This is a genomic window from Rhodococcus sp. IEGM 1318, from assembly GCF_033142465.1.
In the GTDB taxonomy this organism is placed as follows: domain Bacteria; phylum Actinomycetota; class Actinomycetes; order Mycobacteriales; family Mycobacteriaceae; genus Rhodococcus_F; species Rhodococcus_F qingshengii_B.
On the sequence record NZ_JAWLSC010000002.1, the window covers coordinates 716,533 to 774,203 of the forward strand.

Below are 57,671 nucleotides of genomic sequence, written 5' to 3' on the forward strand. Positions count from 1 at the left end.
GCCGACTGGGCCGGCGGCTACCGCATGATCACCCTTGACCTACTCGGTCACGGTGATTCCGAGGACGCGAGCGATCCCGAAGCCGCGTACACCCAGAACGGCTACGCCGACGCCATCGTCGATGTTCTGACCGAACTCGGCGTCGAACGGGCCGTGGTTGTCGGTTGGTCGCTCGGCGGACACATCGCCCTCGAGTTGATCGCGAAGTTCCCCGGGCTCGCTGGAATCGTCATCACCGGTACGCCGCCTGCCAATCCCGAGACGCTAGGCGACGCATTCAATGCCGGCGACGGATTGTCCATCGGCGGTACCGAGGTCATCACCGAACAGGAAGCCGAACTCTACGCTCGGATGACCGCCGTTCCCTTCGAACAGGCGGCCCTCGAGGCCGCGATTCGTACGGACGGTCGCGCTCGCAAGATCATGTTCGACGCATTCGGCGCGGGCCGCGAATCAGATCAGAAAGCTCTCGTCGCAACAGCGGCCGTGCCGCTCGCGGTGATCGACGGTGCCAGGGACCCGTTCGTGAACACGTCGTATGTCGCGTCGTTGACCTTCGCGAATCTTTGGGAGGGCACCTATCACCTCATCCCGGGAGTCGGGCATGCGGCGTTCTGGGAAGCCCCTGAGGTCTACAACCCGCTGTTGCAAAGGTTCCTCGGCGGTTTCGCGAGGTAACCAGCTGGACGCGACGTCCAATGCGATAGTAGCCCCTCGACAATCCGGCCATGTCCGGATTGTTTATCGCCGTCCTACAGTTCGGAAAACGACTGGAGGCACTGCGATGACCATTCTCGAGCACGGCACGGAAACGTGCATCGGTGGACCGACCCTTCCTCAGGTACGACGCCTCGTCACCGAAGTGCCTGGCCCCAACTCGCGCGCTTTGGCCGAACGCCGGGGCGCCGCACTGCCGGCCGGACTGACCAGCGGATCCAGCATTTACGTTGCTGCAGCGGGCGGAGGAGTTGTCGTCGACGTCGATGACAACTCGTTCATCGACTTCGGGAGCGGCATCGCCGTAACCACCGTCGGAAACAGCGCGCCGCGCGTGGTCGAACGGACTACGCGCCAGCTCGGTCAGTTCACCCATACGTGTTTCCTCGCAAACCCCTACGAGGGATACGTCGAGGTCTGCGAAGCGCTCAACCGCCTGACCCCGGGCGACCACGAGAAGCGAACAGCGCTGTTCAACACCGGCAGCGAGGCGCTCGAGAACGCCGTGAAATACGCACGTGCCGCCACCGGTCGCCCGGCAGTTGTCGTCTTCGACCACGCATTCCACGGTCGCACGCTGATGACCATGACGATGACAGCCAAGAACCAGCCGTACAAGGCCACATTCGGCCCGTTCGCTCCCGAGGTCTATCGGGTTCCGATGGCCTACCCCTACCGTTGGCCGAGCGGCCCCGAAAACGCGGCCGACGAAGCATTCGCACAGTTCCGTCTTGCGATCGACACTCAGATCGGTGCCGAATCGGTAGCCGCCGTGGTCGTGGAACCGATTCAGGGTGAAGGAGGTTTCATCGTTCCGGCACCGGGATTCCTGAAGCGCGTCGCCGAATTCTGCCGTGAGCGCGGCATTCTCGTCGTCGCGGACGAGGTCCAGACCGGTATCGCACGAACCGGCGCCTGGTTCGCCTGCGAGAGTGAGAACTTCGTCCCCGACATCATCACAACTGCAAAAGGTCTCGCCGGCGGAATGCCACTCGCCGCCGTGACCGGCCGTGCCGACGTCATGGACGCCGCGCATCCCGGTGGTATCGGCGGTACGTACAGCGGCAATCCCGTTGCCTGCGCGGCCGCCTTGGCAGTTTTCGAGACGGTCGAGGTGGAAGGCCTCCTCGACCGTGCCAAGGACATCGGCGAGATCCTGACCGCAGGACTGTCCGAAATCGCTTCGGCCACAACCATAATCGGCGATATCCGTGGACGCGGCGCCATGATTGCGATCGAACTCGTCCACCACGAGGGCAAGGCTCCGAATCGCGCGGCCGTCGCCCAGATCGTCAGCTACGCCCACACACACGGTCTCCTTCTCCTCACCGCCGGCACCTACGGAAACGTCGTCCGGTTCCTCCCGCCGCTGAGCATCTCCGACGAATTGCTGGCCGAAGGCCTCGATATCCTTCGCGACGCAGTGGCCGCAGTCCGATGAGCGTCGCAGTGCGCAGCTTGATCGGCGGAGCTTGGGTCACGGGATGCGAAGGCACACTGACAGATACCAACCCGGCGCGTCCCGACGAAGTTGTCGCCACCGGAGGCCGCGCCGGTGCCTCCGAAATGGCGACCGGCGTTCGCGTCGCCCGAATTGCCGCAAACGACTGGGCGCGCCTGCCGATGTCCGTGCGCGGCGCATACCTCACTCGCGCAGCAGAAATCATCGAATCCAACGCCGAGGCCTGGGGTGAAGAACTCACCCGTGAAGAAGGGAAAACACTGGCCGAGGGTATCGGAGAAGTACGCCGGGCGGCGCAGATTCTGCGTTACTACGGCAACGCCGCCGACCGCGAGTCCGGAACGGTGTATTCCTCCCCTCGCAGCGGCGAGCAGATTCTCGTCACTCGCAAGCCTCTCGGAGTGGTAGGCGTCGTCACGCCCTTCAACTTCCCGATCGCGATCCCGGCATGGAAGATTGCGCCCGCCCTGGTATACGGAAACACCGTCGTCTGGAAACCGGCTGCCGCGGTGCCTCTTCTGGCTTTCCGTCTCGCACAGGCATTGACCGAAGCAGGCCTACCCGACGGTGTCCTGAACATGATCCTCGCCGACAGCGCGGCCGGTGAAGCGCTGGTCGATCATCCGGACCTCGACGCCGTAACCTTCACCGGTTCCACCGGCGTCGGCCGAAAGATCGCGGGAGCTGCTGCGGCGCGCGGAGTTCCGGTCCAGGCGGAGATGGGTGGAAAGAACGCAGCCATCGTGCTTGCCGACGCAGATCTCGAGCTTGCAGTCGAGCAGGTCATGCTCGGCGCATTCCGATCAACCGGCCAGAAATGCACGGCCACTTCACGTCTGGTGCTCCACGAATCCATCGCCGAGGAGTTCCTGGCGAGGCTGACAGTCGAGGTCAAGGAACTGAGAGTCGGAGATCCACTCGATCCCGACGTCACTACAGGTCCCGTGGTCAGCGCATCCGCACAGAAGTCGATTATCAACGGGATCGATCGAGCCGTCGGCGGCGGCGCCAGAGTTGTGGCCACCGCCGAAGCGCCGGAGACAGGCCACTACGTCCAGCCGACGGTGCTGGAACTACCGGCGAGCACCGAACTGTGGTTCGAGGAGCTTTTCGGCCCGGTACTGGCGGTGCAGCGGGCAGCAACAACTGCAGACGCATTCCGCTTGGCAAACGAGGGCGAATTCGGTTTGTCCGCAGCGTTGTTCACCCAGGATCTGGCCAACGCCCTTGCCGGTATCGACGACCTGGACGTGGGGATCCTGCACGTCAATTCGGAATCGGCGGGCGCTGATCCTCACGTACCTTTCGGCGGCGTGAAAAAGAGTGGATACGGGCCCAAGGAACAAGGCGACGCGGCGCGAGAGTTCTTCACTCACACCACCACCGTCTATCTCAGGGGCGGCCGAGCGTGATCTGAATTCGATTCCGCCTGCAGCAGTTCACGAGCTTTGAGCGCGACCCACAGCTCGGACCGAGTGTGGGCGGAATCGAGATCTCGGCCGATCAACTCGGCAGCCTTGTCCATGCGGTTGCGCAGCGTGTGCCGGTGAACACCCAACTGCGCTGCAGCGGACTCCCATTGACCATTGTGGTGCAGGAACGCTTCGATCGAGTCCACCAGACGAGAACCGTTCTCGGCGTCGTAGTCTTCCAGCACACCGAGACAGCCGTCAGCGATCGACTGCAGAACATCGTTCGACTGCACGCTCAACAGGATACTGAAAGTCCCGAGTTCCGAGAACGAAACGAGCGTGTGACCGTCGACCTGCCCCACTTTGGCAGCAGAGACGGCCTCGCGCAGACTGGCTGCTACACCGCTCATCGGCCGGACGCTTCCGATTCCGCCGTTGATGCTCCGGCGTGAATTCTCCCGCACTCTCGCATAGGCACTGCGCGTGACCTTCTCCGCAACTTCACTTTTCACGACGAACCACACGCCGGTACCGTCATTCAGCGGAGCCAAGAGGTACGGCACCGCCTCTTCTTCGAGGGCCGCTGAAGTGATGTCGGTTGCCGCCAGCAATGGTCCGACATCGGTCAAGGCAGTTGCAACCACCGGCGATTCGGATTCGAATCCGAAGTACCGCAACAGACTTTCGTCGACGTCGCCGCCGGCCTGGCGCACCATCGTCGCGACCGCCAACCTCAGCCGCTGTTCGGCATTGACAACCCGTGACGGCTTGGCAAGCTCGATGGTCAACAGCGATACCGTGTGCCCGACCAACAGTCGTTCGGACTGATCCAAGGCGGCGTCGGACGCCACGGCGAGCGTGCCGCTCACGGCAAGCCGGTGAATAGCCAGGTGGCCGTCGTCGTCCACCACGACCCGGCTGCGCTCCTTGCCTGATCGCTCCCTGATGCGTTCGGGCAGAGACGAACTCGCACCTTCCGTCAGAGCCAGCACCGCTCCGTCCCGATCGAGAACACACACTGCTGCATGAACGGCTCGACCCAGGGCAGTGATCAGGGCCGGCACCCCGTCGAGCAGGGAACGCGCCAATTTCTCCTGCGCGTCGACCACCGCCTGCACCGTTCGTATCTGGTCGGCGGTCAGTTCGTCGATCACGGCCCGCGAGATGGCGATGAACGGCGTCTCCTTGGCGACGGAAAGCACGGCGAAACCCAGTTCGTCGCCGGCCCTGATGATCGCGTCCGGAACCTTCGCGTGCACGGTGCCGGTGTCGAATGCCAGTGCCACTGCACCGGTCTGCGCAATGCGCTCGACGTACTCGTATTGCTTTGTCGCCGAACGCGAAAGGTGCAGTCCCGTCGTCATGACAAGTTCTCCACCGGCGAGCCACCGACTCGGATCCTGCAATTCGATTGCGTGCGCCCAGCTGATCGGCAGATCCACGTCGCCGTGACCTGCAACGATCGTCAGGCCGAGCGAGGTGGTGGCCGCCAGCCGCCGAACAGTCATCGGCATTGCCGGAACCTCCGAAGGCAGTGGACAGAACTGACAGTTTCCAGTTGAGTTTTGTACATCAGGTCCATGTTCTGGATCACACGATGAGTTTAGCGTCTCTCCGAAAGAACTGATCGCGTCATGTAATAGGAGCTGAGCCCAGATGCCCGACAGCAGCACCGAAACAGCCGAAGCCGCCAGTGTTCATTCGACGCTCAAGACAGGCCTGAAGAAGCGCCACCTGACCATGCTTTCCATGGGCGGTGTCATCGGAGCCGGTTTCTTCGTCGGGCTGAGCGGAATCATCAACCAGGCCGGGCCCGGCGCCGTCATCACGTGCGCGATCTGCGGCATCATCGTGTTCCTGGTGATGCGCATGCTCGGTGAAATGGCGGTGGCCAAACCGTGCACGGGATCGTTCACCGAGTACGCGCGAATGGCGTTGGGCGACTGGGCGGGCTTCACCACTGGCTGGCTGTACTGGTACTTCTGGGTGATCGTCGTCGGCATCGAATCCGTCGTCGGAGCTACTCTGCTCTCTCGGTGGATCCATGGCGTCCCACTCTGGCTCATGTCAGCGGTACTCCTGTTGGTGATGACCGGAGTCAACCTTCTCTCCGTCAGCAACTTCGGCGAGGCCGAATACTGGTTTGCGGGTATCAAGGTCGCCGTCATCATCGGCTTCATCGTGCTCGGCAGTCTGTTCGTCTTCGGCATCTGGCCCGGCAGTGAAGTCGATTTCAGCAACCTGACCGGCCACGGAGGATTTTTGCCGAACGGCTTCACTCCCGTACTGGTGGGCGTCGTCGCCGTGATCTTCTCCATGACCGGAGCCGAGCTCGTCACGATCGCCGCAGCGGAATCCGCCGAACCGGCCGGAGCGATCAGACGAGCCACGAACACCGTCGTCTTCCGTATTCTCGCCTTCTTCGTTGTCGCCACCTTCCTCCTCGTGACGATGCTGCCGTGGGATTCGTTTGTCGTCGGCGATTCTCCGTTCATCTCCGCACTCGACCTGCTTGGAATTCCTGCCGCCGCCGACATTCTGAACCTCGTGGTTCTGGTCGCGGTGCTGTCCTGCCTCAACTCCGGCCTGTACACGGCGTCGCGGATGCTCTTCGCGCTCTCGGTCTATAACGACGCGCCGGCCTGGATGACGCGGACCAACAGCCGCGGGGTGCCGGTGAAGGGCGTACTCGCCTGCACCGTGGCCGGCTACTTCTGTATCGCGGCCGGGTACATCTGGCCGGATACGATCTTCTTGTTCCTCGTGAATTCTTCCGGCGCAATCTGTTTGTTCGTCTACATCCTGATCTGTGTATCCGAACTACGCCTCCGTCGCCGATGGGAACGTGAAAGCCCCGAGATTCTGAAATTCCGTGTCTGGCTGTATCCCGGCCTACCGATAGTGGTCACCGGCCTGATTCTGGTGATCCTTGTGGGAATGGGTCTCAACGAACCCACGCGCGCGGAATTCGTCCAAAGCCTGGTCGCGCTGAGCATCATTCTCATCGCGTACGGTGTGAAAAAGTCTCGTACGCGAAAAGTCGGATCGTTCGTGACTGTCTCGGACAACGTGCACAGCAGTTCGGACAACGCTTGAAACAGGCATCGATCGAGCAGAAATTTCTCTTTATCCGGATTCAGGGCAAGATAGACAGCACGCCGATCACTGCCATCGCCTCCGAAGGGCACAGTTCTCGGCGAACGCTCCAGGAATGGTTCAACGAACCACACGACAACGAGTGGACAAAGCACCAGAAATCCGGCCGAGCGATCATTCCGATTCGAGAGCGCCCGAGATGATTCTTCTTGTCTCGCTTTTACCGTCGTTGATAACACCAAATTCAAGACGGAGAATGATCTTCGCGGTCACGCCGAATCAAAGGCGTGGAGCGGCGGCGCTTCCGCAATCCTGGCCGCGACGAATGTCGCGGATTCGATGATGTACCAAGAAGAAGCGGCAGGCGGCAATACCATCCGCTCGGCTCAGATCTGATTCACAGCCACGTCAACGGGTGAACGCTCCGACCGGATTCGGTGTCGGTTGCCGCCAGATACGCATCGACGCGCTCAGCCGTCAGAGCCTTGCTGATGTGATAGCCCTGGACCAGGTCGCAGCCGACCCACTGAACTCGGCGGAACTGCTCGATGGTCTCTACTCCCTCGGCCAACGACTTCATGCCAAGCGCTGCAGCCAACTCGACGATGGATTTCACCACGGACATCTTCGGATCGTCCGAGTCGGTGACAAGCATGCGATCGATCTTGAGAACGTCGATCGGCAGTCTCTGGAGCGTGGCGAAAGACGAATAGCCGGTGCCGAAATCGTCGAGTGCGACGGTGACACCGAGTTCACGCAGCTTGTAGAGATCCCGGATTGCCCGATCGTCCACAACACCTGTCTCGGTGATTTCGAGTTGGAGCAGATGCGGAGGCAAACCCGAATCCGTCAGGGCCTTCTTCACCATCGCGCCGAACTCTCGCGACACCAACTGCACTGGTGAAACATTGACCGAGACGCCTATTCCGCTCGGCCACCCCGCAGCAGCCGCGGTCGCCATCGCCATTGCCTGCGCGCCGAGGGGGATGATCATTCCGGTTTCCTCTGCCACCGAGATGAACTGACTGGGCCCGATGAGGCCGCGACTGGGATGGTTCCACCGGAGAAGAGCCTCGAAGCCCACCACTTCGCCGGTCTGAGTGTCGACCTGGGGTTGGTAGTGGAGATCGAACTGCCCTTCCTCGATCCCTCTGTCCAGCTCGTGCAGCGCTGTTGCCCGCGCCGATGCCCGCGCTCGCAGTAACGGCGAGAACTTGCCTACTCGATTCCGTCCCGTCGACTTTGCTTCGTACAGAGCCAGATCCGCCAGCATCACCAGTCCGTCTGCGTCGATGGAATCCTCGGGTGCGCTTGAGTAACCGATCGTGGCCCGCACCTCGATTCGACTGCCTTCGACGAAGAAAGGCTCATGGAGCGCTGCCAGATAGCGATCGAAAATGACACTGGGATCATCGCCGGCCGAGGTACAGACGATGAGTCCGAATTCGTCGCCGCCCATCCGCGAGCACATGTCCGAACCGATGACGTCGCGCAGGCGTTTCGTGACTTCGAGAAGTAAGTGGTCCCCGATCGGATGGCCGAGGGTGTCGTTCACCGACTTGAAGTTGTCGAGGTCGAGAATCCCGACGAGAACCTGCTTCTCCGGCACACGAGATTTGATGGCCTCCTCGAGCGCCACACCAAAGGCGCGACGGTTCGGCAACCCGGTCAGCGAGTCGGTGGCAGCAAGTCGAAGGATCTCCTGCTCGTGGACATACCTCTCCGTGATGTCCGATCCGACACCGCGCCAACCCAGAATCACCCCGGATTCGAGAACGCGAGGATTACCGGAGAGTGACCACCAGCGTCGCTTACCGTCGACATGCACTGGAACGACGGCGTCCCGGAAGGGAGCACTCGATTCGAGTTTGTCGATCAGCTGGGCTGCGGCCGCACGCCCCTCCGGACTCGACGCGATCTGGAGTCTGGTGAGGAGTTCTCCGAAGGCGAGTTGCTGCAACTCGTCCACCGTCATACCTGCAACCTCGGCGAGACGTGCCGAGGTGTGGGAGAACCGGCCGTTGGTGTCGCACTCCCACAGCCAGTCTCGGGAACCGCCCTCGAAACCGTCGAGCAACAGTGCCACAGTCTGACGCTCGGATTCCGCCTGAAACTCTGCGAGACAACGTCGCTGGAACGAGGCCGACAGATAGACCGCCCCCACAGTGAGCGCAAACATGTAGATGCACAACTGAATCGCAAGTACGCGAAAGTGGGATTCGGTGTGGACGACGAGAACAGTGAATACGCCGAGGCCGTGAATGTAGATCCAGGTCAGGCTCACCGATCTCAGACTGGAGAACGTCACGGTCCCGGCGCCCATGATTCCTGCCATCGTCGCGATCAGAACCAAGTCGCGGAAGACGTCCATGTCGTGGAAAAGCAGGGCAAAAAGTGTGACGTCGAGGCCCGCGACCACGATCACCTCGAGGAGTAGACCCGCGTAGTCGTAGCGCGGTGTGTGTTTCGACGGTCGCCAGCGAAGGGGAATCCAAACTCGAATCGAGTTTGCGAGGACAAGAAGGACGAGCGCGCCACCCAGCCACCTGAGCGTCTGACGTCCGGGCGGAACGGTATACGCCAGAATCACCACCAAACTCGCCATGTACGCAAGATTGGCGAACGGTGCGACGGCCGCGGCTTCGTCGATCTGACGGCGAAACAGGCTGTTACAGTCGGCTTCCGAAGCAGGATCTTGCCTAGCTGATCGGCTCAGACGGTTCATCAGCGAGGCATCCTGACATCTACGCAGGCGCCATCAGCGGGCGTCAAAACCGCTCGCCTGCCCATCCGAACCTCCCCTGGCTCCCCACCGAACCCTTATCCGGTGAAACGTCAGTGTTTCAGACTCGCTGCTTGTTTCCTTCACAACGGTAGCCATCTGACGAAACGATTGGGCGCAGATCACTATATCCAGAGTTCGATCGACCGATATTCCAGCATGACAAACAATTGCTGAATATTAGCTTGATGCACGCTTGTCGCCGACCGCGACGCGGGGGATACGAGAGGTGGGGAACAACGCAGCGATCGCGAGCAGCGCTGCCACGGCAAAGGCGACACGCAACGCGTCCAACCTGGCATCTTCGTTCACATTCACGATCGCGTCCGCCGTGGATTCGGCGACACCGGCATCACTGAGAGCTGATCGAAGTTGCGTCGTCGACAAGAAGGGCACGCCCGAGTCCAGGTCGGTGCTCGCTTGCTGCTGCACCGAGGTCGGAACTGCCGGGTTGTCTTCGATCCCGGCAATCGCTGATGTCGTGAGAGTTGCAATGAGAACTGATCCGATCAGCGCGGTCCCCAATGATGCGCCCAGGTTCGTGGCAGTGTTCTGCAGCCCGCCGACCTCGGTACTGCGATCGTCCGGGACCGCCGACACGGTGACCGCTCCGAGCTGCGAAGACAGGCAGCCCAAGCCGAAACCCATGAACAGCATGGGGATCATCACGACCGCCGCGTTGGCTCCGGGGTCCATGCCCGCCACGAGCATCAAGATGCCGAAGATCATGACCAACAATCCGACCCGGACCACGCGCCGCGGATTCGCGGTAGGCCGCAGCTTCGGAATACCGATCGCAGCCAACACGAGCGCCGCCGACAACGGCAGGATGCGAACTCCCGTCTCGAGGGCGCTGAGTTCCAGAACTACGGACAAGAACAACGGGACCGCAAAGAACACGCCCGCCTGGACCAGAAACTGCGCGAAGAACATGGAAAGCCCGCCACTGAGCTCGCGGTTTCGCAGCATCGCCGGATCAAGCAACGGTTCTTTCCCCATAGCGGCCAAGCGCCCCTCCCAGCGCAGGAATCCGTATACGACAAGAAGCCCGGCGATCAGCAGCCACACCACCGGTGAAAGCCCCACCAGCTGTGGCCCGTCGGGTTTCGCCTGAACCCAACCCCACTCGCTCGAACGCAGAACAGCGAAGACGATCATGCCCAGGCCCACCACAGACAGGACCGACCCGAAGTAGTCGAGGCGCGACTTCGACGGTGGGACGTCGACCACCTTGCTGAGCACCAGCAAGATCAGGACAACGATCACGACTTCGCCGACGAACACGTAACGCCACGACGCAAATGTCGTCGCCGCGCCGCCGATCAGCGGCCCCACTGCCACGGCTATCGCGCCGGCTGCAGCGACGAGGCCGTAGGCCGCCGGACGCTTCTCCGCAGTGAAGTTGGTGGCGACCAGCGCGACGATCGCGGGCATGATGAGCGCCGCACCGACGCCTTCGAGGAACGACCATCCAATCAGCAGGACCGCGAGATTCGGAGCGAGCGCAGTCGTCAGAGAACCAGCGCCGTAGATGACCAAGCCGAGTGCGAAGGCTCTACGACGGCCCATCATCGACCCCACCTTGCTGCCCGTGATCATCAGAGTCGCCATGACCAGGGTGTACAGCGTGATCGCGGTTTGAATGCCGGTAATGCTCGTGCCGACGTCCTCGGCGACGGTTGCCATCGAAACGTTCATGACCGAGCTGTCCAGGGTCATCAGGAACTGGCTGCTCGCCAACACCGTGAGAACCAGTCCCGAACCCGCCTGCATCGTCGAACCAGCAACCTGTCCCTCACCCATCGTGCGGGTATACCCGGTGTTCAGGTCCTCGAAGCAGACCGGTCAGTGCTGTTCGAGAGTCAGCTGATCCGCCCAGGCCGATACGTCCCCGCGTTCCAGAGCCACCGCCAGCAGTTCCGGAAACTTGTCCGGCGTGCACGCAAACGCGGGAATGCCGAGGGCACTGAGCGCCGCCGCATTGTCGTGATCGAACGACGGTGCCCCGTCGTCCGAAAGCGCCAGTAGAACCACGACCTGAACGCCGGAGGTCTTCATGGCCGCCATGCGGCGCAACATCTCGTTGCGGATACCGCCCTCGTAAAGGTCGGAGATGAGGACGAACATCGACTCGGCGGGACGCGAAATCAAGGACTGGCTGTACGCGATCGCGCGGTTGATATCTGTGCCGCCACCGAGTTGAGCCCCGAACAGGACGTCAACGGGATCGGACAGTTTGTCTGTCAAGTCAACGACGGCGGTGTCGAAAACGACGAGCGAAGTCTTCAGCGCCTGCATCGATGCCAACACCGCGCCGAACACCGATGCGTAGACGACGCTGGACGCCATCGAACCCGATTGGTCGATCGCGAGGACCACGTCGCGCTGCACGGATTTCGACTTTCGGCCATACCCGACGAGCCGCTCCGGGACGACGGTTCGATACTCCGGAAGGTAGTGCGACAGATTTGCTCGGATGGTTCGGTTCCAGTCGATGTCGCGCAGCTTCGGATTCGACGTTCTGGCCGTCCGATTGAGTGCGCCGGTAACTGCAGCCTTCGTTTTCTGTGCGATTCGCTCCTCGACTTCGCGAACCACCTTGCCGACGACCATCCGAGCAGTTGCCTTGCTGGCCTCCGGCATGACCTGATTGAGGCTCAGGAGGGTCCCGACCAGGTGCACATCGGGTTCGACCGCGTCGAGCAGTTCCGGTTCAAGCAGCAACTGCGCCAAACCCAGTCGGTCGATCGCGTCCTTCTGCATCACCTGCACCACCGTGCTGGGAAAGTACGTCCGGATATCGCCGAGCCATCTGGCGACGGACGGCGCCGACGCCCCCAATCCGGCTGAGCGGCGTCGCCCCTTGGTCGGGCCGGACGAATCGTAGAGTGCGGCAAGAGCTGCATCCATTCGACTGTCGCCCGGTTGGCCCAGCCCACCCGTCGATTCTTCGGCGGATTCCCCGAGCATCAATCTCCAGCGTCGAAGGCGCTGATCGTCGTCGCTCATGCGCCCACCCCCAAGATGTCCGCAACGACCGCCATTGCCGCTCTGCCGCGTCGAGCATCGGTCTCCACTGTCGTTTCGACGCGTCGTCCGCCTCTGACCGCCTGACCGATCGCCCGACGTTCCCCTGCTTCGAAGGCTCCGAACGTGCGTCGAAGCAACGGAAGCGTGTCGATGAAATCCTGCTCACGAAGTTGGCGAACCCACGTGTCGATCAGAGTGAGCAGCGCTCGATCGTGAACGAGCACAAGCCCTCCTCCGCCGAGAAACCCGTCGACCCACCCAGCCTTGGCGGTTGGTGCGCTTCCCACCGAAAGGGCCCGAGACAAACGCTGAGCCGCAGCGGTTTCCGTAATGGAACCGCTGTCGCGCAGTAGCCGCACCATCCGGCCGACGAGAAGCCCGTTGACATCGTCACGGTCGATCACCCCGGCCATCGCCTGCAACCACCGTGCGCTCGCATCACTGTCGTCACGGACCATGACTGCCGAGTGCACCTTGTCGAGGTGATCGCGAAACTCCTCGGCGCTGGGATCGTCCAACCCGGTGACGGCGACTGCGAGGCCGGTGCAAATTCGGATCAGCAAGCTGTCGGCGACGTCGATCAACGCCGACACGTCGGTTCCGCGCACGTCGCCGTATCGCAGTGTTCGGGTCAGCGTGGGCAGCGCGGCCATCAGATGTGACACGTCATGATCCAGCGCTGCAACCGTTTTCACGCTTTCCAACACGGCGGACAGCGCGGCGGGAAGGTTTGCCAGCAGCGAGTCCTCCAGCAGTTCGATGAGTGAAGCAAGAGTGATTTCCGGTTCGTGAATCTTCGAGACGACCCGCGACGCTGCCGCTTCGGCCACCGTCGTACCCCACAGCGACGCCTCGATCACCGACACCGAGAATTCGGGTTTCCATTGCAGTGCCCAGGTTTCTCGGAAGGTTCCGGTGGAACGGACCTCACTGTCGGCCGGAGTCCCCCAATCGATCTCGAGAATTCCCAGACGGTGCAGGAACTGGGAACGCTCGACGTCGATGTCGCGTCGCAGGTCCAGATCGAGATCCTTTGCCCCTGCTTGTTGTTTGAGCCGCAAAGTCTTCGAACGTGCGCGCAGGTCTGCTTCGAGTGGGACTGTCGGCGTCTCCTCGGGCACGGCGCCCAGTGCTTCGCCCACAACGAGCCTCCGCGTGATCAGATCCAGGAGAACATCGTTGCCGTCGCACATCACCGACCTCGTGGCCTCGGTAACTTCCGACAATCCCGCTAAGGGGCGAGAACGCAGTGCTGCCAACGTGTCTGCCAACCGGACAGCCTCGATGACGTGGGCACTCGAGATCGGAAGGTCCTCGTCTCTGAGCACCCGGGCAACTTTGGTGAGCCACCGGGTGATCGCCTTGTCGTTCGCGGTGAACAGATGGTGATACCAACCCGGCGACGTGATTCCGGCGCCGTAACCCGATGCCGACGCAAGGCGTGAATGTGTCCAGGGAACCCACGTCAGCGACGTCTTGACCTTGGACATTCCTTTGAGAATGCGGGCATCGGGGGCTGCAGGACCCAAGGCACCGACCAACGCCGGCGCGTGCCACGCACCGCAGACGACGGCGACCCTCTCAGCGCCTTCTTTCAACGTCTTCCGCAGCACTTGGCGCATGTACGCTTCGCGATGCGCTGTCTCCTCGTCGATCGGTACGGTTTCACGCAGCGCCTCCATCGCCTCGGTGATCGCATCGAAAGAGTCTGCGCCCGAGCTCGATTCGATCACCGAATCCCACCAGCGTTCGGTATCGTCGAAACCCGCGGCCGACGCCAGTTCAGCCAGAGGATCACCCTCGCGTGTAGTACGAATCCCCTGATCCGCCAACACGTTGAACGCGGGCAGGTCGCAGAACCGTGCCTGCACACCGTTGTTCGCAGCCCACTGCAGCGCTTGCCACTCGGGTGAAAACACCGCAAATGGCCAGAAAGCCGCCTTCGACGGTTCACCAGTGGCGTACGCAAGCAACGCAATCGGCGGTTCCATCGACTCGGATGCCGCCAGCATCACCAACGGGTCTGCATCCGAAGGCCCTTCGATCAGGACGACGTCGGGCGAAAACTCTTCCAGACCTTGCCGAACCGAACGGGCAGATCCCGGGCCGTGGTGACGGATACCGAAGACCCTGACACGCAGGTCCGGAATGGCGATGGTCACCCGGTGACCTCGCGGCATGCCCGGTAGAAGTCGGACCACTCTCCGCGCTCACGCACTACAGCCTCGAGGTACTCGTTCCACACGACCTTGTCTGCGACCGGATCCTTGATCACCGAACCCAGGATTCCGGCAGCGACGTCGGACGCCCGCAATACACCGTCCCCGAAATGCGCGGACAGCGCCAGACCATTGGTGACCACCGAGATAGCCTCCGCCGTCGAGAGGGTTCCCGAGGGGGACTTCAGTTTGGTGCGGCCGTCGGTGGTAGTTCCCGATCGTAGTTCCCGGAACACTGTGACGACCCGGCGAATTTCCTCGGCTGCTGCGGGGGTCGTCGGCAATTCCAGTGCTGCGCCCAGCTGTTCGACTCGGCGCGCCACGATAGCCACCTCGTCCTCCTCACTGGCCGGCAACGGCAGGACAACGGTATTGAACCGTCGACGCAATGCCGACGACAGATCGTTGACACCGCGATCACGATCGTTGGCGGTTGCGATCAGATTGAAGCCCTTGGCTGCCTGCACCTCGATGCCCAGTTCCGGTACCGGCAACGTCTTCTCGGAGAGAATGGTGATGAGCGCGTCCTGCACATCGGCGGGAATACGCGTCAACTCTTCGACACGAGCGATCTTCCCGGTTTCCATCGCGGTCATCACTGGAGAATGCACCAACGCACCTGCCGTCGGTCCTTCCGCAAGTAGGCGGGCGTAATTCCAGCCGTAGCGGATAGCTTCCTCGGGAGTACCGGACGTACCTTGAACCAGGAGCGTCGACGCGCCCGAGATTGCCGCCGAAAGATGCTCGGAGACCCAGGTCTTGGCTGTTCCGGGCACCCCCAACAACAAAAGCGCCCGATCGGTGGCAAGAGTTGCGACAGCCACTTCCATCAACCGCCGCGGACCGACGTACTTCGGCGAAATGACTGTTCCGTCATCGAGAGTGCCACCCAACAGATACGTCACCACAGCCCACGGCGACAAGTTCCACGACGGTGGGCGCGGGCGGGTGTCCTGCGCGGCAAGCGCCGCGAGTTCGAGCGCGTACTCCTGCTCTGCGTGGGGCCGCATCAGCTTTGCCGGTTCCGCGAGCTTTGCCGGTTCCCCGGCGGGCACGGTTACGCTGTCAGTCACTTGAGCTCCTCGAGCAGAGTCTTGCGGTGGGTGATGGCACTGGCCGTTCTGGCGAAGGTTTGTCGCCAGTCCGGGTCACGAGCACGCTCCGCCGCCCGGTCCAGCAAAGTTACTGCGCTGTAGGGAAATCGAGTCTCGGCGAGGCGCAGCGAGGCCACGTACTTGTAACGTGAGAATTCGCCGGCCTTGGCGCCCCCATCGGCCCGTCTGGCCGCAACTCGTTCCCACTGAGCCACGACTGCCCGGGTGATGTCCTCGGGCCATGGACCTCGCAGAGCGTCGTAGATCGCTGCCCGGCCCGGGTGCAGAACATTGGCATCCCCGTTTCCGGACCTCAACAGATCCGCCAGCGCCTTGACGGGCACCAATGGGAGAAGTCGACGATCGGTGGCCACGCCTCGCATGCGAAAGAGTTCCAGAGCCCATTCCGCATTGTTCTGCGCCACTGCAGCGTTGGACCAAGCGTCATGAAGGATCGGCTCCCAACCTTCGTCGACGCTCATCCCCAAAACCTTGTCGGGTCCACCGATCATGTTGTTCCACAGGGACAAAGGTGCAGAACTGATCGCTTGACGGACGTACTCGGCGCGATAGTCGGTGTGTGGATTCGGCCGGTCTTCGATGCCGTCTCGTCTCGCCGCTGCATCGACTTCCGCAGGCGGCACGATGACAAGCGTGGACCGAAGGAGTTTCCGTTCCACCCGCACCCATTTCTGAACCCGAGCAGCCATTCTCTCCCCGAACTCCGATTCGGGGAGTCGTCCAAGTACCTCCACCGCTGAGCGTCGCACGTCCTTGCGACGGTCGTCGAGTGCTTCCTCCAACAATGGTTGATCATCCGCGCTCAGTCCGTTTGCCAGCGCCACGACGAACGCAGCCTTCTGTTCGCCACGCTCGGTCGCCCACGACTTTCGGAGTTCGGCCAGCGCCAGCGCGGGGTCAGTTCGACGAGTGTCTATCAGCCACTGCGTGCGCTGGGACGAACTTCCGTGGCGCCACACATCTGGGTTTGCATCCCTGGTTCGGACGAGCTTGCTCCACACGGGGTTTTGCGTGGCAAGCCAACGACCCCGCTCGCCGACCAGCTGCAGAATACTCTCACGGTGAGTCTCGCTCGCCCGAGCAAAGGAAAGCAGTTCGGCAACAAGATGATCAGGCGCACGGTAGTTGTGCGCCAACGCGACGATGAACCATTCGTCGAGCAAGGTCGCCTTGGCAGCGAGCATCGACAGCAGATGTGCGGATGACGATTCCGGCAGCGTGAATCGCGCATCGTCTGGAGCAGGCGTCGGCACCGTCGCCGTGGTGGAACCCGCACCGCCACGGCGGTACGCCCGCTCCAGCGCGACTGCTGCGAGAAGCAACTCGGCAGGATCTCCGTATAGTTCGCACGCGTAGGCGCGCACGTCGGCCGGAAGGTCCTCGAATGTTGTTGCTGTTCTGGCCGTCCCGAGAAGCGCAGCCGAAATCAATGTGCTCACAGGACGATCACCTGTCCTCCCGTGAAAACAGAGATCGGGGTAAGAGCCTGCGCATTCCACGTTCCACAGACCGTGACCGGGTAGCCACCGGAAATGCCCAGCAATTTCCACAGTAGGTCCGAATCGCCCTCTGCCCGAATCGCTGTGCCCGATTCGTCGACGAGAAACCAGGCGCCGTCGACGAACGAGGGGACCACCGAACTGATCACTGCCGGCCACGACCGCAGCCATGGATCTGCCGCGAGCGCATCGGTAAACTGCTGCAACGCAGCGTCGATGCTTCCGGACGGCATGGTCGCGAAGGGCTCCGGTTCGCCATGCGTTGCTCCCAACCGGGCGCGCAAAGCCGACGCACCGGGATAGAAATGAACATCGGCGTCGACCAGATACCCGACTAGCGGCGTTTCGGTGGAAAAGTTGGGTGACCCATGTGAGAAGTCGAGCAGCGTGGCCCAACGTCTCGAATTCCTGCCGAGCATCCACACAGTTCGGGTGAACAGGCGCTTCTCCTCGGTGATCCCGAAACCGAGAACCATCCAGTTCTCGCGCACCGGAGTCGATTCCATCACGCTGTCGGCGGAGACGGGATAGCCGACGTGCGCTTTCACTGAATGGGCAAGATCTTCCGGCAGCCCGGGCAGCTTCTGATGCGCAGCGACCAGCAGGCGCAACCGAGCCAACTCGTCGAGGACTTTCTCGGGCCAGTTTTCGTTAGATTCCGCGGTTCCCGCCAATGCTCGAAGCGTGCCTGCAATACCGGGCGCCTGAGCATCCACCATTCGAGCGGCGACTGCGTCGAGGCCCGCCCAGGACGTGTCCATCGCCGCCAGACCACTCCGGATCTGATCGGTGATCCACAGGTCCAATTCGACGAGACCACTCGCAACGCGGTCGGCGCGCTTCTGCGCTGTTGCCGGGTCGCGAGTCTTCTTGGGTGCCTCGTCGCCGGCGGTCTCGGCGCTGGTATCGGCCTTTTCCTCACGGCGCAACAACCACTCGGCAGCGAAGTCGGCCGGCTCGTCCGCCGAAGGCACTCGCCCTTCCGACCATTCCACCAGCAGCCCCAGGGCATGTTTGCACGGAAACTTCCGACTGGGGCACGAGCACTTGTATGCAGGGCCGCGCAGGTCAACCACAGCTTGATACGGCTTCGAGCCGCTTCCCTGGCACAGCCCCCAGAGCGCGAGGCCCTTGTTACCGGCGTGGCTCCACGATCCAACCAACTTGCGCGCAGCCGCCAGCGATGCGGCGTCGGGAGCTACCGATGCCACCTGCCCAGCTGTCCACGGCGAAGTCACTCGACCACAGTATGACAACCCGCTGACATCGCAGAGTCAGGCCGATCCCATGCACAACACGGCTCACTTACATCAACCTCTTGGCCCCGATGTGCTCTCGCTTGCCAAGCATGGCAATCCGCCGCAGTTGGCTGGAACGGAAAGAATATGCCAGTCGCACAACACATCAAATAGGCAGTCCCTCTGCAATTCTCGGAATGCGACCCGAGAAACACTCCTAGAAAGTTGAGCTTCAACAGGCTCTTGACTCGAACGCATGTTCGAGTATTGTTGGGGGTGGGGATCGGGGGATTCAATGAGCATCGACACATCATCGGACGTGGTGTCTGGTTCTGCGGTGGGGTTGCGCGGACGTCTGTGGCAGTTGACTGCCGCCGAGCTACGTGAGGCTGCTATCGAGGTAAGTGCGGAGATTCTGCGCCTGGAAGCCGTTCGGGTGGCGGTGGTGGACGAACTCTCGATGCGCCCGGATGATCAGGTGATTGCCAGCCGCGGAGTGGGTTGCTGGTTGACGGCGAACACGATGCTGCAGGTTCGAGACGGGAAGAAGATCGCCGCCCTCGGTGCGGCGCTGCGCGCGTTCCCGGCCGTAGCGGCAGGCTTCGATGACGGGGATTGCTCCTTCGAGCACGCCGCGCTGATCGTCTCGTTCTGTGAATCCCCACCTAAAGGCATGCCTGACGAAGCGCTACCGAAGTGCATCGACCTGCTGCTCGCGGCTGCGTCGGGTGTGGAAGCGACGACGACGAAGGTGCGGCACGTCATCGCAACCTTGGAGCGGTTGTTCGAATCGGATGAGATTCCGCCCGCCGAAGATGTCGATCGCAACGAGCTCCGGATCGCCTCGACATTGAACGGTCGGGTGGTGGTCCGCGGAGATTTCGACGCCCTCACCGGCGAAATGCTGCTCTCCGCCCTGTCGAATCTGACGATGCCCACCCCAGCACCGGACGGAACCCCCGACGCCCGGTCCGCGGCGAAGCGAACCTCGGACGGGTTCACCGAACTGATCCGCCGCTACCTCGACTGCGCCAAAACCGGTACCGACGGAGGCCAACGCCCACACGTGAACGTGCACATCAACGCCCGCGACCTCGCCGAGCACCGCGACTGCGCCGCAACACCCTCCGATGATGGTGGAGAGTCTCAGTCGGATCTCGATGTGGGGCACATGCCCTGGCTCGGGCCACTGTCCGTCTCGCAGACCAGGCTCCTCGGGTGCGACTGCTTCCTGTCGACCGTCCTACTCGACGATCACGGCGCACCGCTCGATGCGAAACCCGGAAAACGGTTGGTCACCGCCGAACAACGAGTCGCGTTGATTGCCCGCGACAAGGGCTGTGCGTTCCCGGGGTGTTCATGTGTTCCGGCGTGGACTGATGCGCACCATATCCGGCACTGGGCTAACGGTGGCCCTACGGTGATGAACAACCTTGTCCTGCTGTGCCGCTCGCACCACCGGCTGATGCACCGCAAGACCGGGTTCGTCGGAAAATGGGAAATCCGAATCGGAGCCGACAACAAACCCTGGTTCATCCCACCACCCTCGATCGACCCCGGGCAGCACCCACGGCCGGCGAACACCACCTTCAAAACCTGAGAACAGCTTCTCGGGGACAACAGAACAGGGCCAGGCTCCGCATCGGACATCAAAACCCGATACGGAGCCCACAGGCCATGCCGCATCCAATACTCACAATGTTCGAGCGGGACGCAAGACCGATCTACCCAACAACTCACAAACCTGCAGCGCCAGAGCGAGATCCAACTTGTCTCGACCCGCAGCAACAGGATCGCCGAGCGCCTTGTTGATACGATATTTCACCGTATTGCGGTGCAAGTTCATGTAATTGGCCGTGTGCAGATGACTTTCCCCGTGGGCGAAATACACGCTCAGCGTCGTCCGTAAGGATGCGGCAGAAGGTGTATCGTCCGCCAACGGACCAAGTACCTCCCAGACCCATGACTTCGTAGCATCGATGTTTTCCGAGAGGAGTGATACCACGGCTATGCCTCGGTCCCCGAAACTCACCACGGGACGCTGCGGCGTATCCGGCACGGCAGCAACGGAATAGGCTGCAGTAGCCTGTTCGTGGGACCGCTTGAATCCTTCGACCCCTGAACCTGGCAGTCCGATTGCCACCCGCGCTCCGCCGTCCAACGGCACTGCCGCCGCGAGAACTTCCGGATCCGCCGCAGGCACCCGTCGACCGAAGGGCAACCACGCCCACACGGTGCGTCGATCGATGGCGGTGATGATCGGCGGCTTGTCTGCTCCCGCCGCCGCGCCGAGATCGCGTACGAGTCGGTCCAGGGTGTTGATGCCCATGACGTCTGCATCCCACGTCGACCAGACCACCAGGGCGACGTGGTTCTGACCAAGGCGGTATCCGGTCTCCGCTTCGAAAGCAGCGGTATCTGCGTTGGTGCCGGACAGGAGGGCGTGGATCGCGGCCGAATGGAGATTTCCCTGCGCTGCCATCCATCGACTGCGTTCCCGCTCGTATGCGTCGAAAACGTAGAGCGTGATCCAGTCGATGTAGCTGTAGACCACATCCGAAGTGTGTTTCAGGACAGCCAAAGTGAGTCGTGCCGGAATATCCAGTGTGCTGATCTCGTCGTGACAGATTCGCATCAGATCGCCTTGGCCCATATGGTAGGCGCGAACGAGAGAGTTGGACGGAACGTCGCGTTGCGCCAACCGCAGAGCGTATTCCACTGCGGCAGTAGTCGGTTGGAGATGATCGATCGGAATGTCGTTGGCCAATACGTGGATGATCGTCGTGATGTTTCCCTGCACGCTGGCCTCGAGCATTTCGAGCAGATTGGCATCTGCGTCCAACTGGTCGATTTCGTGCGCCATCATGAAAGCCATCTCACGCGCGATATCGGCACTGCGCGCGTCGAGTCGCCGCGCCAATTCGGCAACTACGGCAAGCACTTCCGGCTCCGCGGCTGCAGGCACCCGGGCGAGGCGCCGCATTGCACCGGCGCCTCGCTCCTTGTGCGATGGGCTACTCACAGAACCTCTGCACCCTTCCGCCGCAGGTACTTCAGTGCCGACTCTGCCGCGTTGTACCCGCACATTCCATGCGCTCCGGCACCCGGCGGGGTCGAGGCCGAGCACAGGTAGGTGCCCTCGATCCCAGTGCTGTACGGATCGACTGCAATACGCGGACGCAGGACAACCTGCAGCTCGGTGTTGGCACCTCCGATGATGTCGCCGCCTACCTGATTCGGATTGTCCTGTGCCAGGTCAGAGGTGCTACGACTCGACGTCGCGACGATCTGTTCCCGGAACCCTGGTGCAAACCTCTCGATCTGACGAGTTATCGCCTCCGTAGCATCGCCGGCGTAGCCGTGAGGCACATGGGCATAGGCGTACAACGGATGAATGTTCCCGGCAGAGCGGGTGGGATCAGCCAGGTATTGCTGACCGAGAAGCACAAACGGTCGGTCCGGCATACGGCCTGAATTCGTGTCACGCTCAGCTGCCACGATCTCCTCGAAACTACCTGCCAGGTGGACTGTTCCGGCCCGAGCGCAATCCGGATTGGTCCACGGCACATGGCCTTCGATGACGAAATCAACCTTGAAGGCCCCGGGAGCCTGCTTGAACTTTCGATAGGCCTTCGCCACTCGGCCGGGGAGACGATCACCCAGGATTTCGAGCGCACCACCCGGATTGACATCCAGCAGAACAACATCGGCGTCAGGAATCTCGGAGGCAGTGCGTATCCGAACGCCGGTGTCGACCTTGCCACCGTGATCGAGAAGCATCGCCGCCATGGCGTCGGTGATCGAACGCGAACCTCCCTCGGCTACCGGCCACCCGTAGCGGTGACCGGCCGCCGTGATCATCAACCCCACCGCCGATGTGGCCGGACGGTTGAGCGGATAGAACGCGTGCGCGGCGACCCCGCCGAACAGCGCTCTGCCCTTCTCCGTCTTCCACAGTTTCGCGGTCACGGTTGCCGGAAGCAGTGCTCGCGGGCCGAAAGCCGCAAGCCGCAACGGATGGCGCGGAACGTTGACGATCGGGCGCATCAGGTCGGACGCCAGAGCGTCGAATCCCGTCGACAAGTCACCGAACATCCGTTGCCATCGCTGCCCGTCCGCGCCCAACCCCGCCGCGGTCTGCTCCAGCGAGCGGTACAGAACGCCCGCGTCGCCGTCGTCGAGCGGATGCGCACAGTCCACCTCTGCCCATCGCCAGATCAGCCCATATCGCTCGAGGTCGAGTTTTGACAGGTACGGCGAGCCGATGCCCATCGGGTGAAACGCCGAGCAGTGGTCGTGGATCAATCCGGGTACGTCGATCGGACCGGAGCGGGTGCCTCCGCCGATCTGGTCGGCGGCCTCGAGCACTTGCACGTCCACACCGCTACGTGCGAGGTGTACCGCGGCAGCGAGCCCATTGGGCCCGCTGCCGACGACTACGGCCTTTGTCACTTACTCACCTCTTGCTCGCTACCGCTGACCCTCGTACGCATCTTCGGTTCGGAGACGACCTGCGGATCTGTCGCCGCGCGGTCGGCCCGTACGTCCAGTGTCCACTGAACGTCGAACGGAATGGGTCCGTTCGGCAACCACGGCTGTTCGGCGACTGCGTCGGCGACCTTGAAAGTACCCCGTTCGATGACACCGAGAGCCGCATCGATCACCTGGTACTCCTGTGTTCCCTTGTGGATGGGCTGCGATTCGATCCAGGTCACCAGGAACTCACCAGGTGCGAAATTGCAGCGACGCTGAATAGCGGCGATCAGTTTCGCGTCGTGCAAGTGGCCGTCACCGAAGTTGAAGGCGACGATGGAGTTGCACATGAACTCGGCTTCGCGCAGCGAGTACGTGTTGATGTCGTCACCGAGGTGCCGGATCATCAGAGAGAACAACGCACGCCCCTGGCTGTGCATGGAACGCCAGCCCAACAACTGATGCAGAACGACGTCGGACACGTCCTCGGGGTACATCGTCATCAACTGATTGCGCGTGTCCGGCGACGGACGCTTGATGCACTGGTCGATCTTGGCTTCGGCGCCCGGCGCGAAAGCCCACGTCGCCGATGCCCAGTTGCCGGCGTACTGACGCATCGACGGCAGGAACGACACCAGATCGGGTCGAAGGTTTCCGAGAATCGGGAAGAAGGCAAGGGCTGCAACGATTCCCGCAGTAATCCACGGTGAGGACATGGCGCCGAGTCCGTAGCCGTCCCACGCCGGGAATCCCAGGAACAGGAAGACCGAGGCGTAAGCGAACAGAAGATTCCATTCGAGCGGAACTGCCAGCGGGAAAGTCGACGCGATGAACAGGTGGAATCCGACCATGAGGATCACGGCAAGGACCGTGAGGGTCTTGTTCGTCGAGAACAGCAGTATCAACGGGGTGACGATTTCGACCATCGTTCCGGCCACGTGAGCGACGCCGCCGCCCAGGTGCGAAGGCCGCAGATCCTCCGGGAAGTTCCGGTAGTGCGCACGCTTGATCTTCTTCGACGGGATCCACGGCGTGTTGCTGAGCATCGGGGGGACCACCAGCGAGAAGTGGCGACCGAACTTCGAGACACCGGCACCGATCCACACCATGACGATCAGCAGTTTGAGCGCCAGGATCATGTCGACAAAAGGCAGGAACGTGAAGAAGAAGATCGCGGGCAGGTACTGCTCGCTACGTGCAGCGATGAAGGGCACCTTGTCACGCAACCCGAGAATCACCATGAGCACCAGGAAGGAGTACAAGACCGTCGGGCGTACCAGTCCGGCATTGTCGGCGATTGCCGAATCGAGTCCGGTGGTGTGAACTCCCGGAAGAACCGCTGCAACAAGTAGATTGGCGACTGCGGCGACATAGATGAAAACGTCGAACACCGAGCGGGAGTCGCCCGAGGTGAGCGGCACTTTGCCCGGCCACGGTGGCAGGCGAATCGTGCCGGGGCGAATCCAGTAGAGAACGCCACCGGTCATCGGCTTGAAGTGGCCGGCGAGCGGTCCCCAGGATCCTGCCAAGCCCAGCATCTCGAGCATCATCGTCCAGATGATGAGTTTCTGGTAGACGATCGGCTGGTTCCACCACGAATCGACGTCGAACCACGAGAGGCCGGAAGTCAGAGTGGCAACGGCTGTTCCAGCTGCCAGGTAGAGGAACAACAATTTCATGATGTAGACGGTGTGGACCATTTTCGGCGTACCGAAGCCGTAATCCACCCAGTGCGTGGACATGTCACGCAGACGCTCGAGAAACGGCTTGTCCATGAACGTTGCCGGATCGACGGGAGGGAAGTTTCCTTCTTTGAATCCCATGATGTGCTCCTGAAATACGGAATGTGGGCATGACGGATCGACTCGACGGACGTCGTCGAGTTGTGCTGGTATTACGGGGAAGTGACTAGTGAGCGGGAGTTGCGCTCAAAGCTCGTCTCATTCCAGGTTTGTCGATCTTGCCCACCGGGTTTCGGGGAAGCGCATCGACGACGTAGATCGCCACTGGCACCTTTACTCGGGTGAGCAAGGCCGTGACATGTTCGAGCAGTTCGTCTTCGGTGACGGGTGCATCGGGGTAGGCAACGACATAGGCAACTGGCACCTCTCCGTAGACCTGGTGCGGAGCGCCGATGACGGCGGCCTCGAGCACGGAAGGATGTGTGGCGAGAGAGTTTTCGATCTCCTTGGGGTAGATGTTCTCTCCCCCACGGATGATCATGTCCTTGATGCGGTCGACGAGGGTCAGGTAGCCGTCCTCGTCCAGGACTCCGACGTCACCGGTGTACAACCAACCGTCCCTGACTGTCTTCGCGGTCTCCTCCGGCTTGCCGTGGTAGCCACGCATCACGTTGTCGCCCTTGATGACCACCTCTCCGGCAGTGCCGACAGGAGCAAAGGTTCCGTCCTCGGCAAGAATGGCAATCTGCTGGCCGGGCAACGCCGGTCCGACCGTACCGAGTTTGCGCATGCCGTCCACAGGATTGCAGGCCGACGCGCAGGTCCCCTCGGTAAGTCCGTAACCCTCCACGATCACGAACCCGAAGCGCTGCTCCGCGCGGTCGAGGAGTTCCTTGCTGATCGGCGCCGCACCGCACACGGCAAACCTCAAGGATGACGTGTCGATGGAGGAGTCTTCCGGCTGTGAGGTCAGCATCGCGTAGATTGCCGGCACTGCCGAGAAATACGTGGGGCGAAGCCGCGCAACGTCGTCGAAGAATCTCGAAACCGAGAACTTCCCGGTGACACTCACCTGTCCGCCGACGAGCAAGGGCGTCAAGACGCTGACGCAGATCGCGTTGACGTGGAACAGCGGCAGAATCAGCAGGCAGTGATCTGCGCCGGTGACACCGATGTTCTTGCCCATCGACAAAGCCATGAATTGCAGGTTGGCATGCGAGAGCATCACTCCCTTGGGGCGTCCGGTGGAACCGCTGGTGTAGATGAGTAGAGCCAGATCGTCTGCTACAACATCGATTCCGGGCCGAGGGTCCGTCGGTGGCGCTGTCGCAAGATCATCGACGACCAACACCGCACGGCCACCCGAGGGCGCGTCGGCAGTGGCGGTGATGACCAACTCGGCCCCGGAGTCCGCGATCTGGTAATCCGCTTCGTTCGCGGTGAACATCGGATTGATGGGGGTAGCGGCAGCACCGATGCGCCAGGCCGCCATGGTCGCGATCAGCAACTCGACGCGATTGGGCAGCATGACCGCCACCACGTCACCGAGTCCGATCCCGAGTCCGGCCAATTGCGCGGCAACAGCTTCCGTGCGATCTGCGAACTCCTCATATGTGAGTTCGACGTGGTCGTCCCGCAGGCACGGCTTCTTTCCGTACTTTTCTGCAAGATCCCAAGCCAGATATCCGATGTCCGCCACGAGAGTCAGCACCTTTCATTCGTGTGTGACTCAAAACACTATCGGCGTCCCGTGGTCGAAGAAACGGTCCCAGGAGATCAACTTATCCAGGTTCTTTGTTCCCGGAGCACAACGCCGCATGTGCTGCGCACGTCAGATCAAAGGCTGATGCAACACCTCGTCAGCCCGCTGCGTCACCACTTCGGAGATCCGACGCAAGACTGGCGACGACAGTTTCCACTGCTGCCAATACAGCGGAACGTCGTCCACGAAGTCCGGGTCGAATTCGATCAGCGCCCCGGAATGCTCGTCGTCGCCACGCTGCAGGTCCGGTATCAGCCCCCAGCCGTATCCCCGCCGAACCGCGTCCGCAAAATCTGCCGACGAAGGAACAAGATGGCGGGGCGGATCGACGGGATGGCCGACTTTTTGATCGAGATACCGATCCTGCAAGAGATCCTTCCGATTGAACACCACTAACGGCGCGTCCGAAAGAGACTCGGCCGTAACACCATCCGCAAACCAACGACGACAGAACTCCGCGCTCGCCATCGGTCGATACCGCATTATGCCGAGCCGACTGGAAGAACAACCTTGAATCGGCGACGCGACCGACGTGACAGCTGCCATAACCGAACCGTCGCGCAACAGCTCAGTGGTGTGGTCTTGGTCGTCGAGATGGAAGTCGAAACTGACCTCGTGCGTGAACTCCGCGAGAGCACCCAGAACCCAGGTGGACAGCGAATCTGCGTTGACCGCGATCGAGACTCGGGCGAATGTTCCCGAACCGTTTTCAAGGCCGAGTTCTCGCACGGTATCGCGCGAAAGGGCATCTATCTGACGGGCAAGACGCAGGACTTCCCGTCCTGAATCGGTAACCCTGATGGGTTTGGTGCGCTGCACCAGGATCCGGCCTACCGCGGTCTCGAGAGCTTTGATCCGTTGGCTGACCGCCGACGGCGTGATGTGCAACTTCCGCGCCGCCGCGTCGAAGGTTCCCTCGTCGACCGCAGCGTGCAATGCCCTCAGTTGCTCGAAGTCCAACATAATCTGAAGCTACTCTGATGCATCCTAAGAATCATTAGCTGGACTGATTAACATCTGCGGGGCAGGCTCGACAACATGCTCAGCACCACCGACCCTGCGTCGGCCCTCGTCGGTTTCGGAGTCGGACTCTCTCTGATCGTCGCAATCGGCGCACAGAATGCATTCGTCCTTCGCCAAGGCCTGACGCGCTCGCACGTACTCCCGATCGTCGCAGTCTGCACCGTCTCAGACGCAGTTCTGATCCTTGCAGGCATCAGCGGAATCGGGGCCCTCCTCGAACACGCACCGTCTCTGATCACTGCCGTTCGCATCGCCGGTGCCCTTTTCCTACTCAGCTATGCACTCTTCGCTGCCAAACGAGCACTTCGACCGCAGACGTTGGCACCGGATCAGCATGGCAACGGGTCGAGGCTTACCGCCGTCACGATGGCATTGGCACTCACCTGGCTGAATCCACACGTCTATCTCGACACCGTTGTCCTGATGGGTTCAATTGCCAACGGTCGCGGCGAGATCGGACGGTGGTGGTTTGCGGCTGGCGCCATCACCGCAAGTGCAGTCTGGTTCAGCGCCCTCGGTTACGGCGCACGTCTGCTGACACCGCTTTTTGCAAAACCCAGTGCCTGGCGGGTTCTCGACGCTCTGATCGCCGTGATGATGACAGTTCTCGGAATCAGTCTGCTCACCGAATTGTGACCCGTCGATACAAACACTTTCCGGTGTCGGGATGGGTTACCGTCCAAGGTGAGGAAGGCTCAATTCACCTGCCGAGAGTTGTGACCATCAGGTAGGGCTGATCACGATGACCGAGGACGATGTCGACTCCGAACCGCGTGCCTCCAACCGCGGACTGGGCTTGCTGTGTCTACTTGCTGCAGTCGCCGGCGTCGTTGTCGGATTTGTCGGCGGCGCGTTCCGATGGTGCCTGATCCGGGCCGACGAACTTCGTCAGACGATCGTGAACTGGGCGCATCACGTTCCGTATGTCGGGTGGCTCGTGCCGGTTGTCCTGGTGGCCTTGTGCACCGTACTTGCCGTTCTGATCGTCAGACGAGTACCCCTCGCACAGGGAAGCGGGATCCAGCACGTAGAGGCAGTGTCCCGCGGTGAGGCTAGACCGCCGGGAATCAATCTCGTGCCTGCCAGATTCATCGGCGGGCTCTTGGCGATCGGCTCCGGTCTGGTTCTCGGCCGTGAAGGCCCCACCGTACATATGGGTGCGGCGATCGGGGCAGAAGCGGGACGGCGGGCCCGCCTTGCCGAACCGGACGTCGCTATGCTGCAAACATCCACGGCCGGAGCAGGACTCGCCGTCGCGTTCAACGCGCCGATCGCCGGCGCACTGTTCGTCTGCGAGGAGGTGACGCACTCGTTCCGGCTGCGCACCGTTCTGCCAACGCTTTTCGGCGTTTCGGTCGCGGTCGGCTCTGCGCGACTTGTCATCGGCGATCAACCAGATTTCGAGGTCGGCACCGTGCCGACACCTCAACTCGCACTCTTGCCGCTGTTTGTCGTCTTCGGAATTCTCACCGGGCTACTGGGTATCGCGTACAACCGCTTGATTCTAGGAATACTCGATATCGTTGCACGACTCGACAGGATCCCACCGACCGTCATCGGCGCAATGATCGGCGCCGTCATAGGCCTGACGCTGTTCCTCGACCCACTGGCCGGTGGGGGTGGTGACGTCCTTGCACAGATGATCGTCGGTGGCAGGACCTTCGTTCTGCCGATTCTGCTGCTGTACTTGGTGGTTCGGTTCTTCACGGGCCCACTGTCGTACGCCGCTGGAACTCCCGGCGGACTTTTCGCTCCCCTACTCGCACTCGGCGCACTCTGGGGGTCGATCTTCACCGGACTGTCGAGCTTCGTGCCCGGAGTCGGCGCCGGACTCACGATCACCATGGCCACCGTAGGCATGGCCGCGTTCTTCGGTGCCGTAGTACGCGCACCATTCACCGGCATCGTGATCGTGATCGAGATGACAGCGGTGACGTCGACGCTGGTCCCGATGCTCGCGGCCACGGCCGCAGCGGTATTCGTCGCTACCTTGGCAGGGTCGGCCCCCATCTACGACAGTCTCCGAGAACGGATGTTGGAAGCGCGGCGCCCGCCTCTGGGATGATCATGATCAACATCGGGCCCGCCATAATGTGTACGTTGAGGAGCATCCATGACCCCACGAACCGACGTCGGGGAAGTCCTCGCCCTGGAGCGGGAATTGCAAACTGTCGAATGCAGGCGCAACAGCGCACGTGTGCTCGCGTTGCTTGCGGAAGACTTCATCGAGATTGGCGCGTCGGGTAGCGTCTGGGACCTCCCGTCGACAGTTGAATCGCTGCGGAAAGAACCCATCGACGGCGACGCCATCGAAGTCCACAATATGACCGGTCGAATCATCGACGACGGATACGTCCTCACGCAGTGGGATTCGGTTCGCGGGATGCGTCGCGCGCGGCGCACATCCCTGTGGCGACGCGCCCCGGTCGGATGGCAACTGGTACACCATCAAGGCACGCCGCTCCACTGATTACGCGCCGCAAATCTGCGAATACTCTCTAGATCAAGGGCGTTCCGACATAGTTCTCGGCAATCAAGGTTCGTCCGGCCACCGAACGCGTGACCATGTCCAGTTCGGCCAACTGACGACGATGGCCGAAACCGCTGTCGTCTGGCAAGCGATGGAGCATCGACGACATCCACCACGAAAAGTGCTGCGTCCGCCACACTCGCGGCAGCACCGTTTCGGTGTACCCGTCCAGCATCTTTCGGTCGGACGAGGTGAAGAAAATGTCCATTGCCTTTGCCAGAGCGTAAACGTCGGCAATCGCGAGATTCATTCCCTTCGCGCCGGTCGGCGGCACGGTGTGCGCCGCATCCCCTGCAAGAAACAGGTTGCCGTGCTGCATCGGCTCACAGACGAAACTGCGGAACTGAAGGACCGACTTCTGAAAGATCTTGCCGTCCTTGATCTCTGCGCCCTCACCGTCGACTCGCATGTGCAGCTCGTCCCAGATTCGATCGTCGGACCAGTTGTCCACGGAGTCGTCCGGATCGACCTGAAGATAATGACGCTGCACCTCGGGCGTCCGTGTGCTGATCAGCGCAAACCCACGCTCGTGGTTGGCGTAGATCAATTCTTCCGATGACGGCGGCGCCTCGGCCAGGATGCCGAACCATGCGAAGGGATACTGCCGAAAATGATCCGTGCGGATCGCCGGTTCGGGAATCAGCTTTCGCGTTTCGGTTCGTGACCCGTCGCAACCGGCCACCAGGAAGCACTCGAGCTTCTGGTCGCTTCCGTCCGAGTCGACGAAAGTAATACTCGGGCGACCTGATTCGTGATCGTGTACTCGCGCGTCGGTCACTCCGAATCGAATGTCCCCGCCATCAGCGAGGCGTCGCGCAATCAGGTCCTTGAGCACCTCGTGCTGCGGGTACACCGTGACTGCGCGCCCGCCGGTCAGTTCGTCGAATGCGATGCGGTGCCCTCGCCCACCGAATCGCAACTCGATTCCGTGATGTTCGAGACCTTCTCGCTTCAGTCGGTCACCGAGTCCGGTCTCAACCATGAGATCAACGGTGTTCTGTTCGAGCACACCCGCACGAATGGTGCCTTCCACCTCTTCACGGGTGCGGCATTCAAGGACGATCGAATCGATTCCTCTCAGATACAAGAGATGCGAGAGCATCAACCCGGCGGGACCACCACCGACGATTCCGACCTGGGTGCGCAACGAAGACATACAGAGAACTCCTGAGGTGAGTGGCGATTGAGACCACCCTCAACCACGGCCGCTCCCCGGAACAGCTGCAATTTCACTCAGTGAAAGACCGAAAATGAGCTATCGAAACCCGCCGCCACCAAGCCCGCGTGATATTCCGCGAGCAGCCGCGGCCAAGGCCGGCAGTAAAGGAGCCGGATCCTGCTCCACCGGAACAACTGTCGACACCGCTGCGACGACATTGCCGCCGGCTTCGCGGACCGGAGCGGCGACGGCAAGAGTTCCAACGTTCAGATACTCACGACACACCACGAATCCGGTGCGTCTGATCTCGTCGAGAGTTGCTCTCAAGATGCGCTCGGACGTAATGGTTTTGGGTGTGAACGCCTCGAGGCCGGCTCGGAGGACGTCGTCGAGAAGCTCGGTTCCGCCGTGCGCCAGGAGAATCAATCCACCGCTGGACGCGTGCAACGGCAACCTACCGCCGGCGCGGCCGACCACGGTGACGGCGCCACGCGAGGACAAGCGCTCGAGGTACAGAGCCTCGGTGCCCTCACGGACAACCAACTGCACGTTCTCCCGGGTGACCTCGTAAAGGTCCTCGAGGAACGGCAACGCCACCTGTCTCAGACCGTGCGCCCCGGGAGCGAGAGCGCCGATCTCCCACAACCGGACCCCGACCTGGTATTTGCCGTCGCTCCGACGCTCGAGGGCGCCGGCAGCGACCAATTGCCCACACAGTCGATGGACGGTGGGCAGAGGCAGATCGGTGCGGCGACTGATCTCCGATTGAGTCAACCGAGGAGACGTCGCATCGAAGGCACCGAGCACGATAAATGCCCGGCCGATCAACGAACGGTCGCCTGATGCCATTCACACAGTGTGACTCACTAAGCCGTGTGACTGGCATCAGGCGAAACGTGTTCAGACGGTGCAGAGCTACGCGGAGTGCGCCAATTCCGGTTCGCGTTCGGTCACCGGCGGCGCGGCCTCGATCTTCATCGGCTCCTGCGCGTAATGGAAGTGCGGACGACGGTGGCCGATGAACGAACCGAACCACGACATCACAGCGACGTACCGATTGCGGAAGCCCACCAGGTACATCACGTGCACGGCCAGCCACATGAACCAGGCGATCGTGCCCTTGAACTCGACCTTGCGGACGCGACACACAGCGCTGAATCGGCTGATGATCGACATGCTGCCCTTGTCGAAGTATTTGAAAGGCGTTCCGGCCTTGACCTTTCCGTTCACAGTCTTCGCGGCGTGACGGCCACCCTGCATTGCAACGGGCGACTGACCCGGCAGACCGTTCAGCGAAGTCATGTCGCCGATGGCAAAGACGTTGGCAAACCCGCCGACGGTCAAGTCCGGATTGATGAGCAGACGACCTGCGCGGTCACTCTCACAACCGGTTGCCTCTCCGAGCACTGCAGCGAAGTCGTTCGCGCGTACACCGGCCGACCAGATGACGGTCTCGGCGTCGATGCGCTTCTCTTCCTTGGTCTTTGCCGAAGAGACGGTGACACCGTGCTCGTCGATGGCGGTGACCATGGTGTTGAGGACCACCTCGACACCCGACTTCTCGAGCGAGGCCTGCGTGTACTCACTGAGCTTGCCGCCGAAGGCCGGAAGCGCTACACCGGCGCCTTCGACCATGGTGACGGTGACCTCGTCGGCACTGATGTTGTTGATGGCCTTCGCAAAGTAGCGACGCGCCAGTTCCTTGATCTGTCCGGCGAGCTCGACGCCGGTCGCGCCTGCACCCACGACAACAAAGCTGAGCAGGTTGCGGCGAACCAGCGCGTCGTTGGTGGTGTGGGCTTCTTCGAAGCAGCGCAGGATCTGCTTGCGCAGCACCTCGGCATCCTCGACGGTCTTGAGCTTGTAGGTGACCTTCTCGAACTCGTCATGACCGAAGTACGCCTGCGTGGCACCGGTGGCTGCGATGAGCGAGCGGTACCCGAGCGTATGGCGGGTACCCGAGGCTTCGTAGACGACGGTGTTCTCTTCTGCGTTGACCTCGACGACGCGGCCGAGGCGCACGTCGGCGTTGGGGTACTTCTGCAGGATCGTGCGGATGGGCGGAGCAACCTCACCCGCCGACAGAACACCCGTCGCCACCTGGTAGAGCAGCGGCTGGAAGAGGTGCTCGGTGGTGGCGGAGATGAGGACGAACGGCGTCTTGGACTTCGCGAGGGTCTTGGCCGCGGCGAGGGCTCCGAATCCCGAACCGACGATCACTACCTGAGTCTGCTCGTGTCCAGTCGCGTCGATGTCTGCGCGACCCGCAGCTGTTCTATCCACAACAAATCTCCTCAACCAAATTGAAAGTATGACTATTACGGTATGGACTGATCATGGGTCCGGTCCAGCTAGCTGGAGTATTCGCAAGACTGTTATCTCGATCGCTCATAAGTAAGCTGTCCTCATGGACTTCCGCCAACTCAAGTACTTCCTCGTCGTGAGCGAGGAACTGAGCTTCAGTCGAGCTGCGGAGCGCTGCTTCATCTCGCAGTCGGCGATCAGCCACCAGGTCGCGCGACTGGAGAAGGAACTGGGCGCGACGCTCTTCGAACGCTCGACCCGAGCTGTTCGGCTGGCCCCGGCAGGATCGCGACTGGTGCCCATCGCGCAGCAAGTCCTCAGCCTCGAGACGATGGCGTACTCAGTCGCGCGCGACCCGAGAGCCCGGATCCGGATCACCGGAAACATGAGCTTTGCCGCTCAGACGCTGGACGCCATCGCACACGTACGCGAACTTCACCCCGACCTGGACGTCGAGTTCGTCATCAAGAGTTTTGCCCACCGCATGGACGCCGTGGCCTCCGGCGATGCGGACATCGCACTGATTCGCGGCGGCGTCGACCGCCCCGGGCTCGAGCCCCTGGACCTCGGCGTCGAGGACCTCTTGGTCGTCATGTCGAGCCGGCACCCCCTGGCCGGCCAGCAAAGCGTCGATCTCAACGATCTGGCCGCATATCCCCTGCTCTTGCCGCCACGCCAAAGCCAGGTGCTCATCCACAAGGTGGTCGAGGACGCGTTTCGCGAAATAGATCGACGCGTACAACTGGGCCCCGCAATTCCGAGCGACCACACCGCCACGCTGGACGTGATCACCAACCCTCGAGCCTGGACCCTGCTGTATTCGATCACCGCCGGCGAATCTCCACGTGCTGGAATCAGCTTCATGCGAGAATCGCATGGCCGCTTGCGAATTCCGGTGTCCGGGGTGACCCGCAGCGGCATCACCTACTCCACCGAGTTCGCCGATCTGATCCAAGCACTCAAGGACGCAATGAACCCGTCTTTCACTGAATGAAAGTGCGATGGCGATCGACCTCCTCGCAGAGCAACGTAGTGGGCAACCATGTGATGCGGCGCGCAGTCGCATCCCTTTCTCGAGGAGCGGCCATGTCGAGTTTGTTGAGTGAACCTGTGTGGGAATCGAAGATCTTCGACGGTGAATGGATCCGCGGTAACGCCGAAGATCGGATTGTCGTCGAACCGGCCACGGGCAAGCAGTTGACGACGGTGGGCATGGCAACACCAGACGACGTGGCAGCCGCTGCGACAAAAGCTACTGCAGCTCAGAAGGATTGGGCAGCACGACCCTACACCGAACGCGCCGCCGTTCTGCGCCGCGCCGGTCAATTGTTCGAGCAGTACGCCGACGAAATCGGGGAATGGGTGATCCGGGAAGCCGGCAGCATCCCGGCCAAGGCCGGACTGGAAACCCATACCGCTGCCGAGGAGTGCTACAACGCCGCAGCCCTGGCCGCACACCCCGTGGGTGAAGTACTGCGCTCGGAGCAACCTCGACTGAGCTTCTCTCGTCGCGTACCCGTCGGAACCGTCGGCGTCATCGCACCTTTCAACTTTCCGATCATCCTGTCGATTCGTGCAGTCGCTCCCGCACTGGCACTGGGTAATTCGGTGATCCTCAAGCCTGACCCGCGCACGGCGATCTGTGGCGGTGTGGTTCTCGCTCGCATCTTCGAAGAGGCCGGCTTGCCTGCCGGCGTGTTCAGCATGCTGCCGGGCGGCGCTGACGCCGGTGAGGCAATCGTGGTTCATCCGAGCGTTCGCGTCATCGCATTCACCGGGTCGACCCGGGCGGGACGGGCTGTCGGCGAACTGGCGGGCCGCCACCTCAAACGAGCGCATCTCGAACTCGGCGGCAACAACGCGCTGATCGTCATGGACGACGTCGACCTCGAAAAAGCCGCATCTGTCGGCGCTTTCGGCTCATTCATGCACCAGGGGCAGATCTGCATGACCACCGGCCGTCAACTGGTCCACGAAAGTATCGCTGCCGACTACACCGCACTCCTTGCCGAACGCGCCGACAAGCTTCCGGTAGGCGACCCGTTCACCGGTCAGGTCGCACTCGGTCCCATCATCGACGCCAAACAACGCGACCACATCCACTCCCTGGTCACCGGAAGCATCGCGGCCGGAGCAAAACTGGCTGCCGGTGGCACCTACGAGGATCTCTTCTACCGGCCCACCGTGCTGGCTGACACCCCACTGACCGCCCCGGCCTTCGCCGACGAGGTCTTCGGGCCGGTCGCACCGGTGACCTCCTTTGCCACCGTCGAACAAGCCGTCGCCATCGCCAACGATTCCGAATACGGATTGTCGCTGGGCATTCTGACCTCCGACGCCATGCGCGGACTCGAACTCGCCCAACAGATCCCCACCGGCCTCGTACACATCAACGATCAGACGGTCGGCGACGAAGCCGTCATCCCGTTCGGCGGCATGGCATCTTCGGGTAACGGTGGTCGCGTCGGCGGTATCGGCGCAAACCTCGACGCCTTCACCGAAACGCAGTGGGTGACGGCCCAGAGCACACTCCCGATCTACCCCTTCTAGTCCGTCAAACACCGAGCTAGACCGATAAATACCAGGCGCGACCCAGGGACTCACTGACCAGCATTGACGGGATCGATCTCGCGGACTTACGATCCAGAGAAAATTACTTCGCCACATTAAGCATTTTCTCTTGTAATTCCCGAGAAGGACCCACTTGACGAATTCAGTGACCACCGACAGTGCTGCGCAGCCAACGGTTTGCGACACCCCGGATGTATCCGTCGTAACATCACCGCGCCGCGAGGCCGTCATCATCGGGGCCCTCAGCCTGGCCGCGATGATCGTCTCCATGATGCAGACGCTGCCCGTTCCGATCTTGGGACGCATTCAGTCCGATCTGGGCGCATCCGCGGCTGGAATCAGCTGGGTGACGACGGCGACGTTGCTCTCGGCCGCCGTCTTCACTCCCCTGTTGGGCCGCTACGGCGATCAGCACGGCAAGAAGCGCACGCTGGTCGGCGTTCTGATCGTGATGGTCATCGGTTCGATCGTCGCCGCGTTGGCACACAATCTGCCACTTCTCATTCTCGGACGCGTCCTCCAGGGAACTGCCACCGCCATCTTCCCGCTGGCTCTGTCGGTCCTGCGCGAAGAGGTTCGCCCACACAAGCTTCCCGGCGCGATGGCATTGGTCAGCGGAACTCTCGCATTCGGCAGCGGACTCGCCCTCGTAGCCACCGGACTTCTCACATCGGCGCCGGATGCCGACTACCGCAACGCCTTCTGGATGGCCACCGGGTTCGCGTTGCTTGCCCTCGTCGCCGTCATCACGCTGGTGCCGGCAACTAAACACAAGAGCGGTGGACGCGTCGACGTCATCGGTGCGCTGAGCCTGGGCGCTGCACTCCTTCTGCTCCTGTTGTCGATTTCGCAAGGCCACCAATGGGGTTGGTTCTCGCCCTTGACCATCGGTGTTTTCCTGGGGTCGATCGTGATGTTCGCAGTCTGGGTCTGGATCGAGAAGATCGTAGACGAACCACTGGTCGACATGCGGATGTTCGTCCACCGGCCCGTGATGATGGCGAACCTGGCGGGGGTCATGCTGGGCTTCGGAATGTTCGCCAACTTCCTGGGCATCTCCTATCTCGTCCAACTTCCCCACGCCCTCACGGGGTACGGATTCGACGCCAGCATTCTGCGTGCGTCGGTAGAATTCCTACTGCCGGGAGCGATTGCCTCGCTGATCGCAGCGCCGATCGGCGGGCGCCTCATCAGAGTGCGCGGGCCACGCTTCGTCCTGGGACTCACCGCGATCTGTGGTGCGGTGCCGTTCGCCTGGCTCGCATACGACCACACGCACACCGCATCGGTCATCGGGGCCGGCATCGTGATCGGCACCGCCGTCAGCCTGGGTTACGCGGCCATGCCCGCGATCATCATGTCGAGCGTTCCGCATCGCCAGAGTGGAATAGCCAACGGCATCAACTCGATCTCGCGTTCCACCGGCAGCGCCATGGGCAGTGCAGTGGTAACCACGATTCTCGCCTCGATGACCATCGCGAATCTGCCCGAGGGCGTCGCCGCTCTGCCCAGCGAATCCGCCTTCACCGTCACGTTCGTCACCGCCGCTGTGGCCTTCGCCCTCGTCGGTTTGGTCGGATGGCTGGGTCTGCGCCCGGCACGTTCCCCAGCCCCCTCGGAACAACCTCCCGCTGCGTGAGATCGGAAGTACCGCAGGGGGTTAAGCGCACCGTAGCCTGCGCAGATGCCAGGTGAGACGCTCTACGTGATCGACCGGATAGTCACGAATCCCGGATGCGGGCAGAAGTTTGTCGACGAATTTCGCGCCGGCTACCTGCCGAATGCCAGTCGCCGCAACCTGACTCTCGACAATATTCTTGTCAGTCCGCCGCTGTGGGCCGAGGACGAGTCCAGCATCGTCACGATCACGTGGACCGTCGAAGGGACCGCCGGTTGGTGGGCGATGACTCGTTCGAGCCGCGGTGACGGCACTCTGAGGCAATGGTGGGACGCAATGGCTCCACTCATTGCGGAACGAAGCCGCACCATGGCTGCCACCGCCGATGACGTCGAGGGACTGGCCGATGTATAACGTCACGAGGGTGGTGTTTGCAGCCGACAGCACGGACTCGGCCAACTGGGTCGATGCGATGAACACCATTGCAGCAGTGGCCGAATCGTCGGGATCAGTTCGCCATCTCGTCACCGCCACACTGCCCGGCGTCATCAACGGCGGAGATCTGATCATGCATCTCCAGTTCGAGGACGAAGCGGCGTGGCAGGCCGCTCGCGGTGCCGTTGACGCCGGACTTCACCACGGCGCCATCGAGCACTTTCACGGCGCCGAGTACGTTTCGGGCACCGAGGGCCGCTCGGGCGCCACCGGCAAGAACGGGGTGTACCGAGCGCTGCTGATTCGCGTTGCACCCCATACCTCCGAGGACGCAATCGAACGCTTCGAAAGTGACTTGCTGAAGATGCCAGGGCATATCTCCTCGATCGCTGCCTGGCGGCTCAGTCGAGTGAGTGCGGCGACCTGCGCGACATCTGCATGTGACGAAGCACCGTGGACCCATGTGTGGGAGCAGGAGTTCACCGATCTCGTGTCACTGCAGACCCAATACCTCGACCATCCGATCCATTGGGGCGTCGTTGATCGATGGTTCGACCCCGAATGCACCGAAGTCATTGTGCGGGACAGAATCTGTCATACCTTCGGCGAATTGAGCGAAGAGCTCCTATCGAGTGACGGCTGACGCCTCGCGGATCATCGCCCAAACTTTCTGTCGTGCCGGTTCCGTGAGCGACAACGACGGAATAGTGAGGAACCCGTGAAATAACCCGTCGAAGCGATGATGCTGCACGGGGACGCCGGCGGTGGCAAGCAGTTTCGCGTATTCGTCGCCGGACGAGCACGGCGGATCCAGCTCGGCTGTCACGATGACGGCCGCTGGAAGATCGGTGAACGATTCTGCCCGAGTAGGTATCACCCGCACGTCATCTCGGCACTCGGGTGCATATTGGTCCCAGTACCACTTCATGGCCGTGGTCGTGTTGTAGTGGTCGGTGCCGTAGAGACGGTAGGACTCGGTGTCGAAATCGTCGTCGATCACGGGATAGATGAGAACTTGCGCCGCAACCTCCGGACCTCCACGATCGCGGGCGGCGATAGCAACTGTCGCAGCAAGATTGCCACCCGCGCTGTCGCCGGCAAGCACGATCCTGCTCGGGTCTGCGCCGTACTCTGCCGCGTGCTTCGCTGCCCACTCTACTGCGGCATAGACGTCGTCATGTGCTGCCGGGGCGGGATGTTCAGGGGCCAGACGATAATCGACGGAGACCACAACGGCGCCGACACCTTCCGCCATGGACCGGCAGAATTCGTCATGGCTGTCCAGGTCGCAGAACACGAAGCCTCCGCCGTGAGCGAAGACGACCAGCGGAATGGCGTCGGAGGAAGTGTGCGGGCGGTAGACGCGGATCGACAGATCTCCCCCGGGACCGTCGATTGCGAGATCTTCGACCGCACGCATATCGGGAAGCCGCTCCAGCGGGGCTCGTCGATTCCGAAGCAGAGCACGTAACTCCGACGGGTCGAAGCTGGTGACGTCCGGGAATGCTGCGTTGAGCGTGGCCAGCATTGTGACGACTTCCGCGTGAATTGTCATGGGCACTCCTGATCTCGGACGTCGGGCATTCGCCAAGGTAGATCGCCCACGGCCGAGTGAGAACACACCTTCCCGATCAGTGGTCTGTTTTGTAGCGAGAGTCGTGAGCAACGAGAAGGGAGACCACACCTCGTTGTGTGGTCTCCCTTTTCGATTCGGTTCAGCCGATCAGGTGTCAGCTCCTACTGCGAGCATCCACCTTGTCATCGTCATCACGATCGCCGGTCGCGAGCTCGATGCCCGAAGCCTCTATCTCGGCTTCACTGCCTGCTTTCTCGAGCTCGACCGGAGTGTCACCGGGCGCAACCTCCTCGGCGTCAGGCGCTTCCGGTAGCGGTTTCTTGAGGCTCAGGATGATCGAGCCTGCCAACACCACGATGATCACCGCGAGGCTGACCAGTGAGGGAATCTCGGGGATCGACGTGCTGATCACCTTGTGGCTGGCCTGCATGATCAGCTTCACGCCGATGAAGGCGAGGATGATCGACAGACCCTTGGACAGGTAGTGGAACTTCTCGAGCAGACCCGAGAGCAGGAAGTACAGGGCACGCAGTCCCAAGATCGCAAACGCGTTGCTGGAGTACACGATGAACGGATCGTCACTCACTGCCAGCACTGCCGGGACGCTGTCGACTGCGAACACGAGGTCGGCGGCTTCGATGGCGACGACAACGGCGAACAGCGGTGTTGCGACGCGCTTTCCGGCTTCCTTGACGAAGAACTTGGTTCCGGCATATTCCTCACGGACCGGCATGATCTTGCGCAGCAGGCGAACTGCCAGCGAGGTTCCCGGATCGAAGCTCTCGTCGTCATCCTTGAGCAGCTTGTACGCGCTGTAGAGCAGGATGGCGGCGAAGACGAACAGCACGGCCGTGAACTTGCTGACCACGGCAACGCCGGCGGCGAGGAAAATTCCGCGGAAGATCAGGGCGCCGATGACACCGAAGAACAACACGCGGTGCTGATACTCACGGGGCACCTTGAAGTAACCGAAGATCAGGGCGAACACGAAGAGGTTGTCGACGGAGAGGCTCTTCTCCAACAGCCAGGCCGTGGTGAATTCGACGCCCGAGTTCACCCCCAAGGTCAGGGTGACAACCACCGCGAACACGAGAGACAAACCGACCCAGAGTGCACTCCACCAGGCCGCTTCCTTGAAGCCGATGACGTGCGCGCCGCGGTGGGCGAGCAGGTCGATGAGCAACATGACGACGATGACTGCGGCGAACGCGGCCCACGCCCACATGGGAACGTTCATCGCTGACCACCTACCCGAATGGCACTGATGACTGCGGTCACGGGGAGCTCCTTCACTGAGTTCGGACGGCCGTCTCGCCGTCTCCTCCAGTGTTCCTTGCCGACTTCTATCCATCCCTGTCGAAATATCGACGACTTTTACACTTGAAGTTGCCGAGACCATGCAACTTGAGGGTGTTGCGTCCGAAACCGCTGTTGGAAGGCATCTTGTTCTAGCCTGGCAGGCATGAGCACCTCGTTGTACTACTCCGCCGTCCGCACCACACCGCTGACCGATGACGAGAAGGCCGAAGTCGACCGACTCATCGCCGTCCACAACGACGAATTTCCGTTCGACTACGAGGTCCTGGACCTCTACCCGTCGGATATTCCCAACACCTTGCTCAACGGTTCCACCAAGATCTCGAGCGATCCGACCGAGGTAATCCCTTCGCTCGTCTACTGGTTCAGCGCTCTGACCGAGCTGCGCAGAGCAGTGCCGGACGCCGACTGGGACGTTTCACTCGACGACACCCCTGCCGATTGGGATGACAACTCCGGCTACTCGCTCCCCGGTCTCGACGACCTGCAGTAGCGAATCACTCGGCCGGCAAGATGCTGACCCCGTAGCTCTCCAGAGCGATGAGAGCCAACTCCGTCGGCAGGCGTCGATCGTCGACGCTGCGACCTAGTAGCGTTTCGGCCTGATCGAGTCGGTACCGCACAGTGTTCTTGTGCAGGCCGAGCGCCGCGGCCGTAGCGGCCGCGGTGCAATTGTTCTCGTAGTAGACCCGGACGGTGTCACGAAGACGCGTCGTGACACCGTCCGCGCCGGCCAGGCCCTTCAGTTCCCGAGCCACCAACGCACGCAGTTCCCCCAGATCTTCGGTAAGCAGACAGGGAACCTGAACGTCCTCGTAGACGGTGACGGGCGAAGAACCCGTCGACCGGACTGCGACGCGCTGCGCGGCGAGCGCCTCGCGATGACTGCGAGCGAATCCCTCCATTCCGTAACCGCTGGCCCCCACTGCGACACGAAGATCCGCATTCCGAGCATGATCGAGCGACGCCCACTCCAGGTGGTCGAAATGCGCGACCCACGACCACACCTCGCGCGCACCCGAAGGTAGCGTCAGCACACGCTCGCCGTTCGACTCGTCCACCAAGGAACGCGCATACGAGTCCAATCGGGCCAATACGTCTGCAGCCGGGTCGGTGTCATCCGTCCAGAGAACAAACGCAGTGTGATGGCGCCGCATCGGGTAGTCGAGAATCTGCGAAACCTCTTCGGAGTGAAGAGCTTCGCCGGCCACAAGCGCGTGCACCGTCTCGGAGCGACGCGCAAAAGCGCCGCGCGCCAAATTCTCCCGCTCCTTCGCGTAAGTGGCCACCAACAATTCGGTGGTCACCTCCAGCCATCGCATCGCCGAACCCCACACCCGAACGAGAAGTGCGCGTTTGAGTTCCGGACCGATCGGCAGTGCCTCGATCGACTCGTCGACGAAGCCCAGCATCGCGAGGCGTCCGGCGCCGTAGATCTTGAGCAGGACTCGAAGATCCATTCCGCGCCTGGCAACGGTGAGCGCAAGCGCAACCGACTCCGCCGGCGGCGTGACCTCCTGGGAACCGCCCGCGATCGCGGCCACGATGACGCGGAGCTGCGCCGCGGTGCTTGCATCCACATCGCGTCGCAGCTCCCTGTCCGCTGCGACTTCCGGATTGGCCAGGGCAATGGCGTCGTCGATGCGTTGGACAAAACCGTCGATCACCTCCGGCTGGAGATAGATGGGTGCGAGATTTGCAATCCAGCCGTCCAACTCCGATGTGTCCATATCCGCCTCCCCGATTCGTGGCCCTAATTGTGACTTTGTCACAAACCTGGCGTTTGGGTTCGGCCACCAAGGCCTAGTAACCCGGTTTCGGCTGGTCCACAATCACATCTCACTGCAGATTCATCTCACTGCAACCCCATCCCCTATCTTTGGAGACGCTGGAGCAAATGAACAAGCCTTTCGACGGTCAGGTAGTGGTCATCACCGGCGGCGCCCGAGGCATCGGATACGCCACCGCGAAGCGGCTCATCAGCCTCGGTGCGACGGTCGCGATCGGCGACATCGACGAAGACACTTTGATGCAGGCGGCGCAGGATCTGGGCATCCGCACGTTCAGCCGCCTCGACGTCACCGATCCCGCATCGTTCTTCGACTTCCTCGACACCGTCGAAGGTGAACTCGGCCCGATCGACGTACTGGTCAACAATGCGGGCATCATGCCGGTCGGCCGGATCGTCGACGAGGACGACACCGTGACCAGGCGCATCATCGAGATCGACGTCCTCGGCGTGATTACGGGAACCAAGCTCGCATTGCGGCGGATGCTGCCGCGGGGGCGCGGACACGTCATCAATATCGCTTCGCTTGCCGGCGAACTCCCCTGCCCTGGTTTGTCGACCTACTGCGGCGCCAAGCATGCAGTCTTGGGATTCACCGATTCGGTCCGCAAGGAAGTTCGTGGCACCGGAGTGCACGTCTCGTCCGTATTGCCGACGCTCACCAACACCCAACTCACCTCAGGCACTTCGGGAATGAAGGGATTCCGCGAGGTTCAGCCGGAAGAGATCGCCGAAGCCATCGTCGGATTGATCACCAAACCTCGACCACGCGTGCGCATTACGCGAGCGTCCGGACTACTCGTCCAGGCACAAGGGTTCTTCCCCCGTCGACCGTACGAGGCATTGAGCCGCCTGTTCGGCGTCGAAACGCAGTTTCTCGGCGACGTCGACATCGCAGCGCGCGCTTCCTACGAGGAGCGTGCCCGCGCAAGCTGATCAGGTCAGCTCGGAAGCAGGCCAATCGAGCAGCTTCGCGCCCAGTACAGCGGCGTGCAGCGCGAAGCTGTCGTTGGGGTCGTTGACGTTCTGGCCGGTGAGTTCACGGATACGGTCCAACCGGTACGTCACCGCGCGGACAGACAGATGTAGGTCTCGGGCGGTCTTCGCCGTGTTGCCGCCGGCGGAGAAGTACGCAAGCAGTGTGTCGATCATCGGCCCAGCGCCGCCGCGCGCCTCGAGCAGCGGTGTGAGAAGCGTCTGGATCAGGTCGGTGACCGCTGGTCTGTCGTTGACCAGGACTCGGTAGACCAGCAGATCGCGAGCGTCGATGATCGGCGCGTTCAACGACAGTCGCTGCGCCAGGTCGAGTGCGTCGAGTGCCTCCCGGTACGACGCCACCACACCCGAAGCGGTGGCGCGCGGGCGCCCGACCGCGATCTGCCAAGTGCCGTCCAATACGCGTCGCTGCAACTGCACTCGCCCGTCGTTATCGGTTACGGGGCCTGGTCCTGGTCCGAGAGCCGACCGAATGCCGGCCAGCACGTGGTCGACGGCATCGCGGTCCGGCGCCGCGAAAACGACGACCAGTTTGCCGCTCTTGCTGGCAACCAACGCGTCGGCGTCACCCTTGCTGCCCAGAACGGCACGTTCGACAGCCCGCACCAAAGGGTTGTCGTCGGTGAACTCGCGGGCAGCGTTCACTACCGCCACGGCATGCGGACCACTGAGGTGGAGACCGAATCCTGAAGCACGACCCAATAATCCGACGACGTCAGCGCCGCCGGTCAACAAGTCGTCGACGAACTCGCGGCGTGCCGATACCTGCGAACGAACCAGCGATCGCCTCGCCAACTGAAATCCTTCGGCCAATTCGGCCACGGCATCGTCGACGGCGCGCAGCATGACTTCACCGGCGGCGACTACGGCAGTCGGATCCGATTGTGCCGCAACAACAGCGGGAAGCTCACGCCACAGGCGCCAAGCCGAGGAGAGATACAGATCGAGCAGGGCTCGCAGGGCCACACCCTGCTGCGCCGCTTCTTCACCGCGGGCGCGGAAACGGTGCAGCTGACGTCGCTGCAGCGGTTTCCCCTCGCATACGGCGACACTGAGCACTTCCAGGAAATCACCCAGCAGTTCGACGGGTAGGCCACCAGCGTCGTCCGCCCCCGCCGCGGCGACACGGCGTATGGCGTCGTCAGTTACCCCGGTTCGGCTCACCCTCGCATTCTCTCACTGTCAGCGGAATTGCCCGGCGTCAGGAAAGGCGCATCGAACCCGTGTCGATGTACCGCTGATGGAACGAGAATGCCTCGCCCAGGATGTGCGGCGTCTGCCCCGCGCCCGGCTGAGCGTCGGCGCGAGCGATGTAATCGCGGAGCAGTGGCCGGAACTCCGGGTGAGCACAGTTGTCGACGATCAGGCGCGCGCGTCGCCGCGGAGACAGACCGCGCAGATCGGCCAACCCCTGCTCGGTGACCAACACCTGAGTGTCGTGCTCGGTGTGGTCGACGTGCGGAACCATCGGAACGATCGCCGAGATCTCACCCCCGCAGGCCGTCGACGGGCTCAGGAACATGGACACGTAGCCGTTACGAGCGAAGTCTCCCGAGCCGCCGATTCCGTTCATGATCTTCGTCCCCATGACGTGCGTCGAGTTCACGTTGCCGTAGATGTCGGCCTCGAGCATGCCGTTCATGGCGATGATTCCGAGTCTGCGCACCACCTCTGGGTGGTTGCTGATTTCCTGCGGACGGAGCGTGATGTGGTTGCGGTAGAAGTCGATGTTCGCGGTCAGTTCTTCGATGCCCTCGTCGGTGAGCGCCAAAGCCGTCGACGACGCATGCGCGACGGTTCCGTCCTTGATCAGCTTGAGCATCCCGTCCTGGATGACCTCGGAGTAGCAGGTCAGGCCGCGGTACGGCCCCCGATCGAGACCGCCGAGCACCGCGTTGGCAACATTGCCGATGCCTGCCTGCAGCGGAAGCAAGGTATCCGCCGGCATCCGTCCGGCGCGCACCTCGAAGTCGAAGAATTCCAGGACGTGGCCGGCGATCGCCTCACTGACGGCGTCGGGTGCAGTGAGAGGGCTCGCGCTGTCTCGGCAGTCGGTCTCGACAACGGCCACAACCTTCGCGGGATCCACTCGGAATCTCGTCTGGCCGATCCGGTCTTCGACGCGGGTGATCTCGAGAGGCTTGCGATGCGGCGGCAACGCGGTGCCGTAGTAGACGTCGTGGATGCCTTCCATCGCCTCGGGCACCCAGGAGTTGACTTCGAGAATGACCTTGTCTGCGACGTCGAGCCACGTCTTGTTGTTGCCGATCGACGCGGAGGGAATCAGTTCACCTGATTCGGTGATACCGGCGACTTCGACGACCGCGACGTCGACGTTGCCGTAGTAGCCCTCCCACACCTGCTGAGCAACGTGGGAGAGATGGATGTCGACGTAGTCCATGCGACCGTCGTTGATGCGGCGACGCGCGGTGGCCTCGGACTGATACGGCATACGCAGCGCGATTCCGTCGACCTCGGCGAGCAGCCTTTCGGTCTCGGTGGACACCGAAGCACCGGTCAGGAGATTGATCGTGAAGTTCGATCCGTTGCCGCGGGTGTGGTGAATGCGCTCGGCCAGTGCCGGAATGATCACCTTGGGAGTACCGGCGCTTGCGAAACCGCTGATCGCGACCGTGTCGCCGGGGTGAATGAACTTCACAGCGTCGGACGCGGCCACCACCTTCGACGCAAAGGCTGTGGCGCGGATGCGGCTGGAGGTGGCTTTGTGTCCGGTCTCACCGAAAGATGAACTCACGCCACCAGGATAAACAGGGCACATCGGAGCGATTTACGGGGATAACCCAGACAGAATCGCTCCGACGTGCTACGCGCTCGGGTCAGCTGACGACGCCGTAGGCGCCCTCGCCGACCAGGCTTGCAATTCGATATTTCTGAATCTTGCCCGAGCCGGTCAGAGGAAATGCTTCTGCACTGAGCCACTCCTTGGGTGCTTTGTGGCGTGCCAGTCGCTCGGTGCAGAACTCGACCAGTTCGGCTGCGGTCGGCTGGTCGGACTCGTCTTTCCACCTGATGACGGCAACCACCCGCTCGCCCCATACCTCGTCAGGCACACCCACGACCGCCACATCGAGGATCTTCGGATGTGTGAAGATCACGGACTCGACCTCTCGCGGATAGATGTTCTCCCCGCCGCGGATGATCATGTCCTTGAGCCGGCCGGTCACCCGGACGTATCCACGCTGATCCATCGTCCCCAAGTCGCCGGTATGTAACCAACCGTCCTTGTCCACGGTGGCGGCCGAAGCCTCCGGGTTGCGGAAGTATTCGGTCATGACGAGGTACCCGCGCGCGCAGATCTCACCTTGTTCGCCGAGTGGCACGCTGTCCCCGGTCACCACGTCGGAAATCTTCACCTCGACCTGCGGCAACGCGAGACCGACCGTCTCCGATTTGTCTTCGGGGGTGTCGGCGGGGCTGGTCTGCGTGATCACGGGGCTCGCCTCGGTTTGTCCGTAGACGATGCTGAACCCAGCACCGAAGGCCGACTCCACCGTGCTCACGAGTTCGGGCGGGACCGACGACCCACCCGACACGACCACCGAACAGGTCGAGAAATCGCGGCTCGCGAAGCTGGCGTCGTTGATCATCGCGATCAGCATCGTCGGAACTCCACTGACCACATCCGCGCGAAAGCGTTCCGCCGCTTCGAGAACCGCAGTCGGGTCGAAATACTGGATCAGACCGATGGACATTCTTCGCTGTGCGGCGCCGAGGACCAGGATGCCGCACCCAGCGGTGTGGAAGAGCGGCATCGCCGACACCACCGACCCCCTTTCGGGGAATTGACCTCTCCGACTGACGAAATCGGCATTGTTGACCAGTCCTCGGTGATGCAGCAGCGCACCTTTGGGAACTCCGGTGGTTCCCGACGTGTACTGGATCTGCGCATTGTCGTCAGGAGAGACTTCGGGCAGTGCGCCCCGTTCGCCCGCCCAACCTCGAACCTGACGATCCCAATCCTCGAAGTTCACTGCCAGAACTTCTGCTCCCGCAATCGAAATCGCCTCGGATGCCACCGCCGCCATGTCACCGCCGCGAAACTTTCCGGTGTGGAACAACCCGCGGGACTGGGACTGCGACAAGACGTACGCCAACTCCTCGGCGCCCAACGCCGGATTGGCAGTCACCAGAACCATTCCGGCGAGCGCGGCGCCGTACTGCAGAATCATCCACTCCGGAATGTTCGGAGCCCAGACCGTTATCCGGTCGCCGCGGTCGAACTGCGACAAGAGGTAGTGCGCGCACCCCTCCGCTTCACCCAGGAGTTCCGCAAAGGTCCAGGTGCGATCCGTCTCGGAGGCACCGGACAACGAATGCGATTGCGTCGGAACCACTTCTCGGATTGCAATCAGGTTCGGCGAGTCCGCGGCGCACTCTCGGAGCAGCCCGCCGACCGTTTGTTCCACTATCGGGTCCGACTCGTCGGCGGGGAAGTACGACGTTTCGAGAACACTGCTCATCTCACATCCACTTTCTATCGAGGAGGGGTGTCGGATTCGGGGAGCGGCCCGCCTCCGTCTGGAATCTTGCGGCCGGAATCGCGGTACTGCACCGCGGCATGGAAGCCGTCGCGTTCGGCAAAATCCTTGAACCAGCGCCCTTCCGGAGAGTGACGCGTAATTCCGTCGAACAGGGTTGCCAGCACCTGGGTGCCCTGCAACCCCATGTTGTCGTACGCCTGATTGATCATCATCTTTTGCATTGCCAATTGATTGAGCGGGACACCGGCGATGCGATCCGCCAAGGCCTCCACCGCAGCGTCCAGTTCGTCGGCGGGCACCGATTCGAGTGCCAATCCCCAATCGGCGGCGGTGACACCGTCAATAGTGTCTCCCGTCAACAACATTCGCTTGGCACGTTGGGCCCCGAGGCGGTACACCCACATAGCGGTGGTCGGGCAACCCCAGACGCGAGCAGGCGGGTATCCGATGCGGGCGTCGTCAGCCATGATCAGCATGTCGCAGGACAGTGCAATGTCGCTTCCACCTGCGACCGCATGACCCTGAACTTTGCAGATGGTCGGCTTGAGCGATCGCCAGAGGGTGAAGAAGTCGTCGGTGTTCTGCTTCATACCCCGAAAGTCCTTGATGGGGTCCCACACCGGGCCTTGATTCCACTTTCCGTCGAGATCTCCTTCGGCGAACTTCTTGAGGTCGTACCCGGCGCAAAACGCCCTGCCTGCGCCTTGCAAGATGATCACGCGAACGTCGTCGTCGTCGTTGGCCGCCGCAACTGCATTTCGGATGTCCGACGGCATCCGATCATCGATTGCGTTGAGCCGATCGGGGCGGTTGAGGGTGATGTACGCCTTACCACCAGAGGTCTCGTATTTCAGGGTCGCAAAATCTGTCATCATCGGTCCTGTCGATCGAGCACACCTCGAACGAAACGAGTTGCGCTAGTTCTGAGTGAGCAGCAGGCGAACGACGCCCGCCCATTGACTGATCGAACGACGCGCGGAGGCATCGCTCTTGTGCACAGCCCGGGACAACGCCAAACCACGGAGCATCAGCACGGTTAAATCTGCAATTTGCGAATAGTTCTCGGAAGCAACAATTTCAGGCCCGAATGCGTCGTGGACAACTCGCTGCAAATCCCGCCCAGCGATGCGCTCCGACTCGCGGAGAACGCCCGCCAAAACCGGATCCGTCCGAGCCGCCGACCACAGTTCGAGTTCCGCTTGGAACGGCGGCTGAGTCAACGCCGAATACAGAGCGGAGATCGAGTTCTCGATCGTATCCACCGACGGGTCCTGTCGAGACATCGCCGACCTCACCGCCGCCTCGTTCCGCACGACGATGTTCGATACCAACGCCGCAGTGAGTTCCTGCATATTCGGAAAGTGGTGCAGGAGAGCGCCACGACTGACTCCGGCAGCCGTTTGAACCGACTGCGTCGTCAACGACGAATACCCGTCCGCTATCAGTAAATCCGTTGCCGCATCGAGAATCCGGTGGCGCGTCGCTTCGCGCTGCGCGTCACGCAGAGTCACGGTCACACCTCCAGCTTTTCAAGTGGCATGGCTCACAGTTTCACAGTCCATTTAGACTGTCAATAGGTCTCGGCTCCGCGCGTACGCTCGGGGAACCCGACCCGCATACAGGATGGAGCTTCGCGTGGAGACCACTCCGCCGACCGTCGCACTGACGCTCGATCAACTTGCCTCACGCGCTGATTCCCTGATCACTGACAACCGCCGGCACATCCTCGGCATCACGGGGGCGCCGGGAGCCGGAAAATCGACGGCATCACAGGCTATTGCCCGGAAACTGGGTTCTCGTTGCGCCATCGTCGAGATGGACGGTTTTCATCTGGCCAATCGGGAACTCGACAAGCTGGGCAGGCGTGATCGCAAAGGCGCTCCGGACACGTTCGACGCCGGCGGATACGCGGCTCTACTACGCCGACTCCAAGTCTCGGAATCCACCGTTTACACACCCGTCTTCGATCGCGAGATCGACCAATCAATCGGCAGCGCAACCGCCGTCGAACCACATACACCGTTAATCGTCACCGAAGGGAACTACCTCCTTCTACCGACCGGTGAGTGGCCTGAAGTGCGTTCGGCACTCGACGAGGTCTGGTATCTCGACGTTCCGGAGGCAACACGCACGGAACGATTGGTGAAACGCCACAGCCGCTTCGGAAAGAGTCCCGAAGCGGCTGCCGAGTGGGTGAAACAGGTCGATCAACCGAACGCCGACATGATCGCGGCCGGAAGATCACGTGCCGATTTGATCGTGGAGATCCTCGGCTGACTGCCGAAATTCGGCAGCTTCCCGCCATCCAACTGAACTCCGAAGACTCGGTAGTTTGGTTTCAAAAACCCTGGTCAAGTCGACTCTGCATCTTCATGCATACGTACGTATTGATATTTCTCTCTGCCATCACCTGCGGGGCAAGAAACTCTACCGCTGATCGCGCCGTCAGTTGGTCTCCGCAGTGAAGCTCGACAGTTGCACAGCAAACAGATTCAGTACGTTGCGGTTACTCGTTCAGTGAAAACATCGATGCGCGCAACGACGATCGCTTACCTCGCGTGGTGCCACACCCCCGGCGTGTTGCCCCGAGCCACCGACGACCTGGCGTCGTTCGAGGGCGTCAATTCCGGCCGCTGCACGAGCGGCGCTCGATCTCGGTCTGTCAATTCCCGGAAGCATCTTGGTCGCCCAGGACAGTGACGAGCCCGCTCTACTGATCTCCGATCCCCCGATCACCGCCGTCAACTTTTTCCGGAAGAACAGGCAGCGTCGGCGGTGGGTGCACTCGGCACCGATAGACTGATTTCCTGACAATCGTCCGTCGCAGACCGAGAGGAATCAAGCCATCGCGCACCGCTCCCGCGACCGCTTGGCCAGGTACCTCGCCGTAGCGCTCGTCTGCATCTTCACGCTCGTGATCTCGGTCGCCAGCGCCTCCGGTCTCGACCGCGATGTCCCTCCGGTACGCATCGCTTACGCCGCTGCCGCAGATACTTTCGGCGATCTGTATCTTCCGGCCGGATCGGACGGCGACCTGCCTGTCGTCGTATTGATCCACGGCGGCGGCTGGGCGCAGAAGAGCAATCTCGAGTACGCGGGTGCGTGGGCAAAAACGCTGACCCCCTACGGAATTGCGGTCTGGAACATCGAATACAGACGCATAGGCGGGCAGGGTGGTTGGCCTACGACACTCTCCGATACCGTTGCGGCGACCAATGCGCTTGCCGGCATCGTTCAGGAAAAGGCCTCCGGGCGACTGGATTTGAGCCGCGTGCACATCGCCGGATACTCCGCGGGCGGACAACTGGCGGCGTGGGTCGCGTCGCGACCACAACAGGACACAGATGCTCCCGCGCCTGAACTCACCGTGCCGATTCGTTCGGCGACGATCATGGCCGGCGTCTTCGACATGACACTCGCCGCAACCGTGGGCAAAGATCGATTTGTTCGAAATCTTCTGGGCGGCATGCCCGTCGATCACCCTGACCGTTACCGCATCGCATCACCGATCGACCACCTCCCCATCCGCCTTCCCGTCACGGCGATCCACGGACTCGGCGACAAGGTCGTGTCGATCGAACAAAGCCGGCGCTATGCCCGTGCCGCACGAGCAGCAGGCGACGTGGCCGATCTGATCGAACTGTCCGGCGTCGGCCACGGCGACTTCGGAAACCCGACGAGCACCGCCTGGGCTACCACCAAGCAAGCAATAATCGATCACGTAAACACTTCTTGAGCAGGTAAAACCGCCTACTGTGAGCACGATCGCCTGCAAAAGGATTAGCTGAAACCGACTCCATGACGTACGGTGGGGTTATCAAAGGGCAGCCGTCAGTCAGGCAGCCGGTCGCTTCGCCCGGAACGACAGTTCCAATATTCGTTCCAGGGGCAGACTTCCAGTTCGGTGCAAATCCGCGCCTTTGATCACTACGCACTTTCATCAGTCCCGCAGATTGTTGACCAGGCCGAAGGCTCCGACGGAGTCCGCCGCCAATCGCGTACCGACTGCACCAGTATCAACATGCGCTACACACCGCTCAGGTCCAAAACCTGCGTGGTTCAAAGGAATACCTTGATCAACACCATGATTCACCCCGACAACACGACAAACGGTCTACGGATCCCGACAACTTCGGGCCGGACCCGCCAGCGTGCACTCGAAATCGTCTGCACCCTCTACCGTTGCAGCACCGACGAAGCTGCCGACCTGCTGGTCCGACATTCTCAGACCAACAACCTCAAGGTCACCAGCCTGATCAAGGCGCTTGTCGCCCTGATCGACGAAGACACGTCCGGCACCGGCTACGGAAGCAATAACGCACTGGCGTCTCACTTCTGGCTGCGTGAAATCAGAAATCTCAGCCAGGCACACCGACGCAGCGATCACTTTCATCGCCATCTCGTCAGCGCGTAACCGGCACTGAGCGCCAACTGACCTGAAACGACAGCTGGGGCAGTACACGGAAATCGTGTACTGCCCCAGCTTCGTGTTTTCAGTTGTCAGGCGGAAGCCGATTCTCGGTAGTCAGGCGGAGCCGATTCTCGGTAGTCAGGCGGAAGCCGACTCTCGGTAGTCAGGCGGAAGCCGATTCCTTGTTGAGGTCTTTCCGGACGTCGTCGATATCGGTCGCCTCATCCACATGCTGTGGAGCGAAGAGCAGGCAGACGATGCTCAAGATGCACATGCCGATCAGCAGGGCGATGACCGGCCAGATGCTGCCGGTTGCCTTGTACATCAGCGTCGACACCAGCGGTGACAAGCCGCCGAAGATAGCGCCTGCACCCTGGTACGCCAACGAGATGCTCGTGTAGCGTGCCTGCGGCTTGAACATTTGCGACAGAACAGCGGCAATCGGGCCGTACGTGGCAGCCAGCACCAGTCGCATGACAGCGAAGGTCAGGAAGATCAGGAACACCGACCCGGACTTCAGCACCAGGAACTGCGGCGCTGCGAGTATTGCGACCGCGGCAAGACCCCAGATGACTACGCGAACGCGTCCCACCTTGTCACCGAGCCACGCCACTCCGAGAGTCGCGATCAACTCGACCACTGCCGCGACGCTGAGCGCGTTGAGAATCAACGTCTCGGACAAACCTACATCGGGGTCGGTTGCATATGCGGTGATGAAGGTCGTCACGAGGTAGTAGCCGCCGACTGCGACGGGCAGAATGCCGATGCCAAGGATGATCGGGCGCCAGTTGGTCACCAGCGCGTACTTGAGCGGCAGCATTTCCGGTACGTCCGCGGACTTCACCTCGGACTCGAAAACCGGGGACTCTTCGACCTTCAGACGAACGACCAAGCCGACGAGAATCAACAGCGCCGAGCAGAGGAACGGCAGACGCCACGCCCACTCCCGCAGAGCGTCGTCGCCGAAGGTGGAGAGAATGCTGAAGAAACCGGTAGCCAGAAGCGCGCCGGCAGGGTTGCCCAGCTGGGCAAATCCACCGTAGAAGGTCTTCTTGTCCTCGGGTGCATGCTCGACTGCCATTAGGACCGCGCCGCCCCATTCGCCGCCGACGGCAAAGCCCTGGACGAAGCGGAGCAGTACCAGCAGCAACGGCGCCCAGAACCCGATCGACGCGTAAGTGGGCAACATGCCGATGAGGAACGTGCCTGCACCCATCAGCGTCAAAGTCACGACAAGTGCGGTGCGCCTGCCCATCTTGTCACCGACATGGCCGAACACGATTCCGCCGAGCGGACGAGCGAAGAAACCGACGGCGTACGTCGCGAACGCCGCCGCAACGCCGGTCAGGCGGTCGGTTCCGGGTGGGAAGAAGATGTCACCGAACACCAGGGCGGCTGCCGTGGCATACACGTAGAAGTCGTACCACTCGATAGTTGTACCGACGAAGGCTGCAAATCCCGCCTTGCGGGCCTTCACGATCTGTTGCTCTCGGTTCATTACTTTTCCTCGGTGGTCGAAGTGCTCGACAATAGGTGGTTATGACCTGAATGTGCGAGTTCGCCGTCGATCCAGGTCTCCCGGACATCGATCTGCGCAATCGCGTCGGCCGGAACCTCGAGGGGATCCGCGCCCAGAATCACGAAGTCGGCCCGCTTGCCGACCGAGATGCTGCCAAGTTCCGCTTCTCGGCCCAGCGCACGCGCACCGTTGAGCGTGTGAGCCTGCAGTGCCTGGTCGGCGGTGATGCGGAGTGCATCGGAGCCGAGCTGATGGCCCTGACGCGTCACACGGGTGACAGCAGCCTGAATCGCTTCGAGCGGCTTGGGCTCGGCCACCGGGGCGTCGGAGCTGATGGTCACGGGAACCTCGGCAGCGATGAACTCGCCGAGCGGGTTGAACCGCTCACCCGGAGTCCCGATCGCAGCGGTGACGCCCTCGCCCCAGTTGTAGTAGTGCTGTGGCTGGTTCACCGGGTAGACACCGGCCAGGTTCATCCTTGCGATCTGCTCGGCCGTCGGGAGTCCGCAATGCTCGATGCGGTGACGAGCGTCCGCGTCGGGGTGAGCTTTCTGCGCAGATTCGATGGCGTCGAGCACCATGTCGATGGCGGTCGGTGACTGAGCGTGCGTGGCGGTCTGCAGACCCACCGAGTGTGCCTTGGCAATCAGCTCCGAGTAGTCCGCCGGCTCGTGGTAGAGCTGCCCGGTACGGCACGGGTCGCCCACGTAACCGTCGGGGAAGTACGCGGTCCAGCCACCGAGAGTGCCGTCGGCGTAGAACTTGATGCCGCCGAATGCGAGACGCGAATTGCCGAAGGCGCCATGCATTCCCGTGTCGATGACGTGATCGAGGAGGTGGCTGAGCATGTACATGCTGACGCGGGTCTTGAGCTGATCCTGTTCGGCCAGACGCAGGTACATGTCGAATTCACGCCGAGTCACCTGGCAGTCACCGATGGTGGTGACGCCACCGGCCAGGAACTTGTCCTGAGCGACCGACAGCTGACGAAGGTGCTCTTCGGGCTCGTCCTCGAGATGGAAGTTGGGTCCGTGATGACCGACCTTCACCCCGTTGACGCCGGTGAGGATGTTGCACGCGGCGTCGGACAGCTCGCCCGTCAGCTCGCCGTCTTCATCTCGGAAGAACTCTCCACCGGCCGGGTTCTCGGTGCTCGCATCGATGCCGTGTTTGTCGAAAGTGAAGGAGTTGACGACGCCGCCGTGCCCGCTCGCGTTCATGAGGTAGACCTCGCGATCGGTGGCCACCTGATCGAGCTCTTCCTTGAGCGGATGACGCCCTTCGATCAGGTTGCGGTGCTCGTAGCCGTATCCGCGAATCGGGACACCCGCAGGCGCTGTGAGTGCCGCTTCCTGAAGCAGCGCAATGATTCCGGGGATCGAGTGAGCCTTCTCCGGACCGCAGTCCACCCAGCTGAGCATCTGCCCGTACATCAGCGGGTGTGCGTGCGGATCGACGAATCCGGGGACGACGGTGGCACCCTCGAGTTCGACCACCGCGATCGTGCGAGTGCTCAGGCGACGCGCCTCGGTGCGGCATTCCTCGAGTGTTCCCACCGCTGCAAAGCGGTTTCCGTACACCAGGAATGCTTCGGCTCCCGCCGTGTTGTCGTCAACGGTGTGAATCTTGGCGCCGGTGAAGATCGTGGCGGTGGCGTCGAGCGGCGAGGCTTCGTGCGTGTGCAACTTGCGCATGGTGGTCCTTAGTCGAGATGGTGGTGCAGGTCACTGCGTGTTGAGCGAAAACTACGCCCTGACCTGGAGCTATGCAATGCATCAAAGTTTCAGACCAGGCGGTATACAACTTTTTTGTATGAGCTTTCGAGCATTTCTGCACTTATCCGCATCATTCATGGCCACATGCGACTGTTCTAATAGGAAGCGAGTACAGAAAAATCTCTGGAAAAGTTGGGACATCCATGACCGTCGACCTCGATTCCAAGCTCATTGCCGCACTTCAGCGCAATGGGCGAGCGACGTACCGCGAACTGTCCGCGGCGGTCGACGCACCACGAGCGGCGGTGTCCACCAGAGTCCAGGCACTGCTCGACTCCGGAACGGTGTCCGTGGTTGCCGTCGCACACCCCGAACTTCTCGGACTGAAGGCGCTCGCACACGTCTCGATCGCCGTGTCCGGACCGATGGCACCGGTGCTGGACGCGTTGATCGAATCCGAGGCCGCCGTCTACATCTCGGCAGTCAGCGGGCAGTACAACGTGATTGCGGAACTTCGGGTGCCCAGTCACGACGATCTGTACCGCGCCATCGCCGAACTCCGCTCACAACGTGGCGTTCGATCCGTGAGCACGCTGGTCTACGTCGACGTCATCAAGGGAATCTTCATGCCCGAGACCGCTTTACAAGCCGACATCCGACTCGATTCGACGGACGTTGCCTTGATCGAACTACTCGAGCGCAACGGGCGCATGCCATTTCTCGAGCTGGCCGAACACACCGGTCTGTCGCCGAGCGCCGTACGCAACCGCGTCAATCACCTGATCGCGAGCACGGCACTTCGCGTCGGAGCCGTCGTCAAGCGGCGAGGCGGTGGCCGGACATTGGCGATGGGCATCGGCGTCAACCTGGGCTCACGGGACGACAACGCGGTATCGGAGATCGAGTCGCTGCCCGGAATCGAATTCCTCGCCCGAACCCTGGGACGATACGACGTGATCGCGACGGTTGCCGCCAACTCCTCGAGCGACCTGCATGCGCTGTCCGAACGAATCCGCGGGATCGACGGTGTCAGCGGCTTGGAATCCTGGGCACACCTCGAGGTTTTCAAGGAGCACTACGCCCGCAGCCTGGACGTACGGGGATAATTCGCAAGTCATTGACCCACTTATGGGGGCACGCTAATCTCGGACAAGTCATTGACTCACTTACCCGAGGTTGCATATATGTCCGACTCCGGACGCAAGGTCGACACCGTCGCCGCGACGATCGAGGAGGCCATCGCGTCCGGACGATGGACCGTCGGGTCAAAACTCCCGCCGGAAACCGCACTGGTCGAGGAATTGGGAGTCGCCCGAAACACCATGCGCGAAGCGGTACGGGCGCTTGCACATGCCGGAGTTCTGTCCGTTCGCCACGGCGGCGGCGTGTACGTCACGGCGGCGTCGCCGGTCGAAGGGCTACTCGGGCGTCGACTCGCCAAAGGTGACGTTCTCGACGTGCTGAGCTTGCGACGCGGACTCGAGGTCGAAGCCGCACGACTTACAGCGCAGCGCCGCACCCCCGAAGACCTCGCACGGATCCACGCAGCCTGGAACGCCCACCCCGATCACGCCGGCGGCTTCGGCACTACCGAAGCCGGCATGGCCCTGCACCTTTCGATCGTCGAGGCGTCACACAATTCCGCGCTGATCGACGTCTATCGGGGAGTCCTTGCCGCCGTGGCGGATTCACTGTCCGCGGTGTGCGTCGGTCCAGGAT

Annotated in this window: 46 protein-coding genes (2 of these 46 only partly in view); 20 read left to right on the forward strand and 26 right to left on the reverse strand. The window is 61.9% G+C overall.

The window, feature by feature from the left end; all coding sequences use genetic code 11:
* The 3 genes from R4P65_RS07775 to R4P65_RS07785 form a co-directional block, all read left to right on the forward strand.
* On the forward strand, positions 1–678 hold the 3' portion of the coding sequence (locus R4P65_RS07775; protein WP_317826058.1) for an alpha/beta hydrolase. Its footprint begins 129 nt before the window's first position; only the last 678 of its 807 coding nucleotides appear in the window; the start codon falls outside the window, past its left edge; the stop codon is at positions 676–678.
* Between the two features lie 106 nt (positions 679–784).
* Positions 785–2,158, forward strand: a complete 1,374-nt coding sequence (gabT, locus tag R4P65_RS07780) for a 4-aminobutyrate--2-oxoglutarate transaminase (protein ID WP_317826059.1) — start codon at positions 785–787, stop codon at positions 2,156–2,158.
* Positions 2,155–3,591, forward strand: coding sequence for an aldehyde dehydrogenase family protein (locus tag R4P65_RS07785; RefSeq protein ID WP_317826060.1), 1,437 nt, complete (start codon positions 2,155–2,157; stop codon positions 3,589–3,591). Before gabT ends, R4P65_RS07785 begins: the two co-directional genes overlap by 4 nt.
* Here the strand turns inward: R4P65_RS07785 and R4P65_RS07790 are convergent.
* Complete coding sequence (locus R4P65_RS07790; protein WP_317826061.1) at positions 3,567–5,099, reverse strand: PucR family transcriptional regulator; 1,533 nt, start codon at positions 5,097–5,099, stop codon at positions 3,567–3,569. The two genes, R4P65_RS07785 and R4P65_RS07790, sit on opposite strands and share 25 nt — an antisense overlap.
* A gap of 148 nt (positions 5,100–5,247) precedes the next feature.
* Here R4P65_RS07790 and R4P65_RS07795 point away from each other — a divergent pair, with 148 nt between their 5' ends.
* Positions 5,248–6,687, forward strand: coding sequence for an amino acid permease (locus R4P65_RS07795; RefSeq protein WP_317826062.1), 1,440 nt, complete (start codon positions 5,248–5,250; stop codon positions 6,685–6,687).
* A gap of 397 nt (positions 6,688–7,084) precedes the next feature.
* On the opposite strand, the gene R4P65_RS07800 is transcribed toward R4P65_RS07795, so the two are convergent.
* From R4P65_RS07800 to R4P65_RS07830, 7 genes are all read right to left on the reverse strand, one after another.
* The gene (locus R4P65_RS07800; RefSeq protein ID WP_317826063.1) at positions 7,085–9,412 is read right to left on the reverse strand and encodes a putative bifunctional diguanylate cyclase/phosphodiesterase; all 2,328 of its coding nucleotides are present in this window, start codon (positions 9,410–9,412) and stop codon (positions 7,085–7,087) included.
* Between the two features lie 237 nt (positions 9,413–9,649).
* On the reverse strand, positions 9,650–11,272 hold the full coding sequence (locus R4P65_RS07805) for an MFS transporter (RefSeq protein ID WP_317826064.1): 1,623 nt from the start codon (positions 11,270–11,272) through the stop codon (positions 9,650–9,652).
* A 42-nt stretch (positions 11,273–11,314) separates the two neighbouring features.
* A complete protein-coding gene (locus R4P65_RS07810; protein WP_317826065.1) occupies positions 11,315–12,478 on the reverse strand; it encodes a VWA domain-containing protein in 1,164 nt (387 codons plus the stop codon).
* Complete coding sequence (locus R4P65_RS07815; protein ID WP_317826066.1) at positions 12,475–14,679, reverse strand: DUF5682 family protein; 2,205 nt, start codon at positions 14,677–14,679, stop codon at positions 12,475–12,477. The genes R4P65_RS07810 and R4P65_RS07815 overlap by 4 nt, the downstream gene beginning before the upstream one ends.
* Positions 14,658–15,728: an AAA family ATPase gene (locus tag R4P65_RS07820; RefSeq protein ID WP_317826142.1), complete on the reverse strand. Its 1,071-nt coding sequence runs from the start codon at positions 15,726–15,728 to the stop codon at positions 14,658–14,660. The genes R4P65_RS07815 and R4P65_RS07820 overlap by 22 nt, the downstream gene beginning before the upstream one ends.
* Positions 15,729–15,787: 59 nt before the next feature.
* Positions 15,788–17,272, reverse strand: coding sequence for a DUF5691 domain-containing protein (locus tag R4P65_RS07825; protein WP_317826068.1), 1,485 nt, complete (start codon positions 17,270–17,272; stop codon positions 15,788–15,790).
* A complete protein-coding gene (locus tag R4P65_RS07830; RefSeq protein WP_317826069.1) occupies positions 17,269–18,570 on the reverse strand; it encodes an SWIM zinc finger domain-containing protein in 1,302 nt (433 codons plus the stop codon). The genes R4P65_RS07825 and R4P65_RS07830 overlap by 4 nt, the downstream gene beginning before the upstream one ends.
* Positions 18,571–18,865: 295 nt before the next feature.
* Between R4P65_RS07830 and R4P65_RS07835 the strand changes: the two genes are divergently transcribed.
* Entirely contained in the window at positions 18,866–20,170 is a 1,305-nt protein-coding gene (locus R4P65_RS07835; protein WP_317826070.1) for an HNH endonuclease signature motif containing protein, read from the forward strand.
* A gap of 93 nt (positions 20,171–20,263) precedes the next feature.
* Here the strand turns inward: R4P65_RS07835 and R4P65_RS07840 are convergent, their stop codons facing one another.
* The 5 genes from R4P65_RS07840 to R4P65_RS07860 form a co-directional block, all read right to left on the reverse strand.
* Positions 20,264–21,553: a PucR family transcriptional regulator gene (locus R4P65_RS07840; protein ID WP_317826143.1), complete on the reverse strand. Its 1,290-nt coding sequence runs from the start codon at positions 21,551–21,553 to the stop codon at positions 20,264–20,266.
* A 35-nt stretch (positions 21,554–21,588) separates the two neighbouring features.
* The gene (locus R4P65_RS07845; RefSeq protein WP_317826072.1) at positions 21,589–23,022 is read right to left on the reverse strand and encodes an NAD(P)/FAD-dependent oxidoreductase; all 1,434 of its coding nucleotides are present in this window, start codon (positions 23,020–23,022) and stop codon (positions 21,589–21,591) included.
* Positions 23,019–24,866 carry a DUF3556 domain-containing protein gene (locus R4P65_RS07850; protein WP_317826073.1) on the reverse strand — a complete coding sequence of 616 codons (1,848 nt, stop codon included), beginning with the start codon at positions 24,864–24,866 and terminating at the stop codon, positions 23,019–23,021. The genes R4P65_RS07845 and R4P65_RS07850 overlap by 4 nt, the downstream gene beginning before the upstream one ends.
* An 85-nt stretch (positions 24,867–24,951) precedes the next feature.
* Positions 24,952–26,424, reverse strand: coding sequence for a class I adenylate-forming enzyme family protein (locus R4P65_RS07855; RefSeq protein WP_317826074.1), 1,473 nt, complete (start codon positions 26,422–26,424; stop codon positions 24,952–24,954).
* Positions 26,425–26,556: 132 nt separating this feature from the next.
* Positions 26,557–27,450 carry a LysR family transcriptional regulator ArgP gene (locus R4P65_RS07860; protein WP_317826075.1) on the reverse strand — a complete coding sequence of 298 codons (894 nt, stop codon included), beginning with the start codon at positions 27,448–27,450 and terminating at the stop codon, positions 26,557–26,559.
* 75 nt (positions 27,451–27,525) lie between these two features.
* Here R4P65_RS07860 and R4P65_RS07865 point away from each other — a divergent pair, with 75 nt between their 5' ends.
* The 3 genes from R4P65_RS07865 (at position 27,526) to R4P65_RS07875 (ending at position 29,980) form a co-directional block, all read left to right on the forward strand.
* A complete protein-coding gene (locus R4P65_RS07865; protein WP_317826076.1) occupies positions 27,526–28,146 on the forward strand; it encodes a LysE/ArgO family amino acid transporter in 621 nt (206 codons plus the stop codon).
* A 106-nt stretch (positions 28,147–28,252) separates the two neighbouring features.
* Complete coding sequence (locus R4P65_RS07870) at positions 28,253–29,575, forward strand: ClC family H(+)/Cl(-) exchange transporter (protein ID WP_317826077.1); 1,323 nt, start codon at positions 28,253–28,255, stop codon at positions 29,573–29,575.
* Between the two features lie 48 nt (positions 29,576–29,623).
* Positions 29,624–29,980: a DUF4440 domain-containing protein gene (locus tag R4P65_RS07875; protein WP_317826078.1), complete on the forward strand. Its 357-nt coding sequence runs from the start codon at positions 29,624–29,626 to the stop codon at positions 29,978–29,980.
* Between the two features lie 28 nt (positions 29,981–30,008).
* Here R4P65_RS07875 and R4P65_RS07880 read toward each other — a convergent pair whose 3' ends face one another.
* From R4P65_RS07880 to R4P65_RS07890, 3 genes are all read right to left on the reverse strand, one after another.
* On the reverse strand, positions 30,009–31,196 hold the full coding sequence (locus R4P65_RS07880; protein ID WP_317826079.1) for a 4-hydroxybenzoate 3-monooxygenase: 1,188 nt from the start codon (positions 31,194–31,196) through the stop codon (positions 30,009–30,011).
* A gap of 99 nt (positions 31,197–31,295) precedes the next feature.
* The gene (locus R4P65_RS07885) at positions 31,296–32,048 is read right to left on the reverse strand and encodes an IclR family transcriptional regulator (protein ID WP_317826080.1); all 753 of its coding nucleotides are present in this window, start codon (positions 32,046–32,048) and stop codon (positions 31,296–31,298) included.
* Between the two features lie 66 nt (positions 32,049–32,114).
* The gene (locus R4P65_RS07890; protein ID WP_317826081.1) at positions 32,115–33,482 is read right to left on the reverse strand and encodes an NAD(P)/FAD-dependent oxidoreductase; all 1,368 of its coding nucleotides are present in this window, start codon (positions 33,480–33,482) and stop codon (positions 32,115–32,117) included.
* 124 nt (positions 33,483–33,606) lie between these two features.
* On the opposite strand from R4P65_RS07890, the gene R4P65_RS07895 reads away from it, so the two are divergent.
* The 5 genes from R4P65_RS07895 to R4P65_RS07915 all read left to right on the forward strand — a co-directional run bounded on the left by R4P65_RS07895 (position 33,607) and on the right by R4P65_RS07915 (position 38,770).
* Positions 33,607–34,497 carry a LysR family transcriptional regulator gene (locus R4P65_RS07895; RefSeq protein WP_230816016.1) on the forward strand — a complete coding sequence of 297 codons (891 nt, stop codon included), beginning with the start codon at positions 33,607–33,609 and terminating at the stop codon, positions 34,495–34,497.
* Positions 34,498–34,589: 92 nt separating this feature from the next.
* Complete coding sequence (locus tag R4P65_RS07900) at positions 34,590–36,053, forward strand: benzaldehyde dehydrogenase (RefSeq protein ID WP_317826082.1); 1,464 nt, start codon at positions 34,590–34,592, stop codon at positions 36,051–36,053.
* A gap of 154 nt (positions 36,054–36,207) precedes the next feature.
* Entirely contained in the window at positions 36,208–37,713 is a 1,506-nt protein-coding gene (locus tag R4P65_RS07905; RefSeq protein WP_317826083.1) for an MFS transporter, read from the forward strand.
* 45 nt (positions 37,714–37,758) lie between these two features.
* A complete protein-coding gene (locus R4P65_RS07910; protein ID WP_317826084.1) occupies positions 37,759–38,106 on the forward strand; it encodes a hypothetical protein in 348 nt (115 codons plus the stop codon).
* Entirely contained in the window at positions 38,099–38,770 is a 672-nt protein-coding gene (locus tag R4P65_RS07915) for a Dabb family protein (protein ID WP_317826085.1), read from the forward strand. The genes R4P65_RS07910 and R4P65_RS07915 overlap by 8 nt, the downstream gene beginning before the upstream one ends.
* Here the strand turns inward: R4P65_RS07915 and R4P65_RS07920 are convergent.
* Together R4P65_RS07920 and R4P65_RS07925 are read right to left on the reverse strand one after the other, a co-directional pair.
* Positions 38,753–39,682 (reverse strand): alpha/beta hydrolase, encoded by a 930-nt coding sequence (locus R4P65_RS07920; protein ID WP_317826086.1) that lies wholly within the window; start codon positions 39,680–39,682, stop codon positions 38,753–38,755. The genes R4P65_RS07915 and R4P65_RS07920 overlap by 18 nt on opposite strands.
* 175 nt (positions 39,683–39,857) lie before the next feature.
* Complete coding sequence (locus R4P65_RS07925; RefSeq protein WP_230816010.1) at positions 39,858–40,940, reverse strand: TerC family protein; 1,083 nt, start codon at positions 40,938–40,940, stop codon at positions 39,858–39,860.
* Between the two features lie 225 nt (positions 40,941–41,165).
* Between R4P65_RS07925 and R4P65_RS07930 the strand changes: the two genes are divergently transcribed.
* Positions 41,166–41,513, forward strand: coding sequence for a hypothetical protein (locus R4P65_RS07930; RefSeq protein ID WP_317826087.1), 348 nt, complete (start codon positions 41,166–41,168; stop codon positions 41,511–41,513).
* Between the two features lie 4 nt (positions 41,514–41,517).
* Here the strand turns inward: R4P65_RS07930 and R4P65_RS07935 are convergent, their stop codons facing one another.
* Positions 41,518–42,750, reverse strand: coding sequence for a PucR family transcriptional regulator (locus R4P65_RS07935; RefSeq protein WP_230816008.1), 1,233 nt, complete (start codon positions 42,748–42,750; stop codon positions 41,518–41,520).
* Positions 42,751–42,917: 167 nt separating this feature from the next.
* Here R4P65_RS07935 and R4P65_RS07940 point away from each other — a divergent pair, with 167 nt between their 5' ends.
* Positions 42,918–43,745 carry an SDR family oxidoreductase gene (locus R4P65_RS07940; protein WP_317826088.1) on the forward strand — a complete coding sequence of 276 codons (828 nt, stop codon included), beginning with the start codon at positions 42,918–42,920 and terminating at the stop codon, positions 43,743–43,745.
* Here R4P65_RS07940 and R4P65_RS07945 read toward each other — a convergent pair whose 3' ends face one another.
* The 5 genes from R4P65_RS07945 to R4P65_RS07965 all read right to left on the reverse strand — a co-directional run bounded on the left by R4P65_RS07945 (position 43,746) and on the right by R4P65_RS07965 (position 49,818).
* Positions 43,746–44,969, reverse strand: a complete 1,224-nt coding sequence (locus tag R4P65_RS07945; protein WP_317826089.1) for a helix-turn-helix domain-containing protein — start codon at positions 44,967–44,969, stop codon at positions 43,746–43,748.
* A gap of 37 nt (positions 44,970–45,006) precedes the next feature.
* Entirely contained in the window at positions 45,007–46,560 is a 1,554-nt protein-coding gene (locus R4P65_RS07950) for an acetyl-CoA hydrolase/transferase family protein (protein ID WP_317826090.1), read from the reverse strand.
* Positions 46,561–46,642: 82 nt separating this feature from the next.
* The gene (locus R4P65_RS07955) at positions 46,643–48,286 is read right to left on the reverse strand and encodes an AMP-binding protein (RefSeq protein WP_317826091.1); all 1,644 of its coding nucleotides are present in this window, start codon (positions 48,284–48,286) and stop codon (positions 46,643–46,645) included.
* A gap of 14 nt (positions 48,287–48,300) precedes the next feature.
* A complete protein-coding gene (locus R4P65_RS07960) occupies positions 48,301–49,179 on the reverse strand; it encodes a crotonase/enoyl-CoA hydratase family protein (RefSeq protein WP_317826092.1) in 879 nt (292 codons plus the stop codon).
* A 45-nt stretch (positions 49,180–49,224) separates the two neighbouring features.
* Entirely contained in the window at positions 49,225–49,818 is a 594-nt protein-coding gene (locus R4P65_RS07965) for a TetR/AcrR family transcriptional regulator (protein WP_317826093.1), read from the reverse strand.
* Positions 49,819–49,942: 124 nt separating this feature from the next.
* Here R4P65_RS07965 and R4P65_RS07970 point away from each other — a divergent pair, with 124 nt between their 5' ends.
* The 3 genes from R4P65_RS07970 to R4P65_RS07980 all read left to right on the forward strand — a co-directional run bounded on the left by R4P65_RS07970 (position 49,943) and on the right by R4P65_RS07980 (position 52,721).
* Entirely contained in the window at positions 49,943–50,584 is a 642-nt protein-coding gene (locus R4P65_RS07970) for a nucleoside/nucleotide kinase family protein (RefSeq protein WP_317826094.1), read from the forward strand.
* A gap of 592 nt (positions 50,585–51,176) precedes the next feature.
* The gene (locus tag R4P65_RS07975) at positions 51,177–52,043 is read left to right on the forward strand and encodes an alpha/beta hydrolase family protein (protein ID WP_317826095.1); all 867 of its coding nucleotides are present in this window, start codon (positions 51,177–51,179) and stop codon (positions 52,041–52,043) included.
* Positions 52,044–52,379: 336 nt separating this feature from the next.
* On the forward strand, positions 52,380–52,721 hold the full coding sequence (locus R4P65_RS07980) for an antar domain protein (protein WP_230816000.1): 342 nt from the start codon (positions 52,380–52,382) through the stop codon (positions 52,719–52,721).
* A gap of 160 nt (positions 52,722–52,881) precedes the next feature.
* Here R4P65_RS07980 and R4P65_RS07985 read toward each other — a convergent pair whose 3' ends face one another.
* On the reverse strand, positions 52,882–54,216 hold the full coding sequence (locus R4P65_RS07985; protein WP_317826096.1) for an MFS transporter: 1,335 nt from the start codon (positions 54,214–54,216) through the stop codon (positions 52,882–52,884).
* Complete coding sequence (locus R4P65_RS07990; RefSeq protein WP_317826097.1) at positions 54,216–55,931, reverse strand: amidohydrolase; 1,716 nt, start codon at positions 55,929–55,931, stop codon at positions 54,216–54,218. Before R4P65_RS07990 ends, R4P65_RS07985 begins: the two co-directional genes overlap by 1 nt.
* Positions 55,932–56,155: 224 nt before the next feature.
* On the opposite strand from R4P65_RS07990, the gene R4P65_RS07995 reads away from it, so the two are divergent.
* Together R4P65_RS07995 and R4P65_RS08000 are read left to right on the forward strand one after the other, a co-directional pair.
* Positions 56,156–57,058: an Lrp/AsnC family transcriptional regulator gene (locus R4P65_RS07995; RefSeq protein WP_317826098.1), complete on the forward strand. Its 903-nt coding sequence runs from the start codon at positions 56,156–56,158 to the stop codon at positions 57,056–57,058.
* A gap of 78 nt (positions 57,059–57,136) precedes the next feature.
* On the forward strand, positions 57,137–57,671 hold the 5' portion of the coding sequence (locus tag R4P65_RS08000; RefSeq protein WP_317826099.1) for a FadR/GntR family transcriptional regulator. Its footprint extends 125 nt past the window's final position; 535 of the gene's 660 nt are visible here — the first part of the coding sequence; the start codon lies at positions 57,137–57,139; the stop codon falls past the right edge of the window.

Excerpts from the sequence above, each read along its gene's own strand:
- R4P65_RS07805 (WP_317826064.1), bottom strand. The coding sequence starts at position 11,272 with ATGGGTGAGGGACAGGTTGCTGGTTCGACGATGCAGGCGGGTTCGGGA.
- R4P65_RS07910 (WP_317826084.1), top strand. The coding sequence starts at position 37,759 with ATGCCAGGTGAGACGCTCTACGTGATCGACCGGATAGTCACGAATCCC.
- R4P65_RS07860 (WP_317826075.1), bottom strand. The coding sequence starts at position 27,450 with ATGTTGGACTTCGAGCAACTGAGGGCATTGCACGCTGCGGTCGACGAG.
- R4P65_RS07920 (WP_317826086.1), bottom strand. The coding sequence starts at position 39,682 with ATGACAATTCACGCGGAAGTCGTCACAATGCTGGCCACGCTCAACGCA.
- R4P65_RS07850 (WP_317826073.1), bottom strand. The coding sequence starts at position 24,866 with ATGGGATTCAAAGAAGGAAACTTCCCTCCCGTCGATCCGGCAACGTTC.
- R4P65_RS07840 (WP_317826143.1), bottom strand. The coding sequence starts at position 21,553 with ATGCGGCGCCTCGCCCGGGTGCCTGCAGCCGCGGAGCCGGAAGTGCTT.
- R4P65_RS07995 (WP_317826098.1), top strand. The coding sequence starts at position 56,156 with ATGACCGTCGACCTCGATTCCAAGCTCATTGCCGCACTTCAGCGCAAT.
- R4P65_RS07900 (WP_317826082.1), top strand. The coding sequence starts at position 34,590 with ATGTCGAGTTTGTTGAGTGAACCTGTGTGGGAATCGAAGATCTTCGAC.
- R4P65_RS07785 (WP_317826060.1), top strand. The coding sequence starts at position 2,155 with ATGAGCGTCGCAGTGCGCAGCTTGATCGGCGGAGCTTGGGTCACGGGA.
- gabT (WP_317826059.1), top strand. The coding sequence starts at position 785 with ATGACCATTCTCGAGCACGGCACGGAAACGTGCATCGGTGGACCGACC.
- R4P65_RS07810 (WP_317826065.1), bottom strand. The coding sequence starts at position 12,478 with ATGAGCGACGACGATCAGCGCCTTCGACGCTGGAGATTGATGCTCGGG.
- R4P65_RS07925 (WP_230816010.1), bottom strand. The coding sequence starts at position 40,940 with ATGAACGTTCCCATGTGGGCGTGGGCCGCGTTCGCCGCAGTCATCGTC.
- R4P65_RS07955 (WP_317826091.1), bottom strand. The coding sequence starts at position 48,286 with ATGAGCAGTGTTCTCGAAACGTCGTACTTCCCCGCCGACGAGTCGGAC.
- R4P65_RS07985 (WP_317826096.1), bottom strand. The coding sequence starts at position 54,216 with ATGAACCGAGAGCAACAGATCGTGAAGGCCCGCAAGGCGGGATTTGCA.
- R4P65_RS07875 (WP_317826078.1), top strand. The coding sequence starts at position 29,624 with ATGACCCCACGAACCGACGTCGGGGAAGTCCTCGCCCTGGAGCGGGAA.
- R4P65_RS07940 (WP_317826088.1), top strand. The coding sequence starts at position 42,918 with ATGAACAAGCCTTTCGACGGTCAGGTAGTGGTCATCACCGGCGGCGCC.
- R4P65_RS07915 (WP_317826085.1), top strand. The coding sequence starts at position 38,099 with ATGTATAACGTCACGAGGGTGGTGTTTGCAGCCGACAGCACGGACTCG.
- R4P65_RS07795 (WP_317826062.1), top strand. The coding sequence starts at position 5,248 with ATGCCCGACAGCAGCACCGAAACAGCCGAAGCCGCCAGTGTTCATTCG.
- R4P65_RS07820 (WP_317826142.1), bottom strand. The coding sequence starts at position 15,728 with ATGCGGCCCCACGCAGAGCAGGAGTACGCGCTCGAACTCGCGGCGCTT.
- R4P65_RS07895 (WP_230816016.1), top strand. The coding sequence starts at position 33,607 with ATGGACTTCCGCCAACTCAAGTACTTCCTCGTCGTGAGCGAGGAACTG.
- R4P65_RS07870 (WP_317826077.1), top strand. The coding sequence starts at position 28,253 with ATGACCGAGGACGATGTCGACTCCGAACCGCGTGCCTCCAACCGCGGA.
- R4P65_RS07865 (WP_317826076.1), top strand. The coding sequence starts at position 27,526 with ATGCTCAGCACCACCGACCCTGCGTCGGCCCTCGTCGGTTTCGGAGTC.
- R4P65_RS07815 (WP_317826066.1), bottom strand. The coding sequence starts at position 14,679 with ATGCCGCGAGGTCACCGGGTGACCATCGCCATTCCGGACCTGCGTGTC.
- R4P65_RS07930 (WP_317826087.1), top strand. The coding sequence starts at position 41,166 with ATGAGCACCTCGTTGTACTACTCCGCCGTCCGCACCACACCGCTGACC.
- R4P65_RS07880 (WP_317826079.1), bottom strand. The coding sequence starts at position 31,196 with ATGTCTTCGTTGCGCACCCAGGTCGGAATCGTCGGTGGTGGTCCCGCC.
- R4P65_RS07835 (WP_317826070.1), top strand. The coding sequence starts at position 18,866 with ATGAGCATCGACACATCATCGGACGTGGTGTCTGGTTCTGCGGTGGGG.
- R4P65_RS07960 (WP_317826092.1), bottom strand. The coding sequence starts at position 49,179 with ATGACAGATTTTGCGACCCTGAAATACGAGACCTCTGGTGGTAAGGCG.
- R4P65_RS07790 (WP_317826061.1), bottom strand. The coding sequence starts at position 5,099 with ATGACTGTTCGGCGGCTGGCGGCCACCACCTCGCTCGGCCTGACGATC.
- R4P65_RS07990 (WP_317826097.1), bottom strand. The coding sequence starts at position 55,931 with ATGCGCAAGTTGCACACGCACGAAGCCTCGCCGCTCGACGCCACCGCC.
- R4P65_RS07935 (WP_230816008.1), bottom strand. The coding sequence starts at position 42,750 with ATGGACACATCGGAGTTGGACGGCTGGATTGCAAATCTCGCACCCATC.
- R4P65_RS07800 (WP_317826063.1), bottom strand. The coding sequence starts at position 9,412 with ATGAACCGTCTGAGCCGATCAGCTAGGCAAGATCCTGCTTCGGAAGCC.
- R4P65_RS07885 (WP_317826080.1), bottom strand. The coding sequence starts at position 32,048 with ATGGCATCAGGCGACCGTTCGTTGATCGGCCGGGCATTTATCGTGCTC.